Here is a 57671-nt window from a genome sequence, read left to right as displayed (position 1 = left end):
AGGGGCTCCTGTTGCAACAGGCTGCGCCCCAGCGACTCCACCGGTTTCAGCTCCACCAAGCCGGCGTGACGATCCGGCAGCGCCTCCACCTCCAGTTGCGCCTCATCGCCACCACCAAAGACCCATACGCATACCAGCCACACCAGCAGGGCAGCAACCAGCGCCACCACAATGCCGCCCCGGGCCGGCGCATTTGCCCCTGCTCTGACCTGCTGCACCTGGGCACTGCGCTCGTCCTGGCGACGGCAGATGCGGTCGCAGTCACGCAGCAGCGACGCTTCGTCCAGGCCCATATAGCGGGCATAACTTTTAATGTACCCGCGCGCAAACAGCGGCGAGTTGAATCGCGAGTAGTCGTTGTTTTCCAAGGCCTCCACATAGGTTTTGAGGAGATTGAGCGCCTCGGCGACATCGACTACTGATTTCCCTGCGTTGATACGTGCATCCTGTAAAACAGTTCCCGGCGGTCCCGGGATAGGCTCGTTCACTTCAGGCATGTGCTTCCTAACGGCTGCTGCCGTCACCCCGTTTTATATAAGATTTATAAAGTAAATATTCTTCTGATTTTGGAAACAGATTTTTCAGTGCCAGGGCAAAACTGGCGTGGGCATCCTTATCATCAAATTTATCCGCCAGGCGGATACCAATCCACAACGACTCTGCCGTCGGTGATGCAGCAAAACTCTGATAGGCATCAAAGTAACGCTGGGCCTCGGCAAAACGCCCCAGTTCAAACGTCACATCGGCCAACGCCAACAGCGCCGCCGGGTTCTTGCGCTCCATTAAAAAGGCGCGACGGTAGGCTGCTTCGGCATCGGAAACCCGGTCAAGTTTCTGGTAGCAGCGACCCAAATTCAAAAACGCCTCTACCCGGCGCTCGTAGAGCAGGTCTTCGGTCACCACCTCAAGCTGGGCGGCAGCCTCCTCGTAACGCCCCAATTCATAAAGAAACACCGCATAGTTATTGCGGGTTCGCATCACCTTGGGGGCCAGCAGAATGGAGCGCTTGTAATATTGCTCGGCGTTTTCCGGCTCGCCGGTATTCTGAAACACCAGTGCCAGCGCCGCCAGTGTCTCCGGGTTGTTCTTGTCTACCGACTCCACATATTGCAAATGACGCTTGGCCTGATCCCAGTTGCCCATCGAGATATAGCTGCGTGCAAGCTGCAGGGAGGTATCGAGGGCCTTGTTCTCATCGGCCTTTTCTTCAAAGCCGCCGGTGTTGGTGGTGACGCAGGCCGTTGAAAGCAACACGGCGCCAACCAGTAGCGCCGTAGAGAGTTGCCGAAAATTGATTGAACTCACCATTGCTTGATCCTTACACCAGCCTGATTGCTTCCGCTTCCACGTTTTCTGCCCGCCGCCGGTGGCGCTCACTGCGGCGGGTGCGATCCTGGAACTGCCCTGCCAATTGACCACAGGCGGCATCAATATCGTCGCCCCGGGTGGTACGCACGGTGGTCACGTAACCCGCGTCGATCAATACCTGCCAGAAGCGAGAAATGGCATTCTTGCTCGGCCGCTGATAGTCCGACAGGGAGAACGGGTTAAAGGGAATCAAATTGATCTTGCATGGCAACACCCGCAGCACTTCGGCCAGCTCCCGGGCATGCTCCAACTTGTCGTTCACCCCGGCAATCAGGGTGTATTCAACGGTCACCACGCGATGCTTATCCGGCTGCTTATCCAGATACCGCTTACAGGCGGCCAACAGCTCGGCAATCGGATAGCGACGGTTAATCGGCACCAGTTCGTTGCGCAGGGCATCGTTTGGCGCATGCAGCGACACCGCCAGCGAAACCTCTGACACATCGCCAAGCTTGTCCAACATGGGCACCACACCGGAGGTGCTCAGGGTCACCCGGCGCTTGGACAGACCATAGCCGAAATCGTCCATCATCAGATGGGTGGCATCGACAACGTTTTCGAAATTGAGCAAAGGTTCACCCATGCCCATCATCACTACGTTGGTCACCACCCGACCTTTGCCAGACTGAAAGGCATCGAAGGATTTCAGCGCCAGCCACACCTGGCCAATAATCTCAGCGGCAGTCAGGTCACGCATGAAACCCTGTTTACCAGTCGAGCAGAAACTGCAATCCAGACTGCAACCCACCTGGGAGGACACACACAGAGTGCCCCGTTGCCCATCGGGAATAAACACGGTTTCTACCAGATTGTTGCCGCCCACCTCGATGGCCCATTTGCGGGTGCCATCTTTGGAGTCGAGCTGGCGGGCGACCTTGGGCGGCCGAATTTCCGCCACCTCGCTGAGCTTGGCGCGCAGCGCCTTGCCCAAGTTGGTCATCTGCTCGAAGTCATCAATTCCGTTGTGGTGAATCCACTTCAGAATCTGTTGGGCGCGGAATGGCTTCTCGCCTATCGACCGGAGAAAATCCTCCAGCTTGTGGCGAGGCATACCCAACAGGTTTACCCGTTGGATGCTTGCGGTTTCACACGTCTCGTCGTGAGCCATCACCATTCCTCCCGGTGAAGCGCTCTTAGCCGCGCTCGCAGATTTCGCTGGTGGCGAAAAAGTAGGCGATTTCGCGCTGGGCTGAGGCTTCTGAATCAGAGCCGTGCACGGCATTGGCGTCGATGGACTCAGCGAAATCAGCGCGAATTGTGCCAGGCGCTGCTTCCTTGGGGTTGGTGGCGCCCATCAGCTCGCGATTCTTGAGGATAGCGCCCTCGCCTTCCAGCACCTGCACAGTCACCGGACCGGAGGTCATAAAATCCACCAGCGCGGGAAAGAAAGGACGGCCTTTGTGCTCGGCGTAAAAGCCCTCAGCCTGCTCACGGCTCAGGCGCAGCATTTTCGCTGCCACGATGCGCAGGCCCGCTTTTTCAAAGCGGCTGTAAATTTCGCCAACCACATTTTTGGCAACGGCATCGGGTTTTACGATTGAAAGGGTGCGTTCAACGCCCATCGCTAATATTCTCCAGTAAAATCAATATGTTCAAAAAAGCCTGCAATACTGCAGACCCATCTTGCAAAAGCCGCTGATTATAAGGCCAACAGCCGCAAATGAATACGCCGCAACCCGCTAATTTGCGTGGACGGATGGATTCAGACCGCTTGTTGCGCGCCGCCGCGCAACCGGGCCAGCGCGTCGGCAACCATAGTCGCCGCCCGGGCCAGCTCCTCGGCGCTCGTGTATCGGCCAAAGCTGAAGCGCACAGAGCTCAGCGCCAGCGCCTCGCTGCAGCCAATACCGCGCAGCACATAGGAGGGCTCGAGACTGGCAGACGCGCAGGCAGAGCCGGTAGAAACCGCCAAATCCTTGAGCGCCATCAACAACAGCTCGCCATCCACATCGGCGAAACTCAGATTCACAATTCCGGGCCAGCCATCGGCCTGGCCGTTGAGCTGCACACCCGTCAGCGGCAACACCGCATCCAGAAACCCTTGTTTTAAAGACTGAAGGCGGGCTTGTTCTTCCACCAAATGATCCATCGCCAGCGCACAAGCTTCGCCAAAGCCGACTATCTGATGGGTGGCCAGGGTGCCCGAGCGCATACCCCGCTCATGACCGCCACCGTGAATTTGCGGCGCGATCTCGCAGCGACTGCGGCGGCGCACGAACAGCGCGCCAATGCCCTTTGGCCCATAGCACTTGTGCGCCGAAAGGGACATCAAGTCCACCGCAATGTCTGCCAAATTCAAGCTCAGCTTGCCCAGGCTTTGGGCCGCATCCACGTGAAAAAAGGCTTGATGGTCCCGCAGGCGGTCAGCGATAGCAGCAATATCATTGATACTGCCAAGCTCGTTATTGACGTGCATCAGGCTGACTAAAATGGTGTCATCCCGCAGCGCAGCCTTTACCTCGGCAGCGGAAATCACCCCCTCGGCATTGGGTTTGAGGTAGGTCACATCAAACCCTCGGCTCTCAAGATACGCGCAGGTATCGAGCACCGCCTTGTGCTCAATTGTGGAGGTAATGATATGGCGACCGCGATCAGCATAGGCCTCGGCAACTCCCTTGATCGCCAGGTTATCAGCCTCGGTAGCCCCGGAAGTCCAGACAATCTCGCGCACATCGGCGCCAATCAGCTGGGCGACCTGGCGACGGCTGTTTTCGACCGCCGCCTCCGCCTGCCAGCCAAGCAGATGAGAGCGTGACGCCGGATTGGCAAAATTGCCCTCCAGGGTCAGACAGGCGGCCATTTTTTCAGCCACTTTGGGGTCAACCGGCGTAGTCGCCGCGTAGTCGAGGTAAATCGGCAAAGACATTTGGTCCACCGTGCTTAATCCACCATGGTCATCAGAATTTGATCCCGACCACGGAGATTTTGACGCGAGGCAATCTGCTGAATTTCCCGGCGCTCAACCAGGCTCGCCAGGCTGATACCGCTCAAGAAAGTGTGGATCTGATCGCTCAAATCGCTCCACAGGTGATGGGTGAGGCAAACCTCCCCCTCCTGACAATTGGCTTCCCCGGCGCAATTCGTGGCGTCTACGCTCTCATCCACAGCGTCAATAATTTCCGCCACAAAGGTCTTCTCAATCGGGCGCTGCAGGCAGTAGCCGCCGCCCGGGCCGCGGATGCTGCGTACCAGGCCGCGTCGACGCAACTTGGCAAACAATTGCTCCAGATAAGACAGGGAAATATGCTGACGCTCTGAGATCGCAGCCAAACTGACCGGCCCCTGATCACTGTGCAAAACCAGATCAAGCATCGCGGTAACCGCATAGCGGCCCTTGGTGGTCAGACGCATATTATCTCGCAACCTCCATCATCGAACTCGGCCTTTGTTGTCGCTCTCGAAACACCCTTCAACCCTTCGCGGCATCCGCCGGCTCCGCCCCTTCATCTGCGCCCCGTTGACGAATCTGGTACTGGGTTGAGGTGAGAATCCCCCGCAGGATGTTCACCTCCATCTCGTCGGGTCGAGCCCGGGTGTAAAGCCGCCGCAAGCGCGTCATCAGCTGCTTAGGCGCCTTCGGATTGAGAAACCCCATCTCACTCAGGGTCTCTTCCAGGTGAACAAAGTAGCGAGCGAGGGCATCGGCGGTCGCCGGCGGCATATCCCACTCGGCCAGCGGGTTATCAATCAGGCCACCATCAAGATGCGCCATGCGCAACTCGTAACACAGCACCTGCACCGCCATTGCCAGATTCAGGGAGCTGTACTCTTCGTTGGCGGGGATGTTCACGTGCAAATTGCACTGCTGCAGCTCTTCATTGGTCAGCCCGCGATCCTCACGACCAAAGACCACGGCCACTTTGACTTGCCCGGCTTCGGCATAGGCCCGCTGGGCGCAGTGACGCGGATCCAGCAATGGCCAGGGAATGGTCCGCCCCCGGGCGCTGGTACCGATCACCAGGCCGCAGTCAGCGATGGCCGCCTCAAGGGTGTCGAAGACCTTGGCGCTATCGAGAATATCGGTGGCACTTGCGGCTCGCCAGGTGGCTTCGTCGTGAGGATATTTGCGCGGTTCCACCAATGCCAAATCGCTAATGCCCATATTTTTCATCGCCCGGGCAACACCACCGATGTTGCCGGGGTGCGAGGTGTTTACCAACACAATGCGAATGTTATCCAACGACATCAGTTTGCCTCCTCGGCCAACTGCCGGATACGCGCCACCATGGCACGCAAACCATTGCCGCGGGTGGGGCTCAAATGACGCAGCAGCTGCAACTGCTCGAAGTAAGCATCCACATCAAAGGCCAGAATTTCGTCGGCACTTTTGTTGTTGTAGGCACTGAGAATCACGCCGAGCAGCCCCTTCACAATAAACGCGTCACTGTCCGCCTGGAATTCAAATCCGCCATTGCTGCGCTCATGTTCCAACCAGACCTGACTTTGACACCCACGAATCAACCGATCCTCGGTTTTCAAGTCCTCGGGCATCTCGGGCAGTTCCTTGCCCAGATCAATAATGTACTTGTAGCGGTCTTCCCAGCTGTCGAAAAAGCTGAGGGTGTCCACAATGTCATCGGCAGTAATGCTGCGACCAAAGGGGTTTTCAGTTGCCATGACGCTCCTGTTTCGTCATCAATTTATCCGTCACCAAATCGTCGCGCACCGCTTCAACTCGCCCATGACGGGCTGTCACGCCAAGGCGGCCTCAATAAAACATGCCGGTTTCAAGTTGGGCCTCTTCCGACATCATCTGTCGGTTCCACGGCGGATCAAACACCAGTTCCACGTCGACGTGAGCCACATTCGGCACCTGGGCAACCCGGTATTCCACATCGCCGACCAATACCGGACCCATGCCGCAAGCGGGGGCCGTCAGCGTCATTTCAATCTGCACCCGCTTAGCCTCCTGGTCGATTTCAACCTTGTAAATCAGGCCGAGATTAACCAGGTCCACTGGAATTTCCGGGTCAAACACCGTTTTCAGGGCATCCCAAACCTGGGACTCCAAAATCTCATCCCCTGGCGGCGGATCAAAGGTCAATACCTGGGGCTCAAAGCCGAGGGCCGCCGCATCGGTGCCGTCCACCCGAACCATGTTGCCGTTGTAGGTCACCGTGTAATTACCGCCTAACGACTGGGTAATGGTGACAAAATTATCTTTCGGAATGGTAATCGGCGTACCCACCGGAACGATGCGTCCGGGGCAATCACTGACCGTGACCACCATTTTGCGTTCCATCAGTTACCACCCGCCATGACGTTAAAGCTCTCGCCGCAACCGCACTCGTCGGCAACATTGGGATTAATAAATTTCAAGCTGCGATTCAGCCCTTCCTGGGTGTAATCAATCAGCGTGCCGCGCACCATGGCCACCGCATTGTCTGCCACCAACAAGCGCACACCATTATCCAGGGTCAAGGCAACATCGCCCTGACTGGGCTGGTCGGCAATATCAATCACGTACTTATAGCCGGTGCAGCCACTCTCTTTGACTGACAGACGAATCGCGGCATCTGTCTGGCCGCCTAACTGCTTGTTGAAATGCGCCTGGGCGGCCGCGCTGACCGTCACAAGCTGCTCAGGTGCAAAGGTTTCTACGCTCATAGTGCCTACTCCAACTCACGCAAGATCACTCTGTCGAACCGGGCCAGCGTTACCCGCCACCCATTTCGTTAGAGCCATTTACATCAAAAAGGTTTTCGCCTTCTCCAGGCCGGCAAACAACCTGTCGACGTCATCGAAGGTGTTATACAAGGCAAAAGACGCTCGGGCAGTGCCGGGGATGCCAAACTGTTTCATGATGGGCTGGGCGCAGTGATCACCCGTACGCACGGCAATCCCCTGCTGGTCGAGCAACATACCCAAATCTGCGGGATGGCTTCCCTCGAGCAAAAAGGAAAATGCACCGGCAATCTGCTTTGCCCGGCCAACCCGGGTCAATCCACTGAAATTGGCCGCTTTCTCGTGGGTGTATGCCAGAAGCGCCGCCTCATGGACAGCTGCGGCCTTGCGGTCCAGCGATTGCAGAAAATCCACCGCCGCACCCAAGCCAATGGCGCCGGCGATGTTGGGCGTGCCAGCCTCAAACTTGAAGGGCAGGTCATTAAAGGTAGTGCCGGCAAAGCTGACCGTTTTGATCATCTCGCCGCCACCGTGGTAGGGCGGCATCTGCTCGAGCAATTCCCGCCGACCGTAGAGCGCGCCCATTCCGGTAGGGCCATACATTTTGTGGCCGGAAAAAGCGTAAAAATCGCAGCCCAGCGCCTGCACATCAACGCTGAAATGAGGGACTCCCTGAGCACCGTCGATCAATACTTTGGCACCGGCCTGGTGGCCAAGGTCGATGATTTCTTGAATCGGGTTAACACTGCCGAGGGCATTGGATACATGTCCTACCGCAACGATTTTGACCCGCTCATCGAGAAGCGAGCGAAACGCCGCCATGTCCAGTTCGCCCTCCGCAGAAACCGGAATGGCGACCACTTCGGCGCCGCATTCTTGGGCCACCAGCTGCCAGGGCACAATGTTTGAGTGGTGTTCCATGGCCGACACCAACACCCTATCACCCGCTCGCAACACCCTGCGGCCGTAACTACTGGCCACCAGATTGATTGCTTCGGTGGTTCCCCGAGTCCAGATGATCTCGGCCGTTTCCGCCGCATTGAGCAGCGCCGCCACCTTTTGCCGGGCAGCCTCAAAGGCCAGCGTGGCACGATCACTCAGGGTATGGGCGCCCCGGTGGACGTTGGAGTTATCGAGGCGGTAGAAATCGCTAATGGCATCGATCACCCGCTGGGGCTTGTGCGTCGTCGCGGCATTATCCAGATACACCAGCGGCTGGCCATTCACTTCCTGCTGCAAGGCCGGGAACTGGGCGCGCAGCGCAGCAACATCAAAGCTGGCTGCTGATTGCACGGCGGCCTCACTCATGCGGCTTCTCCGGGATTGGCAAATTTGCGCTCAAACAGACGCTCAACCAGCGGTGTTAGGTAATCACGCAAAGGCGCGTGGCGGAGCTGGCCGAGCAACTCGTTGATAAAGCCAAAGCTCAGCATCATTTCTGCCCGGTGGCGGGCCAGACCCCGGCTCTGCAGGTAATACAGCGCCTTTTCCTCAAGCTGCGCCACGGTCGCACCGTGGGCACATTTCACATCGTCGGCGTAGATTTCAAGCTCGGGCTTGGTATCCACTTCCGCATGACGGCTGGTGAGCAGGTTTTTATTGCTCAATTCCGCCGAGGTTTTTTGGGCGTCGGGATGAATATGGATACGACCATTGAACACCGCGCGACCGTAATCGCCGACAATGCCACGGAAAATTTCCCGGGTCGTACAATTGGCCACGGCATGCTCGATGCAGGTATGAAAATCAACCACATGCTTGTTATGGGGCAGATAAATGCCATTGAGCTCGCAGTGAGCCCCCTCACCCCGGTGATTGACCACCACATCGCTGCGCTGCAAAGCCGCGCCGAAACTGGTCATAAAGCTGCTCAGGTTCGCGTCGCGCTCGAGATTCACGTGCACACCGCCGATATGGAGACTGTGCTCTTCTTCCAGATGAAGATGGTAATGGGTCAGCCGGGCATTGGCATCGATTTGCAGCTCGGTGATGCTATTGGTGAAGCAGTTTTGCGCCTCGTCCGTGCTGCTGAAATGCTCCACCACTGTCGCGTCGGCGCCGCTTTCAAGATGTACCAGCAGACGCTGATTCACCACAAAGCTCTCGTCCTCGGTGGCGGTGATGTGGTGAATGTAAATCGGGGTGGTCACCACGGCATTTTTTGCCACGCGCAGATAAACCCCTTCGGCAAGCCAACTGTTATTCAGTGCAGCAAACAAGTGCTTTTCTGAATCGGCGATATTGCCAAGGCGGACCAAAATTGCCTGCTGCTGATCGGCATCTGCATCTGAGAACAGCGCCCATTCAACCCCTTCTGGCAAGGCTGGGCTGGACATCTCCGCCTGAAAACGGCCGTTCACAAACACCAGTGAACAGGCGTCCAAACCGGGGATCGGGTCGGGCTGAGCGGGAAGCTGGGCACCGGCAGCGGTTGGCCAACGCAAATAACTGCCGTCGGCGAGGGCCTGCAAACTGGTGTACTTCCAGCTTTCTGTTTTCCGGGTGGGAAAGGGAGTGACCTTCCACTGCTCGCGGCCACGCCGGTTCAGCTCAGCCAACCAGGGCAAGCCCTGTGGCTGCAGGCTTGCCGCTTTTTCGGAAAAAACCGCCATCAGGCCACCTCTTTCGTGATCCAGCCGTAGCCCTTCTGCTCCAGCTCAAGCGCCAAGGAGCGATCACCGGATTTGATAATCCGGCCGCCAGACAGCACGTGAACGAAGTCGGGCTGAATGTAATCCAGCAAGCGCTGGTAGTGGGTCACCATGACAAATGCCCGGTCAGCAGCGCGCATGGCATTCACGCCTTCCGCCACTACTTGCAGGGCGTCGATATCCAGGCCAGAGTCGGTCTCATCAAGGATGCACAGTTTGGGTTCCAGCAGCATCATCTGCATCAGCTCGTTGCGCTTTTTCTCACCGCCAGAGAACCCTTCGTTGACGCCCCGCTTGAGAAACTGATCATCCAGGTTCACGGCCTTGCACTTCTCCCGCGCCAGCTTCATGAACTGTACGGCATCAACGGGCTCTTGACCGCGATGGACACGCACCGCATCCACTGAGGTTTTCAGAAATTCCATATTGCTCACCCCGGGGATTTCCACCGGGTACTGGAATGCCAAAAACAGGCCCTCCCGAGCACGCTCCTCGGTGTCCATGTCCAGCAGATTTTTGCCGTCAAAGTCGACGCTGCCCCCGGTGGTCTCATAACCCTGTCGACCGGCCAACACGTGACCGAGGGTGCTTTTACCGGAACCATTGGGGCCCATAATGGCATGCACTTCACCGGCCTTAACCTCCAGGCTCAGGCCTTTCAGAATTTCTTTGTCGCCCACATTCGCGCGCAAATCTTTAATCGACAACATAGGTAAATCATCTCTCCGGAATGGGATGGGATCGTGTGCGGCCCTTAGCCGACCGACCCTTCTAGGCTGACTTCAAGCAGCTTGCCGGCCTCAACCGCAAACTCCATGGGAAGCTCTTTAAAGACTTCTTTGCAGAAGCCGTTAACAATCAGTGATACCGCCTTCTCTGCGTCCAGCCCCCGCTGCTGGCATAAATACAGCTGGTCATCACTGACCTTTGAGGTAGTGGCTTCGTGTTCGACCACGGCGCTGGGGTTACGGCTTTCGATATACGGGAAGGTGTGAGCGCCGCAACGATCGCCAATCAGCAGGGAATCGCACTGGGTGTAATTTCGCGCCCCCTCGGCGCGACTGCCCATACGCACCAGACCTCGATAGGCGTTCTGGCTACGCCCTGCCGAGATACCCTTTGAGATGATGGTAGAGCGGGTGTTGCTGCCCATATGAATCATCTTGGTACCGGTATCGGCCTGCTGGAAGTTGTTGGTCAGGGCAACCGAGTAGAACTCGCCAACGCTGTTATTGCCACGCAACACCACACTGGGATATTTCCAGGTCACCGCCGAACCAGTCTCGACCTGGGTCCAGGAGATTTTGGCATTGTCGTGGCATACGCCACGCTTGGTCACAAAATTGTAGATTCCGCCCTTGCCATCTTTATCGCCGGGGTACCAGTTTTGCACCGTGGAGTATTTGATCTGGGCGTCACCCAACGCCACCAGCTCAACCACCGCCGCGTGCAGCTGATTCTCATCCCGCATCGGCGCGGTACAGCCTTCCAGGTAACTGACGTGACTGCCCTCATCAGCAATGATCAGAGTGCGCTCAAACTGGCCGGTTTTGGCCTCGTTAATACGGAAATAGGTGGACAGCTCCATTGGGCAGCGCACCCCCTTGGGGATGTATACAAAAGAGCCATCACTGAACACCGCACTGTTCAGCGCAGCGAAGAAATTGTCTTTGCGGGGCACCACCGAGCCGAGGTACTTTTTCACCAGCTCCGGGTATTCATGCACCGCCTCAGAGATAGAACAGAAGATGACCCCCGCCTCTTTCAACTTGGAGCGGAAGGTTGTGGCAACGGAGACCGAATCAAATACAGCGTCCACCGCGACACCGGCAAGCATCTCCTGCTCGTGCAGCGGAATACCGAGTTTTTCGTAGGTACGCAGCAGCTCAGGATCAACTTCGTCCAGACTCTTAGGCTTGTCGGCCATGCTCTTGGGCGCGGAATAATAGGACAAGGCCTGAAAATCAACCCGGGGATACTTTACGTGGGCCCAATTCGGCTCATTCATTTCCAGCCAGCCCCGATAGGCCTCCAGACGCCACTCCAGCATCCACTCGGGCTCACCCTTCTTGGTGGAAATAAAACGAATCACGTCTTCATCCAGCCCCGGTGCCAGGGTGTCCGACTCGACCGCTGTGTAAAAACCGGCCTCGTAGTCGTTTTTCAACAGGGAATCAATTTGTGCCTGTTCGCTCTGTGACATGGTGTTGGACTCAAAAATCGGTGGAAATCGAATGGCAAATAGCAGCAGCCCGGCGAAATCACCCAGACCACACACCTGCCGCCGAGGTGCCTATTGTTACAAAACCAAGCAATTTACTCAACTATTAGGCAAAAGTGCGGCGCAAATTATAGCACTGAATTGAATGGGGAAGCCGGATTGTTTGCCGCCGTTGGTAAGGCTTGGGCTACTCTTCGGGGCACCAGCGAAAGCGCCAGCCCTGCAAACGCGCCGCCCAGTGCTCGTGAACCCATAAATCGGCTACGGCCACCAGCTCATCGTTTACGTAGATCAGCGGCAAGCGGGCTCGCCGCCAGGGCGGAACGGCCGCCTCCTGCAGCAGCTTTTTCAGCTGCTGGGAGTGGGGCCGCCCCACGGGCTGAAAGCGCTCTCCCCCTTGCCGAAAGGCAACGGTAAAGGGCAGCGGCGCAGCACCTGGACCCGGCTCAGCCGCAAGACAGCCCACCCCCGGCATTGCCAGTGGCTGAGCGCCATCCCAGCGCCAACGGGCCTTGGGATCAAAATCCGCCAGCACCGTCACATACAAATGCCCCTGAAAACGCCGGATCTGCCTGCCCGCGAGCTGCACCAGGGGCTGGGCGTCCTCCTCGGCACTGACAGCCTGCTGCACCGCCTGCAGCTGAGCGAGGCTGGGCACGATCTGCCACCCGGCCAGCCAGCGGCGCAGCCGCCGTTGCTGCTGGGCGGTATTCAGCATGGCCAGAGAAGCAATCGGAAAGGGCTTTTTGTCTATATCCCCAAGCGGGTCGAGGCAATGCTGCTCGGCAGTACTCGCATCTTCAATCAAGCGCCGAAGTCGCATCATGCTGCCGCGATAGCCGGGCCAGCGCTGACTCACCAGCGGCAGCACCTCATTGCGAAGAAAGTTGCGATCGAAACGGCTGTCGCTATTACTGGGGTCTTCCACCCACTCCAGTCCGTGCTCCCGGGCATAGGCCTCCAGGTCAGAACGGGGCAGGGCCAGCAGTGGGCGGCAGATCAGCCCGGCTCCCAGCGGGCGCGTCTCAGGAATGCCGCGCAGGCCATCCAGCCCCGTTCCGCGAAACAGCCGCAGCAACATGGTCTCGGTTTGGTCGTCCAGATGGTGCCCTTGGAGCAGCAGATCACCCTCTTCCAGCTGGCTTTCAAAGGCCTGATAGCGCGCTTGGCGAGCAGCGTTCTCCAGGCTTGCGCCCGACTCAACACTTACCTGCAAACAGGTGAACTCCAGCCCCAAGCGAGCACAAACCGCAGCACAATGTTGCTGCCAGTCGTCGGCTTGGGCCTGCAATCCGTGATGAATATGAATGGCCTGCACGGGCGAACGTGGCGCCAGCGCAGTGAGAGCATGAAGAAGAACCGTGGAGTCGAGTCCCCCGCTGAACGCCACTCGCCAGCGCCGCCCCTGGTAGGGCTGCATTTTGCTGGCGAGATGATCAATCAGCGAGGTCATGGGGCGGGAGCCGCGCAGGTCATACTGCGCGACCAGCCTTTATCAGGCCTTGCCGTAGGACATCAGCCGGTCGTAACGGGTCGCCAGCAGCTGGTCTTCCGGCAAGCTCTGCAGACGCTTGAGCTCTTTCACCAGGTGAGATTTCACCCGGCCGGCCATATCGTCGATATCCCGGTGGGCACCGCCACGGGGCTCGGGGATGGTGGCGTCAACAATACCCAGCTCTTCCAGCACCGTTGAGGTCAAGCCCATCGCCTCGGCCGCATCGGGGGCGAATTCGGAGCTTTTCCAAATAATGTTGGCGCAGCCTTCTGGAGAGATAACGAAGTAAGTGGAGTACTGCAACATGGCGATGTGGTCACCCACACCAATCCCCAGTGCACCGCCAGAGCTTCCTTCACCGATTACCACACAGATGATCGGCGTTTTCAGCCGTGACATGACTGCCAGGTTTTGGGCGATGGCCTCACTGATACCCCGCTCTTCACTGTCGATGCCGGGATAGGCTCCGGGGGTGTCGATCAGCGTGACAATAGGCATGTTGAAACGCTCAGCCATTTCCATCAGCCGCAAGGCCTTGCGGTAACCTTCGGGCTTGGGCATGCCGAAATTGCGTTTCACCTTCTCCTGGACGCCGCGACCTTTCTCCTGACCGATCACCATCACCGGCATACCTTCAAGGCGGCCAATACCAGCCACAATGGCCCGATCATCACCGAAGTGCCGGTCGCCGTGCAGCTCGTCAAAGTCGGTGAAAATACGACGAATGTAGTCCAGGCAGTAGGGGCGCATGGGATGACGGGCAATTTTCACCACGTCCCAGGCAGTCAAATTCGAGAAAATCTTTTCTGTCAGCTTGCTGCTTTTTTCCCGAAGCTTGGCAATTTCCTCGGTAATGTTGAGGTCGTTGTCGTTACCTACCAACTGCAGCTCTTCAATTTTAGCTTCCAGTTCGGCAATGGGCTGTTCGAAATCGAGATAATTAGGGTTCATTTTTACTCTTGATTTGCTGTTTGCGCCGTAAGTTAGGCCACCACACCCACCGTATTCGGGGGCGCCCGGCAAGATCAGGCACAGATTATACGTTATTCGTAATTGATAACCACGTTGTTGACACCGTAATCATCGCGCAGCCGCTGCAAGACATCGTCTTTGGGCAGAATATTCCAGGCCTCGCCGAAGCGGATGCGACCGCGCCCTTCGGGGCGCTGGTATTGCACAACCACCGGACACCGACCGCCCCGAGCCACACTTAGCGCGCCTTTGAGCTGCTCCAGACTGCGCTCGCTCAAGGCATCTGAAGACAAGGTCAGCAACAGTTCCCGGGCGCTCTGTTCTCTTGCCTCAGCCAGGCTGCGGACCGATTTGACCCGCATTTTCTTGCCGCCACTGTATTCATCAAAGCTGCAAACCCCCTCGACCACCAGCACACTGTCTTTGATCAACTTGTCCCGATGCTCTTCATAGCTATCGCTAAACAGGGCCACCTCAATCCGTGCACTGCGGTCATCGAGCTGCACAAAGGCCATGGTGTCGCCGCGTTTGTTCTTCATGGTGCGCATATTGACCACCAAACCGGCGATGGTCTGGGCCTGCTTGTCTGGCTGCAGATCGACAATACGCTTGGGCACAAATCGCCGCAGCTCGGCTTCATAATCGTCGATAGGATGCCCGGTCACATAAAGACCCAGAGTGTCCTTTTCCCCCTGCAGGCGCTCCTTGGTATTCCAACGCCGCACATTGCGAAAGGGCGCATACACATCCCGGTTATCCACCGCCAAGGTATCGCCAAACAGATCGACCATGCCGCTCTCAGCATTTTTGGCCGATTGCTCGGCGACCTGTACCGCTTCTGCCATGGCCGCCATTAACACAGCACGATCTTCGCCCAGGTCGTCGAAGGCGCCGGCGCGAATCAGCGCCTCAATGGCCCGCTTGTTAACCTTGCGCGGGTCCGTGCGCTCGCAGAAATCAAACAGATTTTTAAAGGCTCCGCCTTTGCTGCGAGCGGCAATAATATTTTCTACCGGGCCTTCGCCGAGACCTTTGATCGCCCCCAGGCCGTAAACAATTTGTCCTTTGTCGTTCACGGTGAACATATATTCACCTTCATTCACCGAGGGCAATTTGTAGTCGAGCTTCATTGCCCGACACTCCTCGATGAAGATCACGATTTTGTCGGTGTTATCCAGTTCCGAACTCATTACCGCTGCCATAAACGGCGCCGGGTAATGGGTTTTCAGCCAGGCGGTCTGATAAGACACCAGCGCGTAGGCCGCCGAGTGAGACTTGTTAAAACCATACCCGGCAAATTTTTCCATCAGGTCGAAGATGTTGGAGGCCAACTCCTCGCTGTGGCCTTTTTCCTGGGCACCGGCGAGAAACAGCACCCGCTGCTTCTCCATCTCCTCGGGTTTTTTCTTACCCATTGCCCGGCGCAACAAATCAGCGCCACCGAGTGTATAACCGCCCATTTCCTGAGCGATCTGCATAACCTGTTCTTGGTAGAGAATGATGCCGTAGGTCGGCTGCAAGATGGGCCGCAGGCATTCGTGCTGATACTGGGGATGGGGAAAGGCCAATTCGGCACGGCCGTGCTTCCGGTTGATAAAGTCATCCACCATCCCGGACTGCAGCGGCCCAGGGCGGAACAGGGCCACCAGTGCGACAATGTCTTCAAAACAGTCTGGCAGCAGGCGCTTGATCAGATCCTTCATACCCCGGGATTCAAGCTGGAACACCGCGGTGGTTTCGGCCTTTTTCAGCAAGTCAAAGCTGGGCGCGTCATCCAGCGGGATGGCCATAATGTCCAGGTCATCTTCACCTTCTTTGCCGCGCTTGGCATTGATGATTTTCAGGGCCCAATCGATGATGGTCAGGGTGCGTAGACCAAGGAAGTCAAACTTAACCAAGCCTGCATCTTCAACATCATTCTTATCAAACTGGGTGACCAGACCGGCCCCGGTTTCATCACAGTACAGGGGCGCAAAATCCGTCAGTTTAGATGGCGCAATCACCACCCCGCCGGCGTGCTTACCAACACCCCGAACCACCCCTTCCAACTGGGTAGCCATATCCCAGATTTCCTGGGCTTGCTCGTCACCACTGAGAAAGTCCCGCAGATCCGCCTCCTGGTCATAGGCCTTTTGCAAGGTCATGCCCACTTCAAAGGGAATCAGCTTCGACAACTTGTCCGCCAAACCGTAGGACTTACCCTGCACCCGGGCAACATCCCGCACCACCGCCTTGGCCGCCATTGTGCCGAAGGTAATGATCTGGCTCACCGCATCTCGGCCGTAATTGTCGGCCACATAATTGATCACCCGATCGCGACCTTCCATGCAGAAGTCGACGTCGAAGTCGGGCATCGACACCCGTTCGGGATTCAGAAAGCGCTCGAACAGCAGGTCGTATTCTATGGGGTCGAGGTCGGTGATCTTCAGCGCATAGGCCACCAGGGAGCCGGCACCCGACCCCCGCCCCGGCCCTACCGGAATGGCGTTGTCCTTGGCCCACTGGATAAAGTCCATCACGATCAGGAAGTAGCCGGGAAAACCCATCTGCAGGATGATATCCAGCTCGAAATCGAGTCTCGCCCGATATTCTTTTTCCTTCTCGGCGAAATCGGCCGCGTTGCGATCAAACAGAAAATCAAGTCGCTCGGTAAGACCGTCGTGGCTGAGCTGGCGAAAGAAGTCGTCCTGAGTCATTCCCTCAGGAATCGGATACTCAGGCAAATAATAAGTCCCGAGCTCAATCTCCACACTGCAACGCTTGGCAATTTCCACCGTGTTTTGCAGGGCTTCTGGAATATCTGCAAACAGCTCTGCCATTTCGTCGGGGCTGCGCAAGTACTGCTGATCACTGTATAGCCGCGGGCGCCGAGGGTCGTCCAACACCCGCCCATCGCGGATACAGACACGAGCCTCGTGGGCCTCAAACTCGTCGCTCTCCAGAAAGCGGACATCGTTAGTGGCAACCACCGGGCAATCACACTGGCTGGCCAACGCCACCGCCGCGTGAATGTAGTCATCTTCGTATTGTCGGCCGGTGCGCTGTAGTTCGAGGTAGTAGCGATCACCAAACACCGACTGCCAGCGGTCGAGGCTTGCCCGGGCCAACCCGGTCTTATTGCTCAACAGCAATTGACCAACATCGCCTTCGCGGCCGCCCGACAGGGCAATCAACCCATCGTTGAGCTCTTCTACCCAACTGCGCTGCAAGTACGCCTTACCCTGATACTGGCCCCTCAAGTAAGCGCGGGAAATGAGTTCTGTCAGGTTTTTGTAGCCACGGAGATTTTGGGCCAGCAGGCACAAGGTGAATATCTGATCCGGCGCGTCATCGTCGCGCACAAAAAAATCCGCGCCAAAAATCGGCTTCAGGCCGGCCCCCTGGGCCGCCTTTTGAAACTTGATCAGGGCGTAGAAGTTACACAAATCGGTGAGGGCCACCGCCGGCATATCCATGGCGGCAACCGTTTTACAAAGGGATTTCACCCGAATAACGCTGTCGACCAGGGAATATTCCGAGTGCACCCGCAAATGAACAAAATCGCTAGTCATGGTGCTCCCCCAACAGGGCTTTAACAGGCGCATAACTGCGCCGGTGAATGGGTGTAACGCCAAGCTGCTGCAGGGCAGCGAGGTGAGCCTTGGTGGGATAACCCTTGTGGCCACTCAGCCCGTAGCCTGGATACTGGCGATCCAGCTCCACCATCTCCCGGTCCCGGGTAACCTTGGCCAGGATCGACGCCGCCGCAATAGCCTGCACCCGGCTATCACCTTTGACAATAGCCTGGGCGCGATAGGGCCAGATGGGCAGACGATTGCCGTCCACCAACACCAGCTCCGGCTGCACCGAAAGCTTGGCAACCGCGCGATGCATGGCCAGCAGGCTGGCCTGTAAAATATTCAGCTTATCGATCTCGGCAACGCTGGCCCGGGCAATCGCAAAGCTCAGCGCACACTCACAAATTTCGTCAAACAGTTGTTCGCGCTTTTTTTCGCTCAGCGCTTTGGAATCGGTCAAACCGTTGATTGGCCGCTCGGGGTCGAGAATCACCGCCGCGGTCACCACATCGCCACACAGAGGCCCGCGCCCCACTTCGTCCACCCCGGCAGTGAGCACCGGAAAATCCGCCGTCTGAAACAGGTCACCAGTGTCAGGCATCAATCGGACCACACAGTGAAAGTACAACCTCCGCCGCGCGGTCGCTGGCCCGCCGGGCCAAGCCCTGATGAATATCGCGAAATTCCGCCAGCAGCGTTTCACGATGATTGGCATTATTCAGTTGCTCGAGCAGCAGCGGGCCGATTACCTCAGCGCACACCTCGTCCTGCAACAACTCAGGCACCAACGCACGCTGAGCAAGCAGATTGGGCAGCGAGAAATGCGGCGTTTTTATCAAGCGGGACAGAATTTTGAAGGACCATTTACCAAAACGGTAAGCAACCACCATCGGCCGCTGCAGCAACAGCGCCTCCAGGCTAGTCGTACCGGAGGCCATTAACACCGCATCGGCCGCGGCCATGACTTTTCGGGACTGGCCCAGCACCACCCGCACCGGCAAATCCTGGGAACGGCTGGCAATGATGTCGAGAATCTGCTGTTTTCGCGCAGCATTTGCTGCCGGAATCAAAAATTCAATGCCGGGATGAGCGCGACATAACCACTGGGCCGTCTCCAGAAAAGGCACCATCAGCTGGCCAACTTCGCCGCTGCGACTGCCGGGCAAGATTGCCAGCACCGGATGCTCGCCACTGACATCCAGCTCCGCACGAGCGGCGTCGCGCTGGTCTTCAAGGGGAATCTGATCAGCCAGGGGGTGACCAACGCAGGTCACGGGAACACTGTGTTGGCGATAAAACGCTTCTTCAAAGGGAAACAAGGTCAGCATGTGGTCAACTGCCTTGGCAATGGTTTTTACCCGTCCCTGACGCCATGCCCAAACTGACGGACTGACATAGTGCAGGGTTTTGATGCCGCGCTGGCGAAGGAACTTTTCAATATTGAGATTAAAATCGGGCGAATCGATACCAATCACAATATCAGGCTGCCAAGCCAGCATGTGCGACTTGACCAGGCGACGGATTCGTAGCAGCTCGGGCAGACGTTTCAACGGCTCCACCAAGCCCATGACGGCGAGGCGATCCATCTCACACAAACTGTGAAAGCCCTGCTCAAGCATCAGAGGGCCACCGACACCCTCGAACTGCGCACCGGGAACCCGGGCTTTAATCGCCTTGATCAAGTCGGCTCCGAGAATATCTCCGGAAGCCTCGCCGACAATTATGCCAATTCGCAGTGACGTCATGATTTTTCTCAGCGGGGCTGCCCTCACGCCAGAGCGCGAGCACAGCGAGGGCAATTTAGCGGACGATGCCCCGTTTGGATTGGCTCAGCGAATCCACCAGGAGCTGCACTTCGGGCGTATCAACCACCATCTCTTGCAGACGAAGAATCGCCTCTTCGCTGGTCAGCCCTTGACGATAAATAAGTTTGTAGGCGCGGCGAATCGCCGCAATCGCGTCGCTGCTAAAACCGCGACGCTTGAGTCCTTCTGCATTAATGGTTTTCGCTTCGGCGGGTGAACCACTCACGGTGACGTAGGCTGGCACATCCTTGCTAATACCACAGCCAAAACCCGCGAAGCTGTGAGCACCAATCGCACAATACTGATGAACCAGGGCGTAACCGCTGAGGATCGCCCAATCGCCGACCGTAACGTGGCCAGCCAGGGACGCGTTATTGACCAGAATACAGTGGTCACCGATCACCGAGTCATGCCCGATATGGGCATAGGCCATAATGAGGTTATGGCTGCCAATGATGGTCTTACCCTGATCCTGCACGGTACCCCGATGAATCGTGACCCCTTCACGGATGATGTTGTTATCACCCACCAGAAGCTGGGTCGGCTCACCCTGGTATTTCAGGTCTGGGGTGTCCTCACCCACCGTGGAAAACTGGTAGATAGTGTTGTTACGACCAAAGCGGCTGGGGCCCTTCACCACCACATGGGAACGAATATCGCAGCCTTCGCCCAATTCCACACCCGCGCCAATAATGGTCCAGGGGCCAACTCGACAGTTGGCACCAATTACCGCGCTGGGATCGACGATCGCCCGGGGATCAACCTGAGCACTGGGGTGGATATTGTCCGTCACTGTTAACGCTTCCGGTCAATACACATAATCGTCGCGGAGCAGGCCAACTGGTCCTCTACAAAGGCCTTGCATTCAAACTTCCACAGACCCCGTTTGTCGGACACGTAATCCGCTTTGAGAATCAGCTGGTCGCCAGGGACTACCTGGCGTTTGAAACGGCAGTTGTCGACACCAGCAAACATATAGATTGAGCCATCGGATGGCTTCTTATCCAGGGTTTTAAAGCCGAGAACCCCGGCGGCCTGGGCCATCGCCTCGATAATCAGCACGCCGGGCATAATCGGCAAGCTAGGAAAATGGCCATTAAAATGCGGCTCATTACCGGTCACATTTTTTACCGCGACAATGGACTTACCCAGCTCCAGTTCGATGACTTTGTCTACCAACAAGAATGGATAGCGCTGGGGCAGATACTCTTTGACTTCATTGATGTCCATTACCATGGCTCAACTTTTTCCTTCTTCATTTTTTAAGCTTTTTTCTAAGCTCAACACCCGGCGGAACAGTTCATCCAACCGACCGAGGCGAGCCATACTTTTTCGCCACACGGACGACTCCATCGCACTCACCCCACTGGAGTAGGCTCCGGCCTCTGTCAACGACTTGGCTACCAGAGAGCGCGCAGTAACATGGACATTATCCGCTATTTGCAGATGCCCAAGCACCCCAACACTGCCACCAAAAGTGCAGTTTTTGCCAATCTTTGTGCTTCCCGCGACCTGACAGCCCCCCGCCATCGCAGTCCCGGAACCAATCTCAACATTGTGCGCAATCAGTATCTGGTCATCGAGAATCACACCGTCACCGAGAATGGTATCGGTAATAGCGCCTCGATCGATTGACGAGCAGGCACCGATCTCCACCCGAGAGCCGATCCGCACACTACCTATCTGATGGACCTTTACCCACCCTTCCGGGCTCGGGGCAAAACCAAAACCGTCCGCGCCAATCACCACACCCGAATGGATCACGCAGTGATCGCCGAGTACCACCTTGTGATAAAGGGTGACATTGGCGTGCAGCAAGCAGTGTTTGCCTACCTTTGCGTCGGCGCCAATGACTGTCCCTGGGCCCACTACGGTGCCCTCACCGATCTCGGCACCCTCCTCGATCACGCAGTTGGCGCCGATGGCAGCCGACGGGTGCACCTTGCTCGACAGCACCACCGCGCTGGCGTGAACACCGGCAGCAGGCCGACGCCATGGATCGAACAAGGCGCTGGCGCGGGCATAAGCCAGGTAGGGGTTATCCGCAATAATGGCAGAGGCGGGACAATCAGCCTGCATTGACGGGTGGACGATCACCGCCGTAGCCCCGCTCTCGCTTAACTGGGACTTGTATTTCACATTGGCTAAAAAACTGAGCTCCCCAGCCTTGGCCGACGCCAGTGGCGCCAACCCGGTGAGGAGCTCATCGCCTTGCCCACTGAATGCTAGATCCAGAGCGGCGGCAAGTTCCGCCACGCTAAATGTGGGCGTCGACATTACTTAGCTTGGTTAAGCTTATCTGCCACTTTCGCGGTGATATCGTAGCCGGCTTCAACGTGCATCACTTGCTGACGAGGCAACAGCAGACCAATATTTTCCTCTTTGATTACCTGGGGCAGAACTTTCTGCAGCACAGGACCAATCTCTTGCATGATGCTTTGCATTTCTTGTTTTTGCGCAGCTTCCAGCTTGCGAGCAATATGCTCGGCATCGCCGCGGGCAGCATCAATCTTGTTTTTACGGGCGACCTTCTGCTCGTTGCTCAGCACATCCATATCTTTCTGGAACTGCTGAACCATTTTGTCGAAGTCTTTTTTCAGCGTTTCCAACTCCTGCACATTGGATTTGAACTCTGACTGATTGCGAAGCGCATTGATGCGGCTCTTGGCCAGCTCTGTATTCATTACCGCTGCATCGAGATCCAGTACGGCAATTCGCCCCTGTGCCATCGCACTGCCTGCCCAGATGGACACGAGCATGACTACCGCGACTTTAAACAACTTCATTTTGAACTCCTGCTTTTATGTGATGTTGTGAATTAAAAGGTTCGGCCCAAAGAGAACTGGAAGATTTCAGTTTCGTCCACTTTCTCGTCGTTCAGTGCCCGACCCAAACTGAAGGTCAGCGGTCCGAACCCAGTCAACCAGGTCACCCCGACCCCGGCTGAATAGCGTAACTTGCCCAAATCTGGCGTTGAGCAGTTAACCTGTGACACACCGCAATTGGTGCTAAATACGTTACCGGCATCAAAGAACAGGCCGCTGCGAACCGAACGCTGATCCTTTACGAAGGGCAGCGGGAACAGCAGCTCAATGGTGCCCTCAATCAGTACGTTACCGCCGAAGGGATCAGTGTCGTCGCGGACGCCAACGACCTCCAGTTTTCCGGTATCAGGGTCGAGCACATAGCCCACTTCGCTGGAGCGTGCAGTGGGATTCCCATTGGCATCCACCGCGGTCACCGCTGAGCGGAAGGAGTAAATATCTGCCGGGCTACTGCGCGGGCCAAGGGTATTACTGCGGTAACCCCGCACAGAGCCAAAACCACCTGCGTAGAAATTTTCGAAGAAAGGCAGGCTATCCAGCTCACCGTAGCCATCGCCATAGCCCAACTGGGTCTTGAAGCGGAAGGTCCAGTTATTGGTAATGGGGAAGTAGATCTGCCCTTCGTAGTTCACCTTGAAGAATTCCAGATCCGACCCCGGCACCGCAACCGAAATACCGACAGTTTGCGACGAGCCGCGGGTGGCAAAAATACCCCGGTTCAAGGTCGACCGCCGATAGGAAGTCCCGATGGTGTAGTTATCGAATTCACTGCCGAACTTGTCGAGGAAGCCATCTTCCTGCGGCTCGGTGAGCGCGTCTGGGCTCAGGTTTTCGATGGCCTGCAGGGTCTCTGCAGCGGCATAACCGCCTGTTTCGTCATTGAAGGTCGACTCAATAAAGAAGTCGACATCGTCAAACAAACGCGGGCTGGTAATGATCTCTTTTACCGCAGTGAGGCCTGCGTCAATTTCGGTGCGGCTCACACCCAGGTCGAAGTTGATGCGTTCGATTTCAGAGATCGGATAACCGAAGTTAACCGACGCACCGTAGGTATCGGTGGTGTAGCTGGCAACGTTGATCTCTTCCAGATCGGTAGAGCGGAAATAGATCGAGAAGCCCCGGGAAACGCCGTCTTCGGTGTAGTAAGGGTTCAGGTAATTAAAGCTGGCACTGGTCTGGTATTGGCTCTTAGACACACCAAAGCCAACTTGCTTGCCCGAACCAAAGAAGTTGTTTTGTTGAATATTGGCGCTCAACAGCAGACCACTATCCTGGGAGAAACCGACGCTGGCGCCAAGGCTGCCCGAGCTTTGCTCTTCGACTTCGTACACTAGGTCAATCAAATCATCGGTGCCGGCCACTTCGTTGGTGTTGACCTTGGCTTCTTTGAAAAAGCCCAAGCGCTCCAGCCGGATCCGGCCGCTCTCGATTTTATCCGATGAGGCGGGCGCGGCTTCCATCTGCCGCATTTCCCGGCGCAGTACTTCGTCAGAGGTTTTGGAGTTGCCTTTAAAGTCGATGCGGCGAACATAGGTCCGTTTACCCGGGTCGATGAAGAATTTCATCATCACCGTTTTGTTTTCTTCATCCACTTCCGGGATGCCGCGCACCTTGGCAAAGTTGTAGCCCTCATTGCCCAGGCGCTTGGTCAAAAATTCTTCGGTGCTGGTTACCAGGGCCTGGGAGAACACCTGTCCCTCTTTTACCAGCACAAACCGCATCAGGTCATCTTCCGGCAACACCAGATCACCCGACAGTTCTGCGCCGCTAACCTTGTATTTGTCGCCTTCCGTTACGTTAACGGTGATATACACATTTTTGCGGTTGGGGCTGATCGCCACCTGAACGGAGGAAGAAGAGAAGCGCAGATACCCGCGATCCAGGTAGTAGGAGTCGAGTTTTTCAAGATCGCCCCGCAGCTTTTCCCGGGAGTACTTGTCAGCGCTGCTGAACCAGGAAAACATGCCACCCGTTCTCAGCTCAAACTCGTCAAGCAGGGTTTCATCGTCGTAAATGGTGTTGCCAACAATATTGATGTGCTTGATCCGGGCATTACTGCCCTCATCAATGGTAATGGACACGGCAACCCGGTTGCGCGGCTGGGCAACCACATCGGTTTCGATGCTCGCGTCATAACGCCCCTGGGAGACATACTGGCGAGTCAGCTCAAGGCGCATGTTTTCCAAGGTGGCCCGTTTGAACACCTGACCTTCAGACAAGCCCGCGCCCTTCAAACCATCGAGCAAGGCCTCGGTTTCCAGGGCCTTGTTGCCCTCAATATTAATTTCACTGATCGCGGGCCGCTCTTCCACACCCACAACCAGAACGTCCCCCTCGATACCAATCTGGATGTCATCGAAGTTACCGGTTCTAAACAGTGCCCGGGTGGCATTGGCTATAGAGGCCGAGGAGATACTGTCCCCCACGCTCAGCGGCAGGGCAGAAAACACCGTGTCCGCCGATATCCGCTGCAAGCCCTCGACCCGAATATCGGTAATGGTCAGGGATGTCTGGGCCTGAACGCCAAAACTTAGCGAGAGTAGAAAGGTACTGAGAGCAACAATGCGTTTCATCAAAAACAAAAAACCAAGGCTTAGGGCCCCGCAGAGCAATGCTGCAGGTACCACATATCAAGTTCGAATACGCTTTGCCCCGTCGATCAAAGGCGCAATACGTCGTTATATAAAGCAAAAACCATCAAGCAAACTACCAGCAGCAACCCAACCTGATTGGCCATCGCCTGTACTTTTTCTGTCACAGGTTTGCCACTGCCCCACTCAATCAGTGCGTAGACGATGTGGCCCCCATCAAGAATCGGCACCGGCAGCAAATTCAACACTGCCAGACTGACACTCAGCAGCGCCAAAAAGCTCAACCACGCATACAAACCGTACTGAGCCGAAGAGCTCGCCACTTTAGCAATGGTTATCGGGCCACTCAAGTTTTTCGGCGAAAGAAGACCAGTCAACATTTTTTTAATGGATTCGACGGTGAAGACACTCATTTTCCAGGTCTTATCCGCCGCTGCCGAAATCGCCCCAATGGGGCCGTATTCCATCGTCCGGCGCATGGATTCCGGCCACTCTGGCATGACAGCACTGACCCCCGCGTAGCCATAGGCCTTGCCGTCATCACCCACCCGGCGTGCCGGGGTGAACATCATGGGCAGCGTAATATCACCGCGCTGGATCAGCATATTCAATTCGCGCCCCGGGTTGCTGCGAACAACCTCTACCCAGTCGGCCCAGCCATCCACTGCCTGACCATCCACACTTAACACCAGATCACCCGCCTGCATGCCAGCGGCGGCGGCAGCACCGTCAGCCATAACCTCGTCGACCCGGGCCTCTGCTTTGGGCACAAACAAGGTGACACCCAGCTCCTTAAGTGGGTTGGGCTCGTCGACATCATGCATCCAGCGGTCCAGGGATACCTGAGCGGTCTCTACCTGCCCACCGGCACTGGGTTTAACTGAGAATGACAAGGTGCCGTGCTCGCCAATGCGCTCCAGCAACTGGAGCTGCAAGGCCTCCCAGGTGGGCGTGCTTTCGCCATCGACCGCAAGAATTTCCTGCCCCACCTGCAAACCGGCTTGTTCGGCCAGGGAGCCCGGTTCAATCTGGTCGATGATGGGCGCAACACCGTTGACGCCGTTCAGAAACACCAGCCAGTAAACAAAGATAGCCAGCACAAAGTTGGCGAGCGGACCGGCTGCTGCAATGGCGATTCGTTTAGGGGGGGATGCCTGACTAAAGGCCTGGTCCAGCTCATGTTCTGCCACTGGCCCTTCCCGCTCGTCGAGCATTTTGACGTAGCCACCGAGGGGAATGCCGGCAACGGCGAATTCAGTACCGTGGCGGTCCACCCACTTCAGCAGCGGCTTGCCAAAACCGATCGAAAACCGCAGCACTTTGATTCCACAGCGCCGAGCCACCCAAAAATGGCCGAATTCGTGGACAGCCACCAGAATTCCCAGGGTCACCACGGTGATTAAAACGGTTTGTAACAATCCGAGCATGCTTCGATCCTCTGGCCGACTTACGGCGTCCCCTACTGCCTCGTATGGCGGGCAATAACTTCCTCGGTGAGACGCCGCGCCTGCGCATCGGCGTCTTGGACCTCGTCGAGTGAGTGCGGTTCAAAAAATGATACGCGCTCCATTATGTCACCGATTATGTCGGGAATTGCGGCAAAGGCTAGACGTTTTTCCAAAAATGCGGAGACGGCCACTTCATTGGCCGCATTCAGCACCGCACTGGCGCTGCCGCCTGCCTCGGCGGCCTCTCGTGCCAAGCGCAAACAGGGGAAGCGCTGCTCATCCGGCGCCTCAAAATCGAGCCGCGCCTGGGCGATCAGATCCAACGACGACACCCCCGATGCGATACGCTGGGGCCAGGCAAGGGCATGAGCAATGGGGGTCCGCATATCCGGGTTGCCCAACTGAGCCAGCACCGAACCGTCTACGTACTCGACCATGGAGTGAATGACGCTCTGCGGATGAACCACCACCTCGATGGCCGACGGGGCACAATGGAATAACCAGCAGGCCTCGATCAACTCCAGGCCTTTGTTCATCATCGAGGCGGAATCCACGGAAATTTTTCGCCCCATCGACCAGTTCGGGTGGGCACAGGCCTCGTCCGGCGTCACGCTCTGCAACTCATCCCGGCTGCGGGTGCGGAAGGGACCGCCAGAGCCGGTCAGCAGTATCCGCCGCACGCCCAAGGGCGCTAAACCGCTCGCGGCAACCGGGGGAAGACACTGAAAGATCGCGTTGTGCTCACTGTCAATCGGCAGCAACTGGGCGCCACTGCGATCCACCGCCTCCATAAACAGGCGGCCAGCCATCACCAGGGATTCTTTGTTGGCGAGCAGCACTTTCCGACCGGCCTCGACTGCTGCCAGCGTGGGCATCAGCCCCGCTGCACCCACAATCGCGGCCATCACGAGATCAGCACCGGCTGCCACTTCCAACAAACCGGCCTCACCTGCCAGCACCTGGGTGCGCACACCGAGTGCGCTTACCTGTTGCTGAAACTCTACGGCGACCGACTCGTCTCTCAGCACCGCAAACTGCGGCTGAAACTGCCTAACCTGGTCGAGCAACTGGGCGGCGCTGCGATTTGCCGTCAGCGCATAAACTTCATACTTTTCGGGGTGGCGACCCAGCACATCAAGCGTACTGACACCAATCGAGCCCGTGGAGCCTAAAACGGTGACCCGCTGCATCAAGCACCGCCCACCGACAACAGGCCCAGGGTAAAGACCGGCACCGCTGCGGTCAGGCTATCGATCCTGTCCATCAGCCCGCCGTGGCCCGGCAAAATCTGCCCGCTGTCCTTGATACCCCGATGACGCTTGACCATGCTTTCCAGCAAATCGCCTAATACCGACGCCAGCACGGTAAACGCTGCCAGCACCAGCATGGCCAGCAATGAGCCGGGCATGCGCTCGGCCAGCGCCAGAGAGATCACCAGCATCAGGGTCATGGCCGAACACAAACCGCCCCAAAACCCGGCCCAGGACTTACCGGGGCTCACCGCAGGTGCCAGCTTGGCCTTGCCCAGGGCGCGGCCGACAAAATAGGCGCCGATATCGGCGGCAGCAACCAGGGCAATCACCAACAATATCAACCACACGCCGCCCTCGCGAAAGCCAAGGTAGCTGATCGACAGCCAGCCCGGTGCCAGCACCAGCACCCCCATCAGGCCGCGCATCAGGCGGCTACCCCACATGACCGCACTTTGTGGGTATGCCTTGACCCACAGCAGACCAATTGACCACCACAGACAGGTCACCACCATGACCTCGCGCAGGCGAGCAGGGTTAATCTCACCATAAAGGTCGACGTGCCAGGACAGCGTTGCCATCACCGCGCCACAAAGCAGCACAAAGCCCGCTCGAAGCCCGCGGGAGGCAAGACCGGTCATATCCCCCCACTCCCAGGCCGCCAACAAAATTAGTGCCGCAAACACCAGAGACAACAGCGGCGCCGTCAGCAATGCCAGAGCAGCAAACAGCGCCAGCACGATGATCACAGCAGTGATCACTCGCTGCTTAAGCATGGTAATTCCTATCCGTCAGCGACATGTTCGTCTTCCTCTCGACCGCCATAGCGGCGATCCCTGGCAGCAAAGGCGGCCAGTGCTTTATCCATTTCGGTTTCGTTAAAATCGGGCCACAGGCAGTCGGCAAAATACAGCTCGGCATAGGCCATCTGCCACAACATAAAATTGCTGATGCGCTGCTCGCCGGCGGTGCGGATACACAGATCGGGCTGGGGCAAATCGGCAAGACTGATCTCCCGCCCCATCATCTCCACATCAATCTGATCCGGCTCCAACAGTCCCTCTTTGACCCGCTGCGCCAGCGTGCGGGCCGCATTGGTGATATCCCACTGGCCACCGTAGTCAACCGCGATCACCAACTGGGTCGTTTTATTGAATCGGGTCAATTGCTCACTGTAGTCCATCTGCCTGCGCAGACCCGCTGAAAACTGCTGGCGGTTGCCGATAAACCGCAGCCGCACACCATCGGCGTGGAGCTGCTTGGTTTCGCTATCAAGGTAATGGGAGAACAGCCGCATCAAGGCCTGGACTTCCAGCGTCGGACGCTGCCAGTTTTCACTGGAGAAAGCGAACAGCGTCACGACCTCGACCCCCCGGGACTGGCAGTGATTAAGCAGGGAGCGGATCACCTCTACCCCTGCCCGATGGCCGTTCGCGGCGGTCATTCCGCGCTTTTTCGCCCACCGGTTATTGCCATCCATAATAATGGCAACATGCCGTGGAACCGGAGTGGTTGCGGAATTCCGCATTGTTTTACAGCCTTTTTAAACAGTGCTTGCCGGAGCGGACGCCTTAAATTTCCATCAGGTCGGCTTCTTTCACCGCCAGAGCCTTATCCACCTCAGCAATATACTTATCGGTGATTTTCTGAATTTCATCTTGGGCGCGACGTTCCTCGTCTTCGCTGATTTCCTTCTCTTTGAGCAGGTCCTTGATGTCGGAGAGCACATCGCGGCGGGCATTGCGAATGGATACCCGAGCACTCTCGGCCTCCTGCTTCGCCTGTTTGATATAACCCTTGCGCGTTTCCTGGGTCAGCGCTGGCATCGGAATACGGATGACCGTGCCCGCCGTTGCCGGGTTAAGCCCCAGATCAGACTTGTGAATCGCCTTTTCAATATCAGGGACAATGTTCTTTTCCCAGGGGGTGACCGTCAGGGTGCGCGCGTCTTCAACGCCAATGCTGGCAACCTGAGACAGGGGCGTCTCCACACCGTAGTAGTTCACTCGCACACCTTCAAGGAGGCTGGGGTGGGCGCGGCCGGTGCGGATTTTGTTGAAATTATGACCCAAGGCTTCAATGGTCTTGGCCATCCGCTCACGGGCGTCTTGTTTGAATTCTTCAATCACCTTTAATTCTCCTCGCTATTTGCCGCTACCAGCGTACCGTCACTGCCACCGACAACGATATTCAGCAATGCGCCCTGTTGCTCCATGGCAAACACCCGCAACGGCATTTTGTGATCCCGGCACAGACAGATGGCCGTCAGATCCATCACTTCCAGCTTTTTATCCAGCACCTCATCATAGGTGAGGAACGCATATTTCTCCGCACTGGCATCCACCATCGGGTCGGCAGAATACACGCCGTCCACCTTGGTGGCCTTCAACACCAAATCCGCTTCCACCTCGATCCCGCGCAGACAGGCGGCCGAGTCAGTCGTGAAGAAAGGGTTGCCCGTGCCGGCGGCAAATATTACCACCTCGCCGCGGGACAGGGCACGAATCGCCTTGCGGCGGTCGTAATGATCGACCACACCACTCATGGGAATGGAGGACATCACTGAAGATTTGATATTGCTGCGCTCAAGGGCATCGCGCATGGCCAGGGCATTCATCACCGTGGCCAGCATGCCCATATGATCACCGGTAACCCGGTCGAGGCCGGCCGCCTGCAGCGCCGCACCGCGGAACAGATTGCCACCGCCAATGACCAAGCCCACCTGCACGCCGATGCCAACCAGCTGCCCCACTTCCAGTGCCATGCGATCGAGCACCTTGGGGTCGATACCAAAGCCCAGGTTACCCATCAGGGCCTCGCCACTGAGCTTTAGCAGAATTCGTTTGTACTTTTTGTCGCGACTTTGGCTAGACATGCCTTCCACACCCTTCTTCAATCAACACGCTGCTGCCGTTTTCGGCCCCATCCCTGCGCCTGGGCCACTTCCCTTTTCCACCCGACGGACGCCCTTAAAAAGCCGCCACATTCTAACAGGATTTCAGCAGGAATCGCGCCAAAAACCCGGGCCGAAAAGCATTCAAATCCATAGCCAATTGCCGCACATACAAAAAAGGGCCCGAAGGCCCTTTTTTTTCAAACCGGCTTAGCCTTTCAGCTGAGCCGCGACTTCGGCGGCGAAATCCACCACCTCTTTCTCAATACCTTCGCCCACTTCGAAGCGCAGGAAGGACTGCACATCAGCGCCGTTGTTTTTCAGCAGCTTGCCAACCGTCAGATCGGGGTCTTTAACAAAGGCCTGATCAACCAGGGCATTCTCCGACAGGAACTTGCGGATCCGGCCGTCGATCATTTTCTCGATGATCTCAGCAGGCTTGCCACTTTCTTGCGCTTGAGCCGTGAAGATTTCACGCTCCTTCTCGATCAGCTCCTGGGGCATATCTTCGGGCTTGGCAACCTGGGGGTTTACCGCTGCAACGTGCATCGCCACGTCGCGAGCCAGTTCAGCATCACCGCCTTTCAGCGCAACCAGCACCGCAATGCGGTTGTTGGAGTGTACGTAGCTGTCTACCACACCACCTTCAACGGCAACGATCTGTACCCGGCGGACAGAGATGTTCTCACCAATTTTTTGCACCAGCGCTTCACGGGCATTTTCCAGCTCGCCCGCCATCAGTGCGGCAACGTCTTCCTGCTTGTCGGCAAAAGCCTTGCCAACCACCTGATCAACAAAGGCCAGGAAGCCGGCATCGCGAGCAACGAAGTCAGTTTCGCTGTTCACTTCAACAACAACACCGTAGCTACCGTCTTCGGCGATCTTGGTCGCAACCACGCCATCGGCAGCAGTACGACCGGCCTTTTTCGCCGCCTTCATACCGCTGGACTTGCGCAGCTCTTCAATTGCCAGCTCGATGTCGCCATTGGCCTCACCAAGCGCCTTTTTGCACTCCATCATGCCCAGGCCAGTGCGGTCACGCAGTTCTTTTACCATTGCTGCAGATACAGCCATTGTTCAATCCTCTCTTTATTGGGCTTTAACCTGACCCATACCTCGGGGTCCGCTCAATATACGTTCAACCCTGTGAACATTTAAAAGCAGCGAGCATTTAAAAAAGGGGGCCTCGCCCCCTTTCGCTGTTCGCTTTGGCAGCAATACCTTACTCGGCAGCGCCTTCTTGGCCTTCAGCGCTGACTTCGACAAACTCGTCCTTCACCGGCACTTCGTTAGAAGCAGCAGCCAGTACAGTGTCAGCAACGGCGCTAACGTACAGTTTGATCGCGCGAATGGCGTCGTCGTTACCGGGGATAACGTAGTCAACACCCTGGGGATCGCTGTTGGTGTCAACTACACCAAAGACCGGGATACCCAGCTTGTTGGCTTCCTGGATTGCGATGCGCTCGTGATCAACGTCAATAACAAACAGCGCGTCAGGCAGACCAGCCATATCCTTGATACCACCAATGGAACGCTCGAGCTTGTCCATATCCCGGCGACGCATCAGGGCTTCTTTCTTGGTCAGCTTGTCGAAAGTACCGTCCTGGCTCTGGGTCTCGAGCTCACGCAGACGACGAACAGACTGACGAATGGTTTTGTAGTTGGTCAGCATGCCGCCCAGCCAACGGTGGCTGACGTAGGGCATACCCGCGCGAGTCGCTTGCTCGGCAACAATTTTGCCAGCGGCACGCTTGGTACCAACAAACAGAATCTTGTTTTTGTTGGCCGCCATTTTAGCGATGGCGTCCAGAGCACGGTTCATCGCGGGGACGCTGTGCTCGAGGTTGATAATGTGAATCTTGTTGCGGGCACCAAAAATAAAGGGTGCCATCTTGGGGTTCCAGTAGCGGGTCTGGTGTCCAAAGTGAACGCCAGCCTGCAACATTTCGCGCATGCTTACTTGTGACATGATTTTTCCTTCGAAAACATCGGGTTATTAACTTGTGAACACCCCGCAACCCAACCTCGCTCAAGTCGAGGCACCCGGGATTACGTGTCGGTGATCACGCGTCGCTTATGCCTTTTCCAGCCTGGACCGGTAAAAGGGCGCGTATTTATACCACAGCGCCCCCCTATCGGAAAGCAGAAATGGCGATATTTCACCGCCAGCGCGGGCACGGCAGCCCGCGCCCTTCGCGAGCCCTGCCGGGATGGTTTACAATGCGCGTTTTTGGCCCGCCGCGCCCTGCCCCGCGGCTGACAGGTACTCGATTCCCGAATGAATGTTGTAAAAAAGACCCCAGAACAGATCGCCGCCATGCGGGTGGCAGGCCGCCTCGCCGCCGAGGTGCTGGAAATGATCGCCCCCCACGTTCAGCCAGGTGTGAGCACCGAAGAGCTGGACCGCATCTGCCACGACTACATCGTCAATGTGCAGAAGGCCATTCCCGCCCCGCTGAATTACAACGGCTTCCCCAAATCGATCTGTACGTCAGTCAACGAAGTTATCTGTCACGGCATCCCCTCCGATAAGAAAATTCTGAAGGATGGCGACATCCTCAACATTGATGTGACCGTAATAAAGGATGGCTGGCACGGCGACACCAACCGCATGTTTTATGTTGGCGAGGTGGCCGACCATGCCAAACGCCTGTGCCGCGTCACCCAAGAGTGTCTGTACCAGGCCATTGAGCTGGTTCGCCCCGGCTGCATGCTCAGCGACATCGGCACCGTCATCGCCAAACATGCCCGCAGCAACCACTACTCGGTGGTCGAGGAATACTGTGGCCATGGCATTGGCCTGGGCTTCCACGAAGACCCGCAAGTGCTGCACTACGGCGAAGGCTACAACCGCCGTAACGACCTGAAATTAGAGGAAGGGATGACCTTCACCATCGAGCCAATGATCAATGCGGGTAAGAAACAGACCAAGCTCAACATCAAAGATGGCTGGACGGTGACCACCAAGGATCGCCGCCTGTCGGCCCAATGGGAGCACACCATGGCGGTTACCGCCGACGGTGTTGAGGTGCTGACCGCACGACCTGACGAACCCTTCTACCGGGGCTGATTCATGCCAAATCTCGATAACGCCGTGCTGGAGCAAGGCAACGGCAAGGCGCTCGCGCATTACAAGAACTACCTCAAAACCCTGGCCAAGGAATTGGAAGAGGGTTTTTACAATGGCACGCCAGCCTGGGAGCTGGTGCAGCTGCGCTCCAAGAAAATCGACGAGCTGCTGCAGGACATCTGGCAGCGCCTCGACTGGGGCGACGACGTTGCCCTGGTGGCCGTGGGCGGCTACGGCCGGGGCGAGCTTCACCCCTACTCTGACATTGATATTCTGATCCTGACCCGGGACGACACCGACCACTACCGGGACAGCATCGAACAACTCATCACACGCCTGTGGGATTTGAACTTAAACGTGGGCCACAGCGCCCGCAGCATCCTGCAATGCCAACAGGCCGCCATCGAAGACATCACCATTGCCACCAACCTGATGGAGTCCCGCACCATTGCCGGTAACCCCGCACTCCACCGGGAATTGATGAAACTGGTCGGCCCCGAAGAAATCTGGCCCAGCGCCGAATTCTTCCGCGCCAAATGGGACGAGCAAATCAGCCGCCACCGCAAATACGCCAACACCGAGTACAACCTCGAACCCAACATCAAGAGCTCCCCCGGTGGCCTGCGCGACATTCAAATGATCGGCTGGGTGATCAAGCGCCACTTCGGCGCCCAGTCCATCGACGACCTGTACGACCGTCAGTTTCTGAGCCTGGAGGAACTGTCCGTGCTGCGCGACGGCCAGGCCTTTTTGTGGAAACTGCGCTTTGCCCTGCACCTGATCGCTGGCCGGGAGGAAGATCGTCTGTTGTTCGACCACCAGCGCACCCTGGCCAAAATGTTTGGCTATAAAGATGGCGACGGCAAGCTCGCCGTCGAGAGCTTTATGCAGGAGTACTATCGCTGGGCAATGAACCTCGGGGTGCTCAACGATGTGCTGATGCAGCACTTTGACGAGACCATTCTGCGCGCCTGTGAAGCCGAAACCCTGATCGAGCTGAACTCCCGCTTCCGGATACGCAACGGCCATATCGAAGTCGCCAACGACAAGGTCTTCGAGAAAAACCCCACCGCATTGATGGAGATCTTTTTCCTGATGGCCAGCAACCCGGCCATCGATGGCGCCCGGGCCAGCACCATTCGCCTGATCCTGAAATCCCTGCACCTCCTCAACGACCGCTTTCGGGCCGACCCGCGCAACAAGCGCTTCTTTATGGAGCTGCTGAAATGCCCGCAGCGGGTGGCCTTGCAACTGCGCCGTATGCGCCGCTGGGGCGTGCTCGGCGGCTTCATTCCCGAGTTCGGCCAGATCATGGGCCAGATGCAGCACGACCTGTTCCATATTTACTCGGTCGATGCCCACACCATGGCGCTGATCAAAAATATCAGCCGCTTCCGCTATCCCAGCATGGTCGACACCTACCCCATGGCCTGCCGGATCATGCAGCGCCTGCCCAAGCCGGAACTGCTGTTTTTGGCCGGTCTGTTCCACGACATCGCCAAGGGCCGGGGTGGCGATCATTCCACGCTCGGCGCGGTTGACGCCCGCAACTTCTGCGAAAACCTGGGGCTGAATAAGCGCGACACCAATTTAGTGGCCTGGCTGGTGGAAAAGCACCTGGAGATGTCCTCGGTTTCCCAGCGCCGGGATATTCAGGACCCGGAAGTCATCCGCGACTTCGCCCTACTGGTGGGTGAACAGACCCGTCTGGACTACCTGTTTTGCCTGACCGTGGCCGATATCAACGCCACCAACCCCAATCTGTGGACCTCCTGGCGGGCCTCCCTGATGCGTCAGCTCTATGCGGAAACCCGCCGGGCCCTGCGCCGGGGCCTGGAAAACCCCATCGACAAGCAGGAGTGGATTGCCGAAACCCAACTGGGCGCCATCGAGCGACTGGAAGATTACGGCTTTACCGATACCGAAGTGCGCAAGCTCTGGTCCAAAACCGGTGAAGATTACTTTATTCGCGAACAGATCGACGACATCGTCTGGCACACCCGGGCCATCGCCCAGCGCACCAACCCCGATGCACCGCTGGTGTTGATCAAGCCCGACGCCCGCCAGGGCATTGAGGGCGCCACCCAGATTTTCGTCCACACCAAGGGGCGACCCGGTCTGTTCGCCCTGCTGGCGTCGGCCATGGAGCAGCTCGATCTAAGCATTCAGGACGCCCGCATTTACAACAGCGGCTCGGGCTACACCCTCGACACGTTCTATGTGCTTGATGCGAACGGTGAACCCCTCGGAGACAACCCGGCGCGAATCGATCACATCATGAAATTCCTGCGCCAGCACCTTGAGAGCCCCGACAAATTTCCGGGCTTTACCAACCGCCGCACCCCGCGGCAGATGCGCCTGTTTACCACCCCAACCCGCACCAGCATGTCGACGGATTTGAACAAGGGACACACCATTTTAGAGGTGATTACCCCGGACCGCCCCGGCCTGCTGGCCAGAGTCGCCCAGATTTTTAACCAATACGATCTACGTCTGCAAAACGCCAAAATCGCCACCCTCGGCGAGCGGGTGGAAGACGTATTTTTTATTACCAACAGTGAGCAGAAGCCGGTGGAAGACCCCGCCCTGTGCCGGGAAATCCAAGACGCCATCTGCAGGGAACTGGACCAGCAAGTGAGCAAACAGAATGAATCCACGGCTCCAGGCCCTTCAGGCCTATCCATTTGAAAAATTGCGGGCCCTGCTGGCAGACTGCCAGCCGCCCGCCGTTCGCCACATTCCCCTGTCCATCGGCGAGCCTCGCCATCCGGCGCCGGAATTTGTGGTGGCCGACATCAGCGCCAACCTGGACAAGCTGAGCAACTACCCCACTACCAAGGGTATCGCCGAGTTACGCACCGCCATCGCCGACTGGGCCAGCCGCCGCTTTAGCTTGCAAGGGCTGTGTGCCGAGACCCAGGTATTGCCGGTAAACGGCACCCGGGAGGCCCTGTTTGCCTTTGCCCAGGCGGTGGTCAGCCCCAGTGATGACGCCCTGGTGGTCTGCCCCAACCCGTTCTACCAGATCTATGAAGGTGCGGCGCTGCTGGCCGGTGCCCAGCCCCACTTTCTGGCCTGCCACGCCCAAACCGGGTTTATTCCAGACTACTCCGCCGTGCCCGCCGAGGTGTGGCAACGCTGTCAGTTGCTCTACCTGTGCACCCCGGGCAACCCCAGCGGCGCCGTGATGAGCCAGGACGCACTGCAGCAGTTGATCCGGCTTGCCGACGAACACGACTTCATTATTGCCAGCGACGAATGCTACTCCGAACTCTACTTTGACGAAGCCGCGCCACCCCCAGGCCTGCTACAGGCGTGCGCGGCCATGGGTCGGGACGATTACCGCCGCTGCGTGGTCTTCCACAGCCTGTCAAAACGCTCCAACCTGCCCGGCATGCGCTCGGGTTTTGTCGCCGGTGATGCCACCGTCCTCGCCGACTTCCTGCTCTACCGCACCTACCACGGCTGCGCCATGCCGGTTCAGCATCAGCTTGCCAGCGCCGCCGCCTGGAGTGACGAAGCGCATGTACTGGCCAACCGCGATCGATACCGGGAGAAGTTCAGCCGGGTACTGGCAGAGCTGGACGGCTGCCTGGATGTCAGCCAGCCTGACGCCTCGTTTTATCTGTGGGCCAAAACTCCCATCGCCGACACCGAGTTTGCCCGTGGGCTGTTTGACCAGCAGCACGTCACCGTGCTGGCCGGCAGCTATTTGTCGCGCACGGTGGATGGCGTCAATCCCGGCGCCAACTATGTGCGCATGGCGTTGGTGGCCGAGCTGGACGATTGCGTTGAGGCAGCCCGCCGCATTAAGGCCTATTGCGCCTCACTGGAGTCCGCTCAGTGCTGAAGGCAGATCGCGTCGCCTTTATTCAGCGGCGCCTCGACGAACTCTATCCCGAACAGCCCATCCCGCTGGACCACAAAGACCCCTACACCCTTTTGGTGGCGGTGTTGCTGTCGGCCCAGTGCACCGACGAGCGGGTGAATCAGGTGACCCCTGCCCTGTTCGCTCTGGCCGACAACCCCTTCGATATGGCCCAGCAGGACGTGGATAAAATCCGCGAGATCATCCGCCCCTGCGGCCTGTCACCGCAAAAATCCAAGGCCATCAAACGGCTGTCAGAAATTCTGGTGGAGCAACACAACGGCGTGGTGCCCCAGGACTGGGACGCACTGGAAGCTCTCCCCGGGGTGGGCCACAAAACTGCCAGCGTGGTGATGTCCCAGGCCTTTGGTGTGCCGGCGTTTCCGGTAGACACCCACATTCACCGCCTGGCCCAGCGCTGGGGCCTGAGCAGTGGCAAAAATGTGGCGCAAACCGAAAAAGACCTGAAGCGCCTGTTTGCCCGGGATAAATGGAATAGCCTGCATTTGCAGATTATTTACTACGGTCGCGAGTTCTGCAGCGCCCGGGGCTGCGACGGCACCGTCTGTGAAATCTGTACCACCTGCTATCCCGAACGAAAATCTCCGAAGAAAACCAAAAAAGCCTGACGGTGATCCACGCCGGGCTTTTTGATAAGCTTAGCCACCCGAAAAATGGAGCCCCGCAGGACCATGACGGTTACCCTATACGGCATTAAAAATTGCGACACCGTGCGCGCCGCCCGCAAGTGGCTTGAGGGTCACGGCATTGACCACCAGTTTCACGATATTCGCGACGAGCCCCTGCCAGAGGGCCAGTTCGCCCAGTGGCTGACCGAACTCGGCGACGCCCTGATCAACAAACGCAGCACCACCTGGAAGCAGCTCGGCGACGCCGACAAAGCAATGGCAGAAGACCGTGGGGCGACCCTGCTGCAGGGGCATCCCACCCTGATGAAACGCCCCCTGCTCGACACCGGCAACAGCTTGCATCTGGGCTTCAAGGATGCGGACTACCAACAGATTTTTACTCATCACACTCTCTAGTGACGCAACATTAACCCCTTTCAAAAGGACGCCATCTTCGCATGACTGACAGCGTATTCAGCCTGGGCCTCGGCCTCGGCACCCAAAACAGCAAAGGCCAGTGGCTCGACACGTTCTACCCTCAGCCACAAGTTGCACCCAGTGCCGAATTGATTGCCGCCATTGCGCCGGTGGTGAATTACACCGGCGGCAACGAAGCCCTTGCCACCAACAAAGACACCATGGCCGCCCTGGCCGAAGCACTCAAAGGCTGCGGTGAAGACACCCTGGCCGACGTTGCGGTCCAGCTCGCCAGCAGCGATCAACCGCTGGTGGTCACCGTCCTGGCCACTGACGACGCGCCCACCAGCGTGCCCGAGGTTTACCTGAAGCTGCACCTGCTGTCTCACCGCCTGGTCAAACCCCACCAGCAAAACCTGACCGGCATGTTCGGCGCCTTGCCCAATGTGGCCTGGACCAACCAGGGCGCCGTCGATCTGGCCGAGCTGCCCCAGCGCCAGCTGCAAGCGCGCATGAAAGGTGAGCTGCTCGAAGTCATGTCGGTGGACAAATTCCCCAAAATGACCAACTACGTGGTACCCACTGGCGTGCGCATTGCTCACACCGCGCGGGTGCGCCTGGGCGCTTACCTCGGTGAAGGCACCACCATCATGCACGAGGGTTTTGTGAACTTTAATGCCGGCACCGAAGGCCCCGGCATGATTGAAGGCCGCATCTCTGCCGGCGTCATGATCGGTTCCGGATCGGACCTGGGCGGAGGCTGCTCTACCATGGGCACCCTGTCTGGCGGCAACAATGTGATTATCTCCGTGGGCAAAGAGTGCCTGATCGGCGCCAATGCCGGTATTGGTATTCCCCTAGGCGACCGCTGCACCGTGGAAGCCGGGCTCTACATCACGGCGGGCTCGGTGGTTGCCATGATCGACGACACCGGCGCGGTAGCCGGTACCGCCAAGGCCCGGGACCTGGCAGGCAAGTCTGACCTGCTGTTCCGCCGCAACTCCAAAAACGGCGCCATTGAGGCCCTGACTAACAAGTCGGCCATTGCGCTAAACGAGATGCTGCACGCCCACAACTAAGCGGCTGCCAAGCCACTCTCCGCCTTGTCTCCCCCTGGCCGCTTCGGCCCAGGGGGAGAACCCAAACCGCACCTGATTGAACTCATCACCTGAAAACCGCTCTATAAAACAGCCACTTGGCTAAACCCAACCGTAACGGTATGGTTAACGACAGGGAGATTGCGATGGAACTGCAGGTAACAGGACTTCTGGGATTTCTCATCTTTATCGCCGACATCTGGGCGATTCTTAATATTGTGCAGAGCCGGGAAAGCTCAGGCGCAAAATTGCTCTGGATCGTATTGATCCTGCTACTTCCCTTACTGGGACTGATTATCTGGTGGTTTGCCGGCCCCCGTGAGCGCTGACGAGGGCAACCGCGTTGCTGGCGGCGGGGCAATCAAACCCGCCTTAACTCGTCCGGCACCGGGCACAGCAAACACAAGCTATCAACACACCAGTTCAGGGGAGAACCACCAGTGGCACACGGCGGAGAAGCTGACGAACAGGGAACCTCAACCGGCATCGCGCCGCAGGCATCAAACAGGCCATTGCCGCTAGGCAAATCCACCGCCTGGGCGGTACACATCATCGCGATTCTGGCGGTGCTCTACACCATGAAGGTGGCCCGGGACGTATTACTGCCCATCACCCTAGCGGTCATTTTCGCCCTGCTGCTCGGCCCCGCTGTTAATCGGCTGCAGAGCTGGCGCCTTCCCCGCAGTTTGGCCGCACTGGTCATCCTTGCCTTAAGCCTGGGCGCCTTCGGCGGTGGTGTTTATATGCTGTCCGAACCCGCCCTTGAATGGCTGGGCAAAACCCCCGAGGCCGTCGCCAACCTGCGCGAAGAGTTTCATGCGGTAGACTCCAACAGCGCCGAAGTCGACGCTGCCAGCCGCAGCTTTGACAGCCTGGAAAAGGCCCTCAGCAGTCAGCCCAGCAACCCGCAAATCACCCAGGTGGTTCTCACCGAGCCGGGATGGCGCAGCGAAGTGTGGGAAACCGCCAAAAATTTTGGTGTGTACGGCACCCTTAGCGTAATCATGCTGTTCTTCTTGCTGACCGCCGGTGATGCGCTACTCAAGCGATTTATTCACACCCTGCCGAGCCAGCGCGACAAGGCGACCGTCATTGGTGTTGCCACCGCGGCCCAGGAACAAATGTCGCGCTACCTAACCACGGTTACCGCGGTCAATTTTGCGGTAGGCCTGGTCACCGGCTGTGCATTGTGGGTGGCGGATTTTCCCGACCCCGCGCTGTGGGGCGCCATGGCGGCACTACTGCGCTACATCCCCTACCTCGGGGTAAGCATCATGATCGGCTTGCTGGCCATCATCAGCAGCGTCACTTACGACACCATCGCAATGATTCTGGCTGCGCCGCTGGGCTTTGCCCTGTTTACCGCTATTGTGGGCCAATTTGTTGATCCGTTAGTCCATGGCCTGCGTTTCAGTCTTAACCCCATTGTGGTGTTTTTATGGATTTTCTTCTGGGGCTGGTTGTGGGGCGCCCCAGGTGTATTGCTGGCGGTTCCCTTACTTACCCTGGTTCAGGTGGTTTGCCAGCACAGTCAACGCCTGACTCCCCTCGCGCATATCATAGGAAGTGAATGACCATGACCGACATTGACAGTTATCGCCAGCAACTCTGGCCATTGCCACTGCAACCAAAAACCCACGAGGGCAAGTTTCGTCGGGTGGGGGTCGAGATTGAATTTACCGGCCTGCAGATTGACGAGATTGTCGACATCATCACCGATCTGCTCGGCGGCAAGGCGAAGGAAATCTCAGACTACGAGGTGGATGTGGTCGACACCGCGCTGGGCAAGTTTGGTGTTGAGCTGGATTTTGCCTACATCAAAAAGCTCAGTCGTGAGCGCAAAGAAAGCGGCACCAGCAACGATTTTGACGAGCTGACCGAAACCGTCGTCGGCGCCATTGCCAAGCAACTGGTGCCCTTTGAAGTGGTGGGACCACCGGTGGATATGCCCGACCTGTGGCGCATGGAGAGCCTGTTCAAAGCCCTGCGGGAAGCGGGCGCCGAGGGCACTGGCAGCGCGGCCACCAATGCCTTTGGCCTGCAACTCAACCCGGAGATGCCCGACTGCGAGGCGGCCACCATTCTCAATTATCTGCGCGCCTTTTTTTGCCTGTTTGATTGGCTCAAGGCCCGCAGCAAGGTGGACTTAACCCGCCGGCTGACCTCCTATGTGGACCCCTTTGCCAAGGAATATGTGCTCAAGGTCCTCGACCCGGATTACCAGCCCGATATCGACACCTTGATCGACGACTATCTGCACTACAACCCAACCCGCAATCGGGCGCTGGATATGCTGCCGCTGTTCACCCACATCGACGAGCCACGAGTGCGAGCGAAGGTGGACGACGACCGGGTCAAACCGCGCCCCACCCTGCACTACCGGCTGCCCAATAGTCTGATAGACGATCCCGATTGGGGGCTGATCACTCCCTGGCGCGACTGGCTGCAAGTAGACAACCTGGCCAGCCAGCCCGAGCGCCTGCTTGAGGTTTGCAAGGCCTACCGCAAACACCTGGACAGCTTTACCGACAGCCTGTTTGGCGATTGGCCCCAGCAAAGCTACCAATGGTTGGTGCCGGAGCTGTTATGAACAAACCGCTGATCGGTGTCACTGGCGACGATCAAACCCTGCGTTTTTCCTGGTGGTTTATTCGCTGGGCCCTGTGGCGCTGCGGCGCCAAAGCCTGGCGTCTCACCCCCAATCACAGCGAACTGCCCGACCACCTGGACGGCATTGTGATCAGTGGCGGCGACGACATTGATCCTCAGCTCTATCTGCCCGACACCCCCGAGGTGGCGCCGATTAACCCGCGCCGGGACAAATTTGAAATCGCGGTACTGGAACGCCTGCTGGGCACCAACATGCCCATCCTCGGCATTTGCCGTGGGGCGCAATTGCTTAACGTGGTGCTGGGCGGGTCGCTGTTTTCCGACCTGCGCGAGGTCCGGGTAAAAACCTCCAACCGCCGCAGCCTGTTGCCACGCAAACAGATGATCACCGAGCCAGACAGCCACCTGCGCCGCATTCTTGGCAGTGACACCTGCCGGATCAACAGCCTGCATCACCAGGCAGTGAAGAATTTGGGCGAGGGCATGAAGGTCAGCGGCCGCGATCTGGACAACATTGTGCAGGCCATCGAATCCACCGAGCACCCCTTTCGCATTGGCGTGCAGTGGCATCCGGAATACCTGCCGCAAAAGTCGATTCAGTTGCGCCTGTTCAAACAACTGGTGGAGTCGGTGCAGTAATGTTGTTGCAGTACGGCCTGCTCTTTCTGGCGTCCTTCGGCGCGGCCACCATCCTGCCCTTCTACTCAGAGATTCTGCTGATCGCCCAATTGCGCGATGGCCTCAATCCCTACGCCCTGTGGTTTTTTGCCAGCCTCGGCAACACCCTCGGCGCCGGGGTGAACTGGTGGCTGGGCGAACGGCTGGTGCAGTATGCCGACCGCCGCTGGTTTCCCGCCCGCAAATCAGATCTCGAGCGCGCCCAACGCTGGTTTAATCGCTATGGTCGCTGGACCCTGCTGATGACCTGGCTGCCGGTAGGCGGCGATGCCCTCACGGTTATCGGCGGCATGATGCGGGTACCGGCACTGTCCTTCTTCTTTCTGGTTGGCCTCGGCAAAAGCGTGCGCTATGCCTTGCTGATTGCAGGCTACCAGGCCCTGTAAAACGCTCTGACGCCAGCACCAATACCGGGTACCATGCGGCGGTAAAACATCAACTCTGCCAAACTTGGAACTTCACCACCATGGCCCTGACCGCCACTGTATTCAAAGCCGCTCTCGATATCAGCGACCTGCGCCGCCACCACTATCACAGCTACTCACTGACCCTCGCCCGCCACCCTTCCGAAACCGACGAGCGGATGATGCTGCGGCTGCTGGCCTTTGCCCTGTATGCCCATGAAGACCTGGAATTTACCCGGGGCCTGAGCAGCACCGATGAGCCCGATCTGTGGCAAAAATCGCCGAGCGGCGAAATTGCATTGTGGATCGAGCTCGGCCAGCCCACCGTCAAGCGCCTGCGCAAAGCCCGGGGCCTGGCCCGGCAAACCGTGGTACTGAGCTACGGCGGCCGCACGGCAGATCAATGGTGGAAGGACAATCAACGCGAACTTGCCGAGCTGCCGACACTCACCGTTATTGAGATTGCCACGGCGGCGTCCAAAGCGCTGGCCGAACTCGCCCAGCGCACCATGAATCTGCAATGCACCCTTGATGATGACAGCCTGTGGCTGTCCAACGAGACAACCAACCTGGAAATTCAGCCCAGCGTGTTACTCCAAGCCCAAGGCTGAGGACCCGCTCGGGCCGTATCTCCAACGTCAATTACCGGGAGGCGAACCTTGCCATGATTTATCCCCAAGCCCTGGACCATGTGGTACTGCGCACCGACAGACTGCAAGCCATGCTCGACTTTTATACGCGCGTCATCGGCTGTACACCCGAGCGCAGCGAGGAGGAAATCGGTTTGTACCAGCTCCGCTGCGGCACCTCGCTCATCGATATCGTGCCCATCGACAGCCCGCTGGGACAGGACGGCGGCCCGCCGCCAGGTGAGCAGGCCCACAATATGGATCACCTCTGCCTGCGGCTATCGCCCTTTGATGGTGAAGGGATTTTGCGGTTTCTGGAGGAGCACGGCGTCGCCCATGAAGGGATTCAGCGGCGCTACGGCGCGGAGGGCTTTGGCCCGTCGATTTATATCGCTGATCCGCAGGGGAATCGGGTGGAATTGAAAGGGCCAGCTGAAAAGTGAGCGTCGGCACTACGAGGACTGGCGACTCATCCCTTGAAAAATTATCTAGCAAAGCACTGAGGTTATTGAGCTAACCCACGAAAAGCAAAAATTGAAATACTTCAACGTAGACATCTGTATCGACTTCAGAAAATGATGAAAGTCGATTTATATACATTTTCTAACGAAAATACTATTTTTCAAAATAGTCTTATGCTCGATCAATCGTTGAAATACCAGGCTAGAATTAATCCCCTTGGAATTCAGGTGCTCTACGTTCCGTGAAAGCCAATATTCCTTCTCGAAAATCGACGCTTTCAGATACCTGTTCAAATAGTTTTCCTTCAAGCGCCAGATGCTCTTTGAAACTATGATTTAAGCGTGAATTTCGCAGATCTTTATAATGTCCAAACGCTTTTGTTGGTCCGACAGCCAACGCTCTAGCCAGCTCATTCGCACGCAAATCAAGCGCTGAAGCAGCGCAAACCTGGTTAATCAATCCATAATCCAGCGCCTGCGCCGCATTCCAGATTGCGCCACAAAACATCAGCTCGGTGGCGCGACGCTCACCGACCAGCAATGGCAACAAGGCACTTCCTCCACAATCAGGTTGGGCACCAATTTTGTCGTATGCCATCATAAATTTTGCGTCTTCGCTGGCAAGCACTATATCGCAAGCCGCGAGCAGACTCAGTCCAGCGCCAGCAACCGCACCGTGGGCAACGGCCAGCACCGGCAACGACAGCGAACGAAGTGTCATCACAACGGGGTTCAGGGAAGCTAACAGTTCACGAATAACCTCGGCCACATTATCTCCGGCGGCCAGAAAGTCACCGACATCCCCACCCGCCATAAAGGCCCGCCCCTGTCCCTTCAAAACGAGGCAGCGTAAACCCGGCACACAGATTAAATCATTCAACTCTCGTTCAAGATCTTTTGCCAACACTACATTGATCGCATTTAACACCTCAGGGCGATTAAATCGTAGCTCTCCCACACCGGTTTGCGGATCAAAATGGCGTATTATTGTGGTCATGATGCGAGTAATTGCTCCTTGATCGTTCTCTTCAACAGCTTTCCATTTGGCATTCTCGGTAATGCATCCTGTAAAAAAATACGACGGGGGCATTTAAAGCCTGCCAGTTTCGAGCGACAAAATGCGGAGACTTCTTCGACAAACTGAAGCTCTGAATCGACGGCGCCGAGTGGTTCAATCACGGCAACCACCTCTTCTCCAAACTCGGGATTGGGCAATCCCAACACGGCAACATCTGCTATTCCAGGGTGGGAGATTAGTAGATTTTCGATCTCTTGAGGATAGATATTTACCCCACCGGAAACGATCATAAAGGCACGGCGATCGGTGAGATATAAGAAGCCATCGTCATCGATATAACCAATATCTCCCAAGGTGGAGTAACCCCTTTCATTATAAGCTTCGCGGGTTTTCACGGGGTCTTTATAGTATTCAAAATCGGGAAGACCTGAGAAATAGACGGTGCCGGTTTTATTAGGCCCAAGCTCATTGCCCTGTTCGTCACAGATATGCAAATTACCCAACACGACCTTGCCTACTGACCCGGGATGGTCAATCCATTCCTGTGGTCCTAGCGCGGTCACTCCATTGCTCTCGCTGCCACCGTAGTATTCGTGGATGATCATGCCCCACCAGTTCAACATCTGATGCTTGATCTCAGGTGCACAAGGGGCGGCAGCATGCACAGCTATTTTCAGGGAGGACAAGTCATACTTCAGCCGAATATCGTCTGGCAAAGACAAAAGCCGCACGAACATCGTAGGCACTAACTGGGTGTGGGTGACACCATAGCGCTCGATATTGGCCAGAAAGCTTTCCGGCTCGAACTTCTTCAACGTAATGAGTGAGCCGCCCAAACGTAATATTGCTAAACACCAGTTGAGTGGTGCCGCGTGATACATCGGCGCAGGCGACAGGTAAACTGTGTTGTCATCAATTCCATAGGACGCTGAGATAAAAGTATCGACCGCTGGTGGCGTGCCAAACTGGCGCTCAACCATGGGCCGACGTATGCCCTTGGGCTTTCCAGTTGTGCCTGAAGAGTAGTACATGACCTGCCCCTCTTTTTGTTCAAACTCCGGGACAATGTGGGCTTCACTTGCCAGTGCACTGTCAAATAAATCCCGCATCGCGGGTTCATCAATATCTACAAAAGGTAAGGCCATTTTCGCACTGAGTTGCCTGTGCATGGCCGAGCTGATCAGTAATACTGAGTCTGAGTCTTCAACGATATGAGCCACTTCATCAAACTTGAGGTGCCAATTGATCGGCGTAACGTAAAGCCCCAAGCGCAGCGCAGCCCACATCACCACCATGTATTCTGCGCGGTTCTCCATCATCAAGGAAACCACCCGACCAGGCTGAATTCCGCGAGAATTAAGCGCATTGGCAAATGCGATAGAGGCATTGTTTAGCATCTTCCAGCTCAGCGCCTGCCCATCTGGGGCAACCATCGCTATCTTGTCAGGCATACTGTGGGCATGATCGTGAATATGAGGCACGGCAGAAAATCTCCGGTTTTATCATTCTTTTTGAATACGATTTCAGGGAAGCAGAACAGCTTTCACAAAAGCGGATGTTTTCTGCTCATCTATCGCCTGATTAATGTTATCCAGCGGAAAAGTTTTGCTGATTTTCTCCACCGGGAAGCGACCCGCTTTGAAGTGCTCAACCAGTTTGGGAATAAAGACATCGGGATGGCTATCACCTTCCAGAATACCTTTTACAGTAATTCCGCGAATGACCAGTTGCGTGACATCCAATGCAACTTTGGTATCAGCTGCCGCAGCAGCGACAAGGCCTACCATTCCACGCGGCGCCAGCAGCCCGATGAATTTCTCGATAACACTGCCGATACCGGTGGTATCAAAGACCTTATTGACGCCCCCAGGCAGAGCCGCTGCTAACTGCTCAAGGAAGTCGGGATCATTGCCATCCAAGGCCGCTTTCGCGCCCAGCTCTATCGCCAGCGCACGACGGCTCTCGTTCAGTTCAATCAACACGGTATTGGTCTCGCAGATCGCTCCAGCAAGCACCGCTGACATCCCCACGGCGCCGCCGCCAACGATGACCAGGTTTTCACCCGGCTGGCAGGCCAGTGAATTCATAATGCTGCCCGCACCGGTCTGAAAGCCGCAGCCCAAAGCACCTAAGAGCGGCAAACTGACCTCATCCACGTCGACTTTGACGACATTGCTTTCTTCCACAATGGCATGGCTCGCAAAGGAGGACTGCCCAAAAAATCGGCCCGATACCTCCTCGGCACCAGACCGCAGTCCTGGGCTTCCATCGGGACGACGCCCGAGGAAATTCAGTGGGGCAAACTCATGGCAATAACTCGGTGAGGACGATGCGCAGCTAGGGCAATGTCCACATGAAAGAAAGCTCATTACCACCTTGTCACCGGGCGCAACTTTGGACACCTCGCTGCCAACAGACTCAACAATGCCCGCACCCTCATGTCCAAGAACAGCCGGAAGTTGCACTGGAATCTGTTGGTCGCGGGAAATAATATCGGTGTGGCACACTCCCACACCCAAAACGCGTACCCGGATTTCTTTGCCTCTCGGCTCATCAATGTCGAGTTCTTCAATCGCAAAAGGGGCTTTTGCCTGCCGGGCAACTGCCGCGGTAATTTTCATTTTGTCTTTCTCCATTATTGTTTTGGTATCGGGTAAACCGTTTTGCAATTCAGGAAACTCTGATTAATGTAGCGCACCCAAAGCACTCACTGCGCTCACGGGGCGTACTAAGCGCCGCAAGGTTAGCCGTCGCCGGAGCGCAAAAAACGGAGTTTATATGCAAATAATTGAGCATTTTGAGCACCGCCGACGGTTAAGATTGCAAGCGCAGTAATTAATCAGAGGTTCCTTAAGGCAAGGCCATCACCACAGACTTGGTTTGCAGGTAGGCCTCTAGTGCTTCAGGGCCATTCTCCCGACCCAGCCCCGATTTTTTATAGCCACCGAATGGCATCGCCGGATCAGCGAGCAGCACACAATTCACAAAGACCGTTCCAGCCTCCAGCGCCTTACTCATGCGATGTGCTATGCCAAGATCTTTCGTCCACACATGGGCGGCAAGGCCGTACTCGCTATCATTTGCCATGGCGACAACCTCCTGCTCAGACTCAAAGGGAATGACCGAGAGAACCGGACCGAAGATTTCTTCTCTGGCGATTTCGGAACTGCCGTCCACGTCGCGAAGCACCGTAGGCGGAAAGTAAAAGCCCTGCTCCGGCAGCTTATGCGTTAACGGTACCGACTTTATACCCACCGCTTCCGCTCGCTCGACCATCGCCGTTACCTTGTCGTACTGCGCCTGACTGATGAGCGGGCCCATACTGCACTCGGCATTCCAGCTTGGCCCGATAGCCGCCTGCTCAGCGTGCTCCTGCAAGCCCATTATCACTGCTTCATAAAGGTCTTTGTGCACGTAGAGTCGCGTGCCGGCATAACAGACTTGTCCGCTATTGAAAAAGCAGGATGCGGCCGACTGGGCAATCGCCGCCGGGAGGTCTGCATCAGGGAAAATAATATTAGGGGACTTACCACCAAGTTCCAGGGTGACTTTCTTAAGACTCGGTACGCTAGCGGCAAGAATGCGCTGACCGGTAGCGGTCGAACCCGTGAAGGCAACCTTGGCCACACCGGGATGCTCGACCAGCAACTTACCCGTAACCGCGCCATCACCCAGCACCACATTGATAACGCCGGGAGGAAAGCCTACTTCAGCGGCGAGATCGGCCAAGCGGAGTATGCTCATCGGCGTTTCTGGCGCGGGCTTGAGAACGACACTACACCCAGCCGCTAAAGCAGGTGCAATTTTCCACATGCTCAAAATAAGCGGAAAGTTCCAAGGCGTCACCGCCGCCACCACGCCAACCGGCTCTTTACGCACAAAGGCGTGGAACTCACCCGGTGTTGAAGCAAGCTTACGTTCAGAGCCGAAAATTTTGCTCGGCCAACCGGCGTAGGTTCGCAGCCAGGCAACAGCTCCCGGCACATCAACCGCTTTGGTAATTCCAATGGGCCGACCGGTATCCATTGCTTCCAGGGAAGCCAGATAATCCATATCGGCCTCAAGGGCATCGGCAAGCTTGTGCATCAGGGCTTCACGCGCCAGAGGGGGAATATCCGCCCAGGCGGGATCGGCAAGTGCCTTTCTCGCGGCATTCACCGCATTATCCACTGTGTTGGCCGAAGCAATTGGCGCTGCGCCGTAGGAGTTCCCGGTGCAAGGATCGATCAAATCCAGTCGCGCTTCCGAGGGCGAAGGTACCGCGCTACCGCCAATGCGATGCGTCAGCAGAGGTAGTTCCAGTGATTCCCAGGTCATACCAATACTCCTGTTATTGTCATTCTTATTCGCAAAGTGCCAAAGCGCAGTGCGCAATGGGTTGAATCATGTCGTTCAATGCAGCAGCGCGCTTATTTGACGAATTTCCATCTCGACTTCGCTTCACCACACCTTGAAAAATTGCCGCCAACCGAAAGTAGGAAAACACGAGGTAATAATTCCAGTTTGCCGGACGACTCAGACCGGTACGTTCAAAGTAACGGCTGGTGTACTCCTCTTCATCCGGAATGCCCAGCTCGCGCCGACTCAGGGAACCCAGACCCGCCAACTCGCTATTCTCAGGCAAGCGCCACTGCATACACTGATAAGCCAGATCAGCAAGGGGATGCCCCAACGCCGACAGCTCCCAGTCAATGACGGCAATCACTTTCGCTTGTGAAGGATGAAAGATCATATTATCGAGGCGATAATCACCGTGACTGAGCACCACACGACCATCGCAGGGCGGCAGATTTTGCTGTAGATAGGTAATAACCGTTTCCAGCTCACCCAGTGTGCTGGTCTCCGCCGCACGGTACTGCTTTATCCAAAGCGACAGCTGCCGTTCGAAATAGGCATCACCACGACGGCTGTAATCACCGAGACCAATCTTATTCACATCAAGACGGTGCAGCGCAGCGAGCGTGCTGTTCATGGCATCGAAAATTTCAGCACGCTCTGCTGGTCGGTAATCCGGCAGGGATGGCGCCCATAAAATGCGTCCATCAACGTATTCCATCAAATAAAACTCGCTGCCGATCACGGATTCATCATCACAGTAATGCAGCATTGCCGGCACCGGGAAGCCCGCTTTGCCCAATGCGTCCATGACCCGAAATTCCCGGTCGATCGCATGGGCGGACTTTAATAACTGGCCCGGTGGTTTACGCCGCAATACATAGCGCTTGCCGTCAATCGCCACCGAAAAAGTAGGATTGGATTGGCCGCCCGGAAATTTTTCTGCCGAGAGATGTTTAACCGGCAGAATATCCCGCTCGCGCAGATAGGTTGCCAAAGCGTTGGTGTTAATAAAATTAATCGCCGTCATCGCAATCGACCTATGCGTATTTTTTGATCGTTTGCTTCGCCAGAGAGGTCAGGTGCACCTGGTCCGGACCGTCGGCGATTCGACACCAGCGCGCATAAGTAAACGCCTCTGCGAGGAAAAAATCTTCCGTTAAACCGCCTGCACCATGCAGCTGGATCGCGCGATCCAAAACCTGCTGCGCCATATTGGGTGCAACGATCTTGATCATCGCAATCATATCGCGAGCCTCCTTGGCACCAACGTCATCCAGGCGACGCGCTGCCATCAAGGTCAATTGCCGGGCCTGCTCAATCTCACACACGGAACGGGCGATATCCTCACGCACGCTACCCTGTTGCGACAATGGCTTACCAAAGGCCACTCGCGATTCAGCGCGCTTTACCATCTCCTCGAGTGCGCGCTGGGCACAACCGATGAGCCGCATGCAGTGGTGAAGTCGCCCCGGGCCGAGGCGTCCCTGGGCGATTTCAAACCCCCGACCTTCACCGAGAATCATGTTGCTGACCGGCACTCTGACATTGGTGAAGCGCAACTCGGCGCGCCCTAAAGGCGCGTCGTCGTAACCCATTACTGTGAGTGGACGAACAATTTCCACCCCCGGTGTATTCATGGGCACCAGAATCTGTGACTGCTGTTGATGAACGTTGACATGATTCGGATCGGTCTTGCCCATCACGATCAGCAACTGGCAGTCATAATGCATCGCGCCACTGATAAACCATTTTCGGCCGTTGATAACGTAGTCATCGCCGTCGCGGAGTATTTCTGTTTCAACATTAGTTGCATCACTCGACGCCACTTGTGGTTCGGTCATTGCCACGGCGCTGCGAATACGCCCTTCTGCCAAAGGGATCAGCCACTGCTGCTTCTGCTGTTCACTGGCGTAGTGGTGAAGCAGCTCCATATTGCCGCTTTCCGGCGGGTGGCAATTGAATACCTCTGACGCCCACATAACCCGCCCCATCGTTTCAGCGAGTGGTGCGTACTGATAGTTGCTGAAGCCGCTGCCCAGAGTTTGATTCGAGAAAAACAGATTCCACAAACCCCGAGATTTAGCGAGCTCACGAAGCTCAGAAAGAATCGGGAGAAAACCTCTTCTATCACTCAGCGCCTTAAGTTCCAGGCGATAGCGATCTTCGTTCGGATAAATATGCTCTTCCATAAACTGCCGCAGCGCGTCATGGACTTCTTCGACCCGCGCGTCACTAACTACTGGCGTAGTTGCATTCATCATATTTCTCACTTTTTCCAATCGAAGCGAAGCGGCAAGGATTTAATACCGCAAATAAAATTAGAGCGAATGCGCGCAACATCCCCATTTAACTCGAAATGTTCGCAACGCTTGAGCAACTCTTCGAGGAAAATACTAATTTGCAGTTCGGCAAGACGACTGCCTACACAGATATGTGCGCCCGCACCAAAACCACGGTGTTTTACAATGTCACGGCTAATATCAAAACGATCCGGATCAGTCCAAATTTCCTCATCCCTATTTGCAGAGGGATACCACATAAGGACTTTTTCACCTTTCTTCATGGTGACTCCGCGCAGAGTGCAATCTTCCATGAGCGTACGGCGCATATGCATCACCGGTGTAACCCAGCGAACAATTTCATTGACCGCGTTGGGGATCAGTTCCGGCTTGGATTTCAGAAGCGACCACTGCTCAGGATTTTGCGCAAAGCCCAGCATGCCACCCGATATAGAATTGCGGGTCGTTTCATTTCCACCCACCAACACAAGAATGATATTGGCCAGAAAATCCTCAACGGGAACCTCATTGCCACTACGGTCCGTCGCCAGCATGGTCACCACATCACTGCGATCAGTGCCCTGGCGTTCTACCCGCAACGCGAGGAAATATTCCGCCAGCTCCGCCATGACTTGCCCCATATACTCAGGCGACTGTCGAAACTCAGGATCGTCTTCACCGATCAGCGCATTGGTCCACTCGTAAAGCTTGCCTTCCATACTAACGGGTAGATCAAGCAGCTCCACCAGCGTTTTAATGGGGATTGGCGCAGAGACACTCTCAACAAGCTCTAACTCGTCAGAATCAATCGCTTTATCTAAAAGCAGTGAGATCCGCTCGCGAATACGGTTTGTCATATCAAGCAACCGATTACTCGACACCGAGCGCATTACTGGAACCCGTTGCTCTGCCTGCAAAGGCGCATCTCTCGAGATAAACGGCGCACCCACAGGCGTACTGCCACTTGCACCGGTATTCGCTAGCCCTGAGAGTTGCTCCTCAAAAATACGATGGCCACCGTTCTCACTGGCAGACGAGAAAATGCCCGGCGTGCTGCCAACAAAGCCAACGTCTTCGTACTTTGTAATAGCCCAGAAGCCCTTACCGCCCGACCATTCACTCCAGCACACCGGGCTAGCTTCCCGCAACTCACGAAACAGCGCATGGGGAAATCCCGCGTTGAAATTATCCGGCTCCGCCAGCATTAGAGGCGTAGACTGCTGATTAACCTTTGTTGTCATGTCGTTTCCCACCTACCCAAACTATCAAACATCCCACTTTAGTTTCATGCACAGATTACCGATGAATTAAGCGATACATTGGCACCGAGCTCGGCGTACAACCTACCAATTGATATATTTTTCAAACCGAGGTTATTACCGAAAATGGTTACGCTAAGCTGCCAGGGGTATACATGTAGCTTATCCGAGTATCGGTTAACTCATAGACCCCCTGTTTAACGACGAAGCATTTTGCGCTTTGTAGTAAAAGCTACATTTTTAGTAATCATTATCAGGATCTGTTAATACCAGTCGCCATAGACGCATCGTTGACGCGCCCAGATCTTTTCTGCGCGGCAACCACTACCTCTTCCGGTATACGTGACTTACGACGACTGTCAGAAAAGGCAAGAAATCCAATAGATGTCGAGATAACGGATTCCAACAAACGGGTCGTTAAGGCAGCGTTTATGCTCATTATTCCCACCTTGTTATTTTGACTTTGAGGCTCTCGACCTCAACTTAAGCAAACTGTAAACCACTTTAGACGACATGTCTAATTTTTGTATCAAACTGTTTTAAAACCTATACGGATCTTAGACCCCACCCCCGCAATCCGCTATACTTCCCACGCTTTGATCACGCCACTCTGGGGACCATTATGGCTAACGCCGCCAGCCGAAAAGCGAAAACAAACATAGCCAAGGAACGGGAGAAGCGGCGGAATAAAGTGAGCATAGACAAGAAGTTACTTCTTGCGATGGAGGAGCTTCTAGAAAACGGGGAAGAGTTTTCGACTACCACAATCGACCGACTATCTGAAACGGCCGGAATTTCGCGAGCGACGTTTTATCTCAACTATAAGGACAAAGCCGATCTGGTGACCCACCTGTTTGAACAGGTGAGGATCGAAATAATCGAGTCTGCCGGCGACTGGTTTATCAATGCCGCCAATACAACCTATCACGACATCCGCAACACGCTGAAAGGCATACTGAGCACGTACCGGAATCACTATGTGGTGCTTTCAGCGTTGCATCAAACAGCCCAAACCAATTCAGAGGTTGCGAAACTTTCCCGAGACATGCGGGAATCCCTCAGTCACAGTAGTGTGAAAGCAGCGGAACAACTCAAGGCGGCAGGGAGAGGTAATCCCCTCGCGGGACCCATGGTCGCGAGCTTACTGACGCTGGCAATCGACAGTGTCAGCACTTTACAACCTGAATTACTAACCGACGAAAAGCTCGACGAAACTTGCGATGCCTGGGCACACATCACCTGGTCCGCATTGGCGGGGAAGGAATTTCAGCGCTAACCCTCGTCGACAATCGCTACCCACCCCAAACCGGGCACCCACTTTCGCCCTCACACTGCGCCTCTGAGCACAGCGGCTTAAGCGCTGGCACAACTCGCTCTGCTGGAAGGACAGAGTGGTTGTAGAAACTGAAGCCTGAGACGCTAAAGAGGTCTCGGCTGTTGCAGAAGCATAAAAAAATCCGAAGCCAGCACCGACTTCGGATTTTCCAGGTCTTTCGCTCACATCAACTGTTCACGTAGACAGCATCGCCGCGCTCGCTGGACTATTCAGCACAGCGCAGCAACTCGCCTTAGCTATCCAGAGACTGATAGTAATCCATCAGAATCTTGGCCACTTCGGGGCGGGAGAACTCGGGCGGTGGCGCAATGCCCTGGCCCAGCATCTCGCGCACCTTGGTGCCCGACAGCAACACGAAGTCTTCTTTGGCATGATCGGGCGCGTCGCGCATCATCACGACCCGGTCCAGTTTCTTGGAGTAGGCAGTGTGGTCGGCACGGTAGATTTCGATATCCAGTGCGCCTTCGGGCACTTTCTCGTCGAAGATGGTTTGCGCGTCAAAGCCGCCGTAGTAGTCACCTACACCGGCATGGTCGCGACCCACAATCAGGTGAGTACAGCCACAGTTTTGACGGAATACCGCGTGCAGTACCGCTTCACGGGGGCCAGCGTAGAGCATGTCAAAGCCGTAACCGGTGATCATCACCGTGTTTTTGGGGAAGTACACATCTACCATTTTACGGATGGCAGCATCGCGAACGTGGGCAGGAATATCACCGGCTTTCAGTTTGCCCAGCAGCATGTGGATCAGAATGCCGTCGGTGCCCAGATCTTCCATGGCCATACGGCACAGCTCTTCGTGGGCGCGGTGCATGGGGTTACGGGTTTGGAAGGCAACAACCTTTTCCCAGCCGCGCTCGGCCATTTCGTTGCGAATTTCAACGGCGGTGCGGAAGGTGTCGGGAAAGTCACTCTGGAAGTAGGAAAAGCTCAACACTTCAATGGGGCCAGACAGCACGTAGTTGCCCTGAGCCTTGAAGGTTTTCACACCGGGGTGATCTCCATCCAGGGTGCCGAAGATGTTCTCGGCCATAAAGTCGATCTGCTCGGCAGTGGCGGTATCGATGGCTTCAATATCCATGATCGCCAATACCGGGTTACCTTCAACGTTGGGGTCACGCAGGGCAACACGCTGGCCAGCGCTCACGCCTTGCAGGTCGCTCAACAGGTTGAGTATGGGTACAGGCCAGAACAGGCCGTCGGTGGTGTGCAGGTTCTCGGCAACGCTCAGGGCGTCGGCCAGGTTCATGTAACCGCTCAGGGGGGTGAAGTAACCGGCGCCCAGCATTACCGCGTTGGCGGCGGCGGCAGAGCTGATCATGATAGAAGGCAGGCTTTCCGCTTCGCTGATCAGGGCGTGGTGTTTTTCAGTGTCATAAACGAACAACGGTTTCAGTTCGTCGGCGCCGTGGGGCTTAATCATCAGATAACTCCGTTTGCATCTATGTTTGCATCGAGGCGCACCGTAGCGTGCGACTGCATTTGAGAAACGCTCTGCCCACCCAAGCAAATGATGGCGGGCCAAAAAACCTTTAGATAATGCCGCGCTCACTCAGCATTTTGAGCAGCACATCGACTTCTTCTTCCAGGCTCAGCTCGTGGCTGTTCAAAACCAGCTCCGGCTTGGTGGGCGCCTCATAGGGGTCGTCGATACCGGTGAAGTTTTTGATCTCACCCGCGCGGGCCTTCTTGTACAGACCTTTGGGGTCGCGCTCTTCGGCCACACTCAGGGGCACGTCAACATAGACTTCGATAAAGTCCATGTCACCCTCGTCGTGCAGTTTGCGCACGTTGTCGCGGTCTTCCCGATAGGGGCTAACGAAGCTGGACAGCACGATCACACCGGTGTCGACAAACAGCTTGGCGATCTCACCGATGCGGCGAATGTTCTCTGCACGGTCCTCAGCACTGAAGCCCAGGTTTTTGTTAATACCCAGACGAATATTGTCGCCGTCCAGGCGGTAGCACAGGTGACCTTTTTCAGTCAGCGCCTTTTCCAGGGCAACAGCAACGGTGCTTTTGCCGCTGCCAGACAAACCGGTGAACCACAGGGTGGCCCCCTTTTGCTTGAGCAGCGCGTTGCGATCTTCCCGGCTCACTTCGCCATCGTGCCAATGCACGTTGGTCGCTTTCACTTCTGTCATTACTTCGTCCCCATTCTCTGGTTGCCGCAAATCCGTCTCCGGCGGGCCGTTTCAGCCAGGCGGAGCACTAAACGGAGGTGATCTTAGCGACCGCCTTGCTACAAGTAAAATGGGATATTACTATACTCAGTATCGATTTTATCGATGCCTTGATCTCCCCCCTCACCCCCAATAAAAGAGAATCGCTGTGAGATTTACCCTGCGCCAACTTGAGGTTTTTCTGGCGGTGGCCCGCCACCAAAATGTGACCCGGGCAGCGGATCAACTCGCCATGTCCCAGTCGGCTGCCAGCGCCGCCCTGCAAAACCTGGAGCGCAACTACGGGGTGGATTTGTTTCACCGTCAGGGCAACAAGCTTAGCTTAAATCCGGTTGGCCACACCCTGCGCAAACAGGCGGAAACCCTGCTGGAGCACTGCCAGCAGTTTGATGATGCCATGCAACGCCACGGCGAGATCGGCCACCTGCGGGTGGGCGCCAGTTTTACCATCGGCAATCACCTGGTGGTGCGCTACCTGGCCGACTATCTGGCCCGCTACCCCGAGGCCGATGTGCAGCTGCACACCGCCAACACACCCGAGATTGTCGCCAAGGTGTTGAACTACGAGGTTGATGTGGGCCTGATCGAGCGGGAAGTACAGCACCGGGAGCTGGAGATGATTCCCTGGATGGAGGACGAGCTGATTGTGTTTTGCAGCGCCGACCACCCCCTGGCCGAAAAGCAGACCTTAAGT

General features: G+C 56.6%; 56 protein-coding genes (2 of these 56 cut by a window edge). 15 read left to right on the top strand and 41 right to left on the bottom strand.

Translation table 11 applies throughout. From position 1 onward, the window contains the following. From NCG89_RS15890 to rpsB, 32 genes are all read right to left on the bottom strand, one after another. Positions 1-497, bottom strand: the 5' portion of a protein-coding gene (locus NCG89_RS15890; RefSeq protein ID WP_251087542.1) for a helix-turn-helix domain-containing protein. The gene continues 286 nt to the left of window position 1, outside the view; the window shows 497 of its 783 coding nt (coding positions 1-497); the start codon lies at positions 495-497; the stop codon falls past the left edge of the window. Between the two features lie 7 nt (positions 498-504). After that, positions 505-1308: a type IV pilus biogenesis/stability protein PilW gene (gene pilW, locus NCG89_RS15885; protein ID WP_251087541.1), complete on the bottom strand. Its 804-nt coding sequence runs from the start codon at positions 1306-1308 to the stop codon at positions 505-507. A gap of 10 nt (positions 1309-1318) precedes the next feature. After that, positions 1319-2476, bottom strand: coding sequence for a dual-specificity RNA methyltransferase RlmN (gene rlmN, locus NCG89_RS15880; protein WP_251087540.1), 1158 nt, complete (start codon positions 2474-2476; stop codon positions 1319-1321). 25 nt (positions 2477-2501) lie between these two features. Continuing rightward, the gene (ndk, locus tag NCG89_RS15875) at positions 2502-2930 is read right to left on the bottom strand and encodes a nucleoside-diphosphate kinase (protein WP_251087539.1); all 429 of its coding nucleotides are present in this window, start codon (positions 2928-2930) and stop codon (positions 2502-2504) included. A 140-nt stretch (positions 2931-3070) separates the two neighbouring features. Beyond that, a complete protein-coding gene (locus tag NCG89_RS15870) occupies positions 3071-4234 on the bottom strand; it encodes an IscS subfamily cysteine desulfurase (protein WP_251087538.1) in 1164 nt (387 codons plus the stop codon). 14 nt (positions 4235-4248) lie between these two features. Further along, a complete protein-coding gene (gene iscR, locus NCG89_RS15865; RefSeq protein ID WP_251087537.1) occupies positions 4249-4719 on the bottom strand; it encodes a Fe-S cluster assembly transcriptional regulator IscR in 471 nt (156 codons plus the stop codon). Between the two features lie 58 nt (positions 4720-4777). After that, positions 4778-5554: a tRNA (cytosine(32)/uridine(32)-2'-O)-methyltransferase TrmJ gene (trmJ, locus tag NCG89_RS15860; protein WP_251087536.1), complete on the bottom strand. Its 777-nt coding sequence runs from the start codon at positions 5552-5554 to the stop codon at positions 4778-4780. Further along, complete coding sequence (locus NCG89_RS15855; RefSeq protein ID WP_251087535.1) at positions 5554-5985, bottom strand: SufE family protein; 432 nt, start codon at positions 5983-5985, stop codon at positions 5554-5556. Before NCG89_RS15855 ends, trmJ begins: the two co-directional genes overlap by 1 nt. Before the next feature lie 91 nt (positions 5986-6076). After that, positions 6077-6610: a putative Fe-S cluster assembly protein SufT gene (gene sufT / locus NCG89_RS15850; protein ID WP_251087534.1), complete on the bottom strand. Its 534-nt coding sequence runs from the start codon at positions 6608-6610 to the stop codon at positions 6077-6079. Then, positions 6610-6975 (bottom strand): HesB/IscA family protein, encoded by a 366-nt coding sequence (locus NCG89_RS15845; RefSeq protein ID WP_251087533.1) that lies wholly within the window; start codon positions 6973-6975, stop codon positions 6610-6612. Before NCG89_RS15845 ends, sufT begins: the two co-directional genes overlap by 1 nt. A gap of 78 nt (positions 6976-7053) precedes the next feature. Then, positions 7054-8301: an aminotransferase class V-fold PLP-dependent enzyme gene (locus NCG89_RS15840; RefSeq protein WP_251087532.1), complete on the bottom strand. Its 1248-nt coding sequence runs from the start codon at positions 8299-8301 to the stop codon at positions 7054-7056. Next, positions 8298-9605, bottom strand: a complete 1308-nt coding sequence (sufD, locus tag NCG89_RS15835) for a Fe-S cluster assembly protein SufD (RefSeq protein ID WP_251087531.1) — start codon at positions 9603-9605, stop codon at positions 8298-8300. The genes NCG89_RS15840 and sufD overlap by 4 nt, the downstream gene beginning before the upstream one ends. After that, the gene (gene sufC, locus NCG89_RS15830) at positions 9605-10354 is read right to left on the bottom strand and encodes a Fe-S cluster assembly ATPase SufC (RefSeq protein WP_251087530.1); all 750 of its coding nucleotides are present in this window, start codon (positions 10352-10354) and stop codon (positions 9605-9607) included. The genes sufD and sufC overlap by 1 nt, the downstream gene beginning before the upstream one ends. 44 nt (positions 10355-10398) lie before the next feature. Then, entirely contained in the window at positions 10399-11847 is a 1449-nt protein-coding gene (gene sufB, locus NCG89_RS15825; RefSeq protein ID WP_251087529.1) for a Fe-S cluster assembly protein SufB, read from the bottom strand. Positions 11848-12052: 205 nt separating this feature from the next. Continuing rightward, on the bottom strand, positions 12053-13318 hold the full coding sequence (gene tilS, locus NCG89_RS15820; RefSeq protein ID WP_251087528.1) for a tRNA lysidine(34) synthetase TilS: 1266 nt from the start codon (positions 13316-13318) through the stop codon (positions 12053-12055). A 42-nt stretch (positions 13319-13360) separates the two neighbouring features. Next, positions 13361-14311, bottom strand: coding sequence for an acetyl-CoA carboxylase carboxyltransferase subunit alpha (locus NCG89_RS15815; RefSeq protein ID WP_251087527.1), 951 nt, complete (start codon positions 14309-14311; stop codon positions 13361-13363). Positions 14312-14403: 92 nt separating this feature from the next. Continuing rightward, positions 14404-17883, bottom strand: coding sequence for a DNA polymerase III subunit alpha (gene dnaE, locus NCG89_RS15810; protein WP_251087526.1), 3480 nt, complete (start codon positions 17881-17883; stop codon positions 14404-14406). After that, positions 17876-18490: a ribonuclease HII gene (gene rnhB / locus NCG89_RS15805; RefSeq protein ID WP_251087525.1), complete on the bottom strand. Its 615-nt coding sequence runs from the start codon at positions 18488-18490 to the stop codon at positions 17876-17878. Before rnhB ends, dnaE begins: the two co-directional genes overlap by 8 nt. Next, positions 18483-19634: a lipid-A-disaccharide synthase gene (lpxB, locus tag NCG89_RS15800; RefSeq protein ID WP_251087524.1), complete on the bottom strand. Its 1152-nt coding sequence runs from the start codon at positions 19632-19634 to the stop codon at positions 18483-18485. Before lpxB ends, rnhB begins: the two co-directional genes overlap by 8 nt. Before the next feature lie 55 nt (positions 19635-19689). Beyond that, a complete protein-coding gene (lpxA, locus tag NCG89_RS15795) occupies positions 19690-20487 on the bottom strand; it encodes an acyl-ACP--UDP-N-acetylglucosamine O-acyltransferase (RefSeq protein ID WP_251087523.1) in 798 nt (265 codons plus the stop codon). Between the two features lie 2 nt (positions 20488-20489). Further along, complete coding sequence (fabZ, locus tag NCG89_RS15790) at positions 20490-20930, bottom strand: 3-hydroxyacyl-ACP dehydratase FabZ (protein WP_251087522.1); 441 nt, start codon at positions 20928-20930, stop codon at positions 20490-20492. Positions 20931-20933: 3 nt separating this feature from the next. Then, positions 20934-21971, bottom strand: a complete 1038-nt coding sequence (gene lpxD / locus NCG89_RS15785; RefSeq protein ID WP_251087521.1) for a UDP-3-O-(3-hydroxymyristoyl)glucosamine N-acyltransferase — start codon at positions 21969-21971, stop codon at positions 20934-20936. Beyond that, positions 21971-22474: an OmpH/Skp family outer membrane protein gene (locus tag NCG89_RS15780; RefSeq protein WP_251087520.1), complete on the bottom strand. Its 504-nt coding sequence runs from the start codon at positions 22472-22474 to the stop codon at positions 21971-21973. The genes lpxD and NCG89_RS15780 overlap by 1 nt, the downstream gene beginning before the upstream one ends. Positions 22475-22512: 38 nt before the next feature. Further along, the gene (bamA, locus tag NCG89_RS15775) at positions 22513-25092 is read right to left on the bottom strand and encodes an outer membrane protein assembly factor BamA (protein ID WP_251087519.1); all 2580 of its coding nucleotides are present in this window, start codon (positions 25090-25092) and stop codon (positions 22513-22515) included. Positions 25093-25178: 86 nt separating this feature from the next. Further along, positions 25179-26537 carry an RIP metalloprotease RseP gene (rseP, locus tag NCG89_RS15770; protein ID WP_251087518.1) on the bottom strand — a complete coding sequence of 453 codons (1359 nt, stop codon included), beginning with the start codon at positions 26535-26537 and terminating at the stop codon, positions 25179-25181. A gap of 32 nt (positions 26538-26569) precedes the next feature. Continuing rightward, the gene (ispC, locus tag NCG89_RS15765; protein WP_251087517.1) at positions 26570-27748 is read right to left on the bottom strand and encodes a 1-deoxy-D-xylulose-5-phosphate reductoisomerase; all 1179 of its coding nucleotides are present in this window, start codon (positions 27746-27748) and stop codon (positions 26570-26572) included. After that, entirely contained in the window at positions 27748-28584 is an 837-nt protein-coding gene (locus NCG89_RS15760; protein WP_251087516.1) for a phosphatidate cytidylyltransferase, read from the bottom strand. Before NCG89_RS15760 ends, ispC begins: the two co-directional genes overlap by 1 nt. Before the next feature lie 8 nt (positions 28585-28592). Next, the gene (gene uppS / locus NCG89_RS15755; RefSeq protein WP_251089386.1) at positions 28593-29288 is read right to left on the bottom strand and encodes a polyprenyl diphosphate synthase; all 696 of its coding nucleotides are present in this window, start codon (positions 29286-29288) and stop codon (positions 28593-28595) included. 91 nt (positions 29289-29379) lie between these two features. Next, positions 29380-29901, bottom strand: a complete 522-nt coding sequence (gene frr / locus NCG89_RS15750) for a ribosome recycling factor (RefSeq protein ID WP_432757894.1) — start codon at positions 29899-29901, stop codon at positions 29380-29382. A 38-nt stretch (positions 29902-29939) separates the two neighbouring features. Further along, a complete protein-coding gene (gene pyrH, locus NCG89_RS15745; RefSeq protein WP_251087514.1) occupies positions 29940-30683 on the bottom strand; it encodes a UMP kinase in 744 nt (247 codons plus the stop codon). A 228-nt stretch (positions 30684-30911) separates the two neighbouring features. After that, the gene (gene tsf, locus NCG89_RS15740; protein WP_251087513.1) at positions 30912-31775 is read right to left on the bottom strand and encodes a translation elongation factor Ts; all 864 of its coding nucleotides are present in this window, start codon (positions 31773-31775) and stop codon (positions 30912-30914) included. A 148-nt stretch (positions 31776-31923) separates the two neighbouring features. Beyond that, a complete protein-coding gene (gene rpsB / locus NCG89_RS15735) occupies positions 31924-32670 on the bottom strand; it encodes a 30S ribosomal protein S2 (protein WP_251087512.1) in 747 nt (248 codons plus the stop codon). A gap of 309 nt (positions 32671-32979) precedes the next feature. Here rpsB and map point away from each other — a divergent pair, with 309 nt between their 5' ends. The 13 genes from map to NCG89_RS15670 all read left to right on the top strand — a co-directional run bounded on the left by map (position 32980) and on the right by NCG89_RS15670 (position 44546). Next, positions 32980-33771 carry a type I methionyl aminopeptidase gene (map, locus tag NCG89_RS15730; protein WP_251087511.1) on the top strand — a complete coding sequence of 264 codons (792 nt, stop codon included), beginning with the start codon at positions 32980-32982 and terminating at the stop codon, positions 33769-33771. A gap of 3 nt (positions 33772-33774) precedes the next feature. Continuing rightward, positions 33775-36459 carry a [protein-PII] uridylyltransferase gene (locus NCG89_RS15725; RefSeq protein WP_251087510.1) on the top strand — a complete coding sequence of 895 codons (2685 nt, stop codon included), beginning with the start codon at positions 33775-33777 and terminating at the stop codon, positions 36457-36459. Next, positions 36419-37621 (top strand): succinyldiaminopimelate transaminase, encoded by a 1203-nt coding sequence (gene dapC / locus NCG89_RS15720; protein WP_251087509.1) that lies wholly within the window; start codon positions 36419-36421, stop codon positions 37619-37621. The genes NCG89_RS15725 and dapC overlap by 41 nt, the downstream gene beginning before the upstream one ends. Then, on the top strand, positions 37615-38268 hold the full coding sequence (gene nth, locus NCG89_RS15715) for an endonuclease III (protein ID WP_251087508.1): 654 nt from the start codon (positions 37615-37617) through the stop codon (positions 38266-38268). Before dapC ends, nth begins: the two co-directional genes overlap by 7 nt. A gap of 63 nt (positions 38269-38331) precedes the next feature. Beyond that, positions 38332-38685 carry an arsenate reductase family protein gene (locus NCG89_RS15710; protein WP_251087507.1) on the top strand — a complete coding sequence of 118 codons (354 nt, stop codon included), beginning with the start codon at positions 38332-38334 and terminating at the stop codon, positions 38683-38685. A 41-nt stretch (positions 38686-38726) separates the two neighbouring features. Continuing rightward, positions 38727-39764: a 2,3,4,5-tetrahydropyridine-2,6-dicarboxylate N-succinyltransferase gene (gene dapD / locus NCG89_RS15705; protein ID WP_251087506.1), complete on the top strand. Its 1038-nt coding sequence runs from the start codon at positions 38727-38729 to the stop codon at positions 39762-39764. Between the two features lie 164 nt (positions 39765-39928). After that, positions 39929-40111, top strand: coding sequence for a PLDc N-terminal domain-containing protein (locus tag NCG89_RS15700; protein ID WP_251087505.1), 183 nt, complete (start codon positions 39929-39931; stop codon positions 40109-40111). Between the two features lie 111 nt (positions 40112-40222). Beyond that, positions 40223-41356, top strand: a complete 1134-nt coding sequence (locus NCG89_RS15695; protein WP_251087504.1) for an AI-2E family transporter — start codon at positions 40223-40225, stop codon at positions 41354-41356. Positions 41357-41358: 2 nt separating this feature from the next. Beyond that, the gene (locus NCG89_RS15690) at positions 41359-42372 is read left to right on the top strand and encodes an amidoligase family protein (protein WP_251087503.1); all 1014 of its coding nucleotides are present in this window, start codon (positions 41359-41361) and stop codon (positions 42370-42372) included. Beyond that, positions 42369-43031 (top strand): gamma-glutamyl-gamma-aminobutyrate hydrolase family protein, encoded by a 663-nt coding sequence (locus tag NCG89_RS15685; RefSeq protein ID WP_251087502.1) that lies wholly within the window; start codon positions 42369-42371, stop codon positions 43029-43031. Before NCG89_RS15690 ends, NCG89_RS15685 begins: the two co-directional genes overlap by 4 nt. After that, the gene (locus NCG89_RS15680; RefSeq protein ID WP_251087501.1) at positions 43031-43456 is read left to right on the top strand and encodes a YqaA family protein; all 426 of its coding nucleotides are present in this window, start codon (positions 43031-43033) and stop codon (positions 43454-43456) included. Before NCG89_RS15685 ends, NCG89_RS15680 begins: the two co-directional genes overlap by 1 nt. Positions 43457-43536: 80 nt before the next feature. Then, entirely contained in the window at positions 43537-44085 is a 549-nt protein-coding gene (locus tag NCG89_RS15675) for a YaeQ family protein (protein WP_251087500.1), read from the top strand. Between the two features lie 53 nt (positions 44086-44138). Then, positions 44139-44546, top strand: a complete 408-nt coding sequence (locus NCG89_RS15670) for a VOC family protein (protein WP_251087499.1) — start codon at positions 44139-44141, stop codon at positions 44544-44546. A gap of 226 nt (positions 44547-44772) precedes the next feature. Here NCG89_RS15670 and NCG89_RS15665 read toward each other — a convergent pair whose 3' ends face one another. From NCG89_RS15665 to NCG89_RS15635, 7 genes are all read right to left on the bottom strand, one after another. Further along, the gene (locus NCG89_RS15665) at positions 44773-45561 is read right to left on the bottom strand and encodes an enoyl-CoA hydratase/isomerase family protein (RefSeq protein ID WP_251087498.1); all 789 of its coding nucleotides are present in this window, start codon (positions 45559-45561) and stop codon (positions 44773-44775) included. Then, on the bottom strand, positions 45558-47063 hold the full coding sequence (locus tag NCG89_RS15660) for an AMP-binding protein (protein WP_251087497.1): 1506 nt from the start codon (positions 47061-47063) through the stop codon (positions 45558-45560). Before NCG89_RS15660 ends, NCG89_RS15665 begins: the two co-directional genes overlap by 4 nt. 42 nt (positions 47064-47105) lie before the next feature. After that, on the bottom strand, positions 47106-48203 hold the full coding sequence (locus tag NCG89_RS15655) for an NAD(P)-dependent alcohol dehydrogenase (RefSeq protein WP_251087496.1): 1098 nt from the start codon (positions 48201-48203) through the stop codon (positions 47106-47108). 229 nt (positions 48204-48432) lie between these two features. Next, a complete protein-coding gene (locus NCG89_RS15650) occupies positions 48433-49899 on the bottom strand; it encodes an aldehyde dehydrogenase family protein (RefSeq protein ID WP_251087495.1) in 1467 nt (488 codons plus the stop codon). A 25-nt stretch (positions 49900-49924) separates the two neighbouring features. Next, a complete protein-coding gene (locus tag NCG89_RS15645) occupies positions 49925-50947 on the bottom strand; it encodes a phosphotransferase family protein (protein WP_251087494.1) in 1023 nt (340 codons plus the stop codon). 10 nt (positions 50948-50957) lie between these two features. After that, positions 50958-52181, bottom strand: a complete 1224-nt coding sequence (locus NCG89_RS15640; protein WP_251087493.1) for an acyl-CoA dehydrogenase family protein — start codon at positions 52179-52181, stop codon at positions 50958-50960. Between the two features lie 5 nt (positions 52182-52186). Further along, positions 52187-53440, bottom strand: coding sequence for a cytochrome P450 (locus tag NCG89_RS15635; RefSeq protein WP_251087492.1), 1254 nt, complete (start codon positions 53438-53440; stop codon positions 52187-52189). Between the two features lie 640 nt (positions 53441-54080). Between NCG89_RS15635 and NCG89_RS15630 the strand changes: the two genes are divergently transcribed. After that, positions 54081-54734 carry a TetR/AcrR family transcriptional regulator gene (locus tag NCG89_RS15630; protein ID WP_251087491.1) on the top strand — a complete coding sequence of 218 codons (654 nt, stop codon included), beginning with the start codon at positions 54081-54083 and terminating at the stop codon, positions 54732-54734. A 292-nt stretch (positions 54735-55026) separates the two neighbouring features. On the opposite strand, the gene sat is transcribed toward NCG89_RS15630, so the two are convergent. Then, on the bottom strand, positions 55027-56217 hold the full coding sequence (gene sat, locus NCG89_RS15625; RefSeq protein ID WP_251087490.1) for a sulfate adenylyltransferase: 1191 nt from the start codon (positions 56215-56217) through the stop codon (positions 55027-55029). Positions 56218-56326: 109 nt separating this feature from the next. Next, positions 56327-56938 carry an adenylyl-sulfate kinase gene (gene cysC, locus NCG89_RS15620; RefSeq protein ID WP_251087489.1) on the bottom strand — a complete coding sequence of 204 codons (612 nt, stop codon included), beginning with the start codon at positions 56936-56938 and terminating at the stop codon, positions 56327-56329. A 187-nt stretch (positions 56939-57125) separates the two neighbouring features. On the opposite strand from cysC, the gene NCG89_RS15615 reads away from it, so the two are divergent. After that, positions 57126-57671, top strand: the 5' portion of a protein-coding gene (locus NCG89_RS15615) for a LysR family transcriptional regulator (RefSeq protein WP_251087488.1). It continues 363 nt past the right edge of the window; only the first 546 of its 909 coding nucleotides appear in the window; its start codon is at positions 57126-57128; the stop codon falls past the right edge of the window.

It is taken from the genome of Spongiibacter taiwanensis (assembly GCF_023702635.1).
Classification (GTDB): domain Bacteria; phylum Pseudomonadota; class Gammaproteobacteria; order Pseudomonadales; family Spongiibacteraceae; genus Spongiibacter; species Spongiibacter taiwanensis.
The sequence above is the reverse complement of the archived record's forward strand: the minus strand, read 5'-3'. Positions and strand labels throughout refer to the sequence as shown.

Coding starts and splice junctions, on each gene's coding strand:
- pilW (WP_251087541.1), bottom strand. CDS start 1,308: ATGGTGAGTTCAATCAATTTTCGGCAACTCTCTACGGCGCTACTGGTT.
- NCG89_RS15640 (WP_251087493.1), bottom strand. CDS start 52,181: ATGATGAATGCAACTACGCCAGTAGTTAGTGACGCGCGGGTCGAAGAA.
- ispC (WP_251087517.1), bottom strand. CDS start 27,748: ATGCAGCGGGTCACCGTTTTAGGCTCCACGGGCTCGATTGGTGTCAGT.
- uppS (WP_251089386.1), bottom strand. CDS start 29,288: ATGGATGGCAATAACCGGTGGGCGAAAAAGCGCGGAATGACCGCCGCG.
- sufD (WP_251087531.1), bottom strand. CDS start 9,605: ATGGCGGTTTTTTCCGAAAAAGCGGCAAGCCTGCAGCCACAGGGCTTG.
- tilS (WP_251087528.1), bottom strand. CDS start 13,318: ATGACCTCGCTGATTGATCATCTCGCCAGCAAAATGCAGCCCTACCAG.
- bamA (WP_251087519.1), bottom strand. CDS start 25,092: ATGAAACGCATTGTTGCTCTCAGTACCTTTCTACTCTCGCTAAGTTTT.
- NCG89_RS15690 (WP_251087503.1), top strand. CDS start 41,359: ATGACCGACATTGACAGTTATCGCCAGCAACTCTGGCCATTGCCACTG.
- NCG89_RS15840 (WP_251087532.1), bottom strand. CDS start 8,301: ATGAGTGAGGCCGCCGTGCAATCAGCAGCCAGCTTTGATGTTGCTGCG.
- sufC (WP_251087530.1), bottom strand. CDS start 10,354: ATGTTGTCGATTAAAGATTTGCGCGCGAATGTGGGCGACAAAGAAATT.
- NCG89_RS15855 (WP_251087535.1), bottom strand. CDS start 5,985: ATGGCAACTGAAAACCCCTTTGGTCGCAGCATTACTGCCGATGACATT.
- dnaE (WP_251087526.1), bottom strand. CDS start 17,883: ATGACTAGCGATTTTGTTCATTTGCGGGTGCACTCGGAATATTCCCTG.
- rseP (WP_251087518.1), bottom strand. CDS start 26,537: ATGCTCGGATTGTTACAAACCGTTTTAATCACCGTGGTGACCCTGGGA.
- map (WP_251087511.1), top strand. CDS start 32,980: ATGAATGTTGTAAAAAAGACCCCAGAACAGATCGCCGCCATGCGGGTG.
- NCG89_RS15665 (WP_251087498.1), bottom strand. CDS start 45,561: ATGACCACAATAATACGCCATTTTGATCCGCAAACCGGTGTGGGAGAG.
- NCG89_RS15845 (WP_251087533.1), bottom strand. CDS start 6,975: ATGAGCGTAGAAACCTTTGCACCTGAGCAGCTTGTGACGGTCAGCGCG.
- fabZ (WP_251087522.1), bottom strand. CDS start 20,930: ATGGTAATGGACATCAATGAAGTCAAAGAGTATCTGCCCCAGCGCTAT.
- cysC (WP_251087489.1), bottom strand. CDS start 56,938: ATGACAGAAGTGAAAGCGACCAACGTGCATTGGCACGATGGCGAAGTG.
- lpxB (WP_251087524.1), bottom strand. CDS start 19,634: ATGACGTCACTGCGAATTGGCATAATTGTCGGCGAGGCTTCCGGAGAT.
- lpxD (WP_251087521.1), bottom strand. CDS start 21,971: ATGTCGACGCCCACATTTAGCGTGGCGGAACTTGCCGCCGCTCTGGAT.
- rnhB (WP_251087525.1), bottom strand. CDS start 18,490: ATGCCTGACACTGGTGACCTGTTTCAGACGGCGGATTTTCCGGTGCTC.
- tsf (WP_251087513.1), bottom strand. CDS start 31,775: ATGGCTGTATCTGCAGCAATGGTAAAAGAACTGCGTGACCGCACTGGC.
- NCG89_RS15675 (WP_251087500.1), top strand. CDS start 43,537: ATGGCCCTGACCGCCACTGTATTCAAAGCCGCTCTCGATATCAGCGAC.
- NCG89_RS15630 (WP_251087491.1), top strand. CDS start 54,081: ATGGCTAACGCCGCCAGCCGAAAAGCGAAAACAAACATAGCCAAGGAA.
- NCG89_RS15815 (WP_251087527.1), bottom strand. CDS start 14,311: ATGAACCCTAATTATCTCGATTTCGAACAGCCCATTGCCGAACTGGAA.
- sufT (WP_251087534.1), bottom strand. CDS start 6,610: ATGGAACGCAAAATGGTGGTCACGGTCAGTGATTGCCCCGGACGCATC.
- rlmN (WP_251087540.1), bottom strand. CDS start 2,476: ATGGCTCACGACGAGACGTGTGAAACCGCAAGCATCCAACGGGTAAAC.
- rpsB (WP_251087512.1), bottom strand. CDS start 32,670: ATGTCACAAGTAAGCATGCGCGAAATGTTGCAGGCTGGCGTTCACTTT.
- NCG89_RS15725 (WP_251087510.1), top strand. CDS start 33,775: ATGCCAAATCTCGATAACGCCGTGCTGGAGCAAGGCAACGGCAAGGCG.
- NCG89_RS15680 (WP_251087501.1), top strand. CDS start 43,031: ATGTTGTTGCAGTACGGCCTGCTCTTTCTGGCGTCCTTCGGCGCGGCC.
- dapC (WP_251087509.1), top strand. CDS start 36,419: ATGAATCCACGGCTCCAGGCCCTTCAGGCCTATCCATTTGAAAAATTG.
- pyrH (WP_251087514.1), bottom strand. CDS start 30,683: ATGTCTAGCCAAAGTCGCGACAAAAAGTACAAACGAATTCTGCTAAAG.
- NCG89_RS15710 (WP_251087507.1), top strand. CDS start 38,332: ATGACGGTTACCCTATACGGCATTAAAAATTGCGACACCGTGCGCGCC.
- dapD (WP_251087506.1), top strand. CDS start 38,727: ATGACTGACAGCGTATTCAGCCTGGGCCTCGGCCTCGGCACCCAAAAC.
- frr (WP_432757894.1), bottom strand. CDS start 29,901: ATGGCCAAGACCATTGAAGCCTTGGGTCATAATTTCAACAAAATCCGC.
- NCG89_RS15645 (WP_251087494.1), bottom strand. CDS start 50,947: ATGACGGCGATTAATTTTATTAACACCAACGCTTTGGCAACCTATCTG.
- NCG89_RS15650 (WP_251087495.1), bottom strand. CDS start 49,899: ATGACCTGGGAATCACTGGAACTACCTCTGCTGACGCATCGCATTGGC.
- NCG89_RS15670 (WP_251087499.1), top strand. CDS start 44,139: ATGATTTATCCCCAAGCCCTGGACCATGTGGTACTGCGCACCGACAGA.
- NCG89_RS15760 (WP_251087516.1), bottom strand. CDS start 28,584: ATGCTTAAGCAGCGAGTGATCACTGCTGTGATCATCGTGCTGGCGCTG.
- ndk (WP_251087539.1), bottom strand. CDS start 2,930: ATGGGCGTTGAACGCACCCTTTCAATCGTAAAACCCGATGCCGTTGCC.
- trmJ (WP_251087536.1), bottom strand. CDS start 5,554: ATGTCGTTGGATAACATTCGCATTGTGTTGGTAAACACCTCGCACCCC.
- sufB (WP_251087529.1), bottom strand. CDS start 11,847: ATGTCACAGAGCGAACAGGCACAAATTGATTCCCTGTTGAAAAACGAC.
- NCG89_RS15685 (WP_251087502.1), top strand. CDS start 42,369: ATGAACAAACCGCTGATCGGTGTCACTGGCGACGATCAAACCCTGCGT.
- iscR (WP_251087537.1), bottom strand. CDS start 4,719: ATGCGTCTGACCACCAAGGGCCGCTATGCGGTTACCGCGATGCTTGAT.
- NCG89_RS15700 (WP_251087505.1), top strand. CDS start 39,929: ATGGAACTGCAGGTAACAGGACTTCTGGGATTTCTCATCTTTATCGCC.
- NCG89_RS15870 (WP_251087538.1), bottom strand. CDS start 4,234: ATGTCTTTGCCGATTTACCTCGACTACGCGGCGACTACGCCGGTTGAC.
- NCG89_RS15655 (WP_251087496.1), bottom strand. CDS start 48,203: ATGAAAATTACCGCGGCAGTTGCCCGGCAGGCAAAAGCCCCTTTTGCG.
- NCG89_RS15635 (WP_251087492.1), bottom strand. CDS start 53,440: ATGACAACAAAGGTTAATCAGCAGTCTACGCCTCTAATGCTGGCGGAG.
- sat (WP_251087490.1), bottom strand. CDS start 56,217: ATGATTAAGCCCCACGGCGCCGACGAACTGAAACCGTTGTTCGTTTAT.